Consider the following 57,671-nt stretch of genomic DNA (forward strand, 5'->3'; position numbering starts at 1 on the left):
AGGAACGGCGGTACCCCTCCAGTTCCTCGTCGACGACTTCGACCGGCGGTGGCCGGCCGTCCACGGCGTACAGGACGCCGCCCGCCTCCGCCCGTACGGCGAGGAGGTTGCCCGGCGCGCCGGGCGGAGAACCGCCCGGCGGCACGCTCGTGCACGGGGTGGATCAGCGGCGGTAGTCGGGCTGCGTCTGCACGTTGAGCTCGCTCAGCCGCACCCTCTGGGCGCCGTCGGTGCGCTTGTCGTTGAGCTTCAGGACGTCGAAGCCCTTGGCCATGTCGTTGGAGTAGATGTAGCCGTTGTAGTAGTACGCCGACCAGGATCCGGCGGTGGACAGGGCGGTCGTGCTGAGGGGGCCGCGCTCGAAGAAGGCGATCTCCCTGGGCTTGGCCGAGTCGGTGAAGTCCCAGACGGAGATGCCGCCCTGGTACCAGGCCTGGACCATGATGTCCTTGCCCTTGACGGGGATCAGCGAGCCGTTGTGGGCGACGCAGTTCTCGGTGTCGGCCTGGTGACGGTCGATCTTGAAGTAGCTCTTGAAGACCAGCTTGCGCTGGTCGCCCTTGCCGGTGATGTCGTAGATGCCGTCGGCGCCGCGCTCGGGGCCCGTGGCCGCGTTGCAGGTGGCGGCGGAGCCGCCGCCGAGCTCGTCGGTGAAGACGACCTTGTCGGCCTTCTGGTTGAAGGTCGCCGAGTGCCAGAACGCGAAGTTGACGTTGTCCTGGACGCGGTCGATGACCCTGGGCTTCTCCGGGTCCTCGATGTCGAAGATGATGCCGTCACCCATGCAGGCACCGGCGGCCAGGTCCTTCGAGGGCAGCACGGTGATGTCGTGGCAGCCGGTGGTCCTGGAGACGCCCGGGTTGGTGGGCGCGCCCGGGTTTCCGCCGTCCGGGAAGAGCACCGGGAAGTCCACGACCGCGGACTTCTCCGGGGCGCGGCGCGGCACCTTGATGATGGAGATGCCGTCGTGCGGCGGCTTGCAGTCCGGGAACGTCTCGCTCGGCGAGTACGAGGAGACGTAGACGTAGACGTTGCGTCCCTCGGGCACCAGGGTGTGCGTGTGCGAGCCGCACGCGGTCTCGACGGCGGCGACGTACCGCGGGTTGCTCTTGTCGCTGATGTCGAAGATCTTCATGCCCTCCCAGGAGGACTTCTCCGTCGCGGGCTGCGAGGTGCTCGTGCACGAGTTGTCGCTGCGCGAGGAGTCCGTGGAGAGGAAGAGCAGGTTCCCGGAGACGGAGATGTCGTTCTGCGAACCGGGACACAGGACCTGGGAGACCGTCTTCGGGGCCTTCGGGTTGCTGATGTCGAAGATCCGGAAGCCGTCGTAGTTGCCGGCGAAGGCGTACTTGCCCTGGAACGCCAGGTCGGAGTTGGTGCCCTTGATCGCGTCCTTGGGGATGTTCACCAGGTGCTCGATGTTCTTGCTGTGGACGATCTCGTCCACGCCGGGTATCTCGCCGTTCTCGATGGCGGCCCTGGCTTCGGCCTGCTGTGAGGTGGACAGGCCCTTCTTCTTCGCGGGCGCGTCTCCCGGGTCGGGGATCGCGACCGCGGGACCGGCCGTCAGCAGCGTGGCGAAGAGCCCTGCCGCGGCTGCTGCCACGCCCAGGCCTCTGCGCCGCACGCGGGTGATGTGCAACGAGGTCACTGCGTCCTCCTTTGTATCCGTTCGTAGTTGAACGGTTCGTACACCCCGGCAGTATCGTTGTTTGCATGCACATCTCAACAGATGGCAACGAAGACGTAATGAAAGTTTTTGATCATCGGTGTGTAGAAGCGTGCTAAAAACAGACACCAACCGCCCCCCATGCCCCAGGAGGTCGCCGTGTTGATCCGCCGCAGCTCCGCACGCGCCCGCAGACTTTCATGCGTGGCGGCGACGGCCGCGATCGCCGTGCTCGGCCTGGGCGCATGTGACGCGGGGAGCGAGACCGCGCCGAAGACGAAGGCGGCCGCCGGGCCTTCGGTGGTCGCGCCGGGCAAGCCGGGCGAGCCGGCGAGGACCATGTCGGCGGACGAGGCGGAGAAGGCCCTGCCCGACGGCTCCCCCAACGGGGCGGACTTCTCGTACGCGCGGATGATGATCGAGCATCACGGCCAGGCGCTGGTGATGACGGAACTCGCCCCCAGGCGCGCCGCGTCGGCGAAGGTCAAGCGGCTCGCCGAGCGGATCGCGGCGGCCCAGGGGCCGGAGATCGGCGCCATGCGGGGCTGGCTCGACAACAACGGCGGCAAGAAGCACCGGGGCGGCCACGACCACGCCTCGATGCCGGGGATGGCGACGGCGAAGCAGCTCGCGCGGTTGCGCGCGGCCAGGGGCGAGGACTTCGACCGGCTCTTCCTGGAACTGATGGTCATTCACCACGAGGGCGCGGTCGGCATGGCGACCGATGTCCTCTCGCAGGGGAACAACGTCCAGGTCGAGGAGATGGCGACCGATGTGCTCGCGCAGCAGAGCGCCGAGATCGGCAGGATGCGCGACATGATGTGAACGCCCCCGGCTCTAGCGGCGGTTGTGACGGGGGGACAGAAGGCCCTCGTCACGCGCGCCCGCGATCAGCCTGAGCGACTTGCGGCGGCTGCGCCCCGTCGCGCACATCACCGCGAGCACCGGGTCCCGCCCCGCCTGCTGGGCGGCCCGGTACGCCTGGGCCGCGATCCGCCGGCCCGCCCTGCCGCCGGGCCAGGAGGGACGGGCGCGCCCCACGGGCGGCGGCTGCGGCCCGTACGCCGCGACGACGGGCCTACGCGGGGCCTCGACGGCCGCCTGGCGGGCGCCGGCCGGCCCTTCGGCCCACTCCGCGACCGCCGTGAAGCCGTCGAGCGGCAGATCCGCACGCACCTCCTCGACGGTGATCCGCTCCGCCGACATCGCGGCGAGCACGTCGATCCTGGCGCCGTCGGCGAAGGTGAGCCGCACGGTGAACCAGGCGGACCGGGGCGGGGAGGCGGCGTCGGCTGAGCGGCCCTCCGGGTCCTGTACGGGCCGTACCGGCGCCGCCGCATTCGGCTCATAATGGTTGTTGACATCAAAAAAAGCACTTTCCAGCACGGCGGAAACGTAACCCCGTCCCGCCCCGGGCCCGCCACGGCGCGCAGCGTGTACGACGCAAGGCACCCCGGTGGGGGTCTCCCGCGCCGTTCGGGTCATGGGCGGACACCTCCCCCGGCCCGCCGATCGATGCCATGCTGGAGACCTCCGCGGGAAGGAGCCCCCGCCGTGCTTCGAGTCGCAGTCATCGGTTCAGGCCCCAGCGGGGTCTACACCGCGCAGGCCCTGGTGCAGCAGAGTGCGGTGCCCGACGTGCGGGTGCACGTACTGGACCGGCTGCCCTGTCCGTACGGACTGGTGCGCTACGGCGTCGCACCGGACCACGAGAAGATCAAGTCGCTCCAGGGCAGCCTGCGCACCGTGCTCGAAGACGAACGGGTCACCTTCGTGGGCCATGCCGAGGTGGGAGCGGCCGGGCTGACCTGCGCGCGGCTGCTGGAGCTCTACCACGCGGTGGTGTACTGCGTCGGGGCCGCGACGGACCGCAGGCTCGGCATTCCGGGTGAGGACCTGCCCGGGAGCTGGTCGGCCACCGACTTCGTCTCCTGGTACAGCGCGCATCCGGACGCGTCCGGGCGCGGCTTCACGCTGGGCGCGCGTTCGGCCGTCGTGATCGGGGTGGGCAACGTGGCGGTGGACGTGGCCCGCATCCTGGCGCGCGGCGCGCACGAGCTGCGGTCCACCGACGTGCCGCAGCCGGCACTCGACGTGCTGGCGGGCAGCCGGGTGCGCGAGGTGCACATGGTGGGCCGGCGCGGCCCTTCGCAGGCGAAGTTCACCACCAAGGAACTGCGGGAGCTCGGCACCCTGCCGGACGCCGGGGTGGTCGTACGGCCCGAGGAGCTCGCCCTGGACCCGGCGTACGCGGATCCCGGATCGGCGGCGGCCGCGTCGCTCCCCGCCGCGAACCGGCGCAATGTCGAGGTACTGAGGGGCTGGGCCGCCGCGGGCGGTTCCGGGGAGCGGGCGCGCCGTATCCACGTGCGGTTCTTCCTGCGGCCCGTGGAGGTGCTGGAGGAAGGCGGGCGGGCGGCGGGGGTGCGCTTCGAGCGCACGGTGCCCGACGGCGGCGGCGGCGTACGCGGCACGGGAACGTACGAGGACATCGAGGCGCAGCTGGTGCTGCGGTCGGTCGGCTACCGGGGGGCGCCGCTCGCCGGTCTGCCGTTCGATCCGGGGAGCGGGACGGTGCCGCATGCCGGGGGACACGTGCTGCGGGAGGGCGTCCCGTCACCGGGCGAGTACGTGGCGGGCTGGATCAAGCGGGGCCCGACGGGCGTCATCGGCACCAACCGGCCGTGCGCCAAGGAGACGGTGGCGTCGCTCCTCGCGGACGCGCCGGCGCTCGCCCGGCGCCCGCTCGTGGACGACCCGCTCGGCGCACTGCGGGAGTCGGGGATCCGCCCGGTCGTGTGGAACGACTGGCGGGCGATCGAGGCGGCGGAGGCGGCGCTGGGCGTCTCCCTGGGGCGCCGGTCGGTGAAGCTCCACGACTGGGCGGGGCTGCTGGCCGCCGCGCACGGCGGGGCCTGACGCGGTCCGCCGGCGCCCCTCGGCGACAGCCGTCGCCTCCGCGTCAGCCGTCGGTGCCGAGCCGGTCCGCCTCCAGTGCGGCCGCCGCGAGGACGCGGTCGAGGAGGCCGGGGAAGAGCAGGTCCAGATCCTCGCGGCGCAGCCCGTTGAGCTTGGCCGTTCCCCGGTAGACCTGCCGGATCACACCGCTCTCGCGCAGTACGCGGAAGTGGTGGGTGGTCGTGGACTTGGTGACGGGGAGCGTGAAGTACGAGCAGGAGAGATCGGACTCGGCCACCGCCATCTCACGGACGATACGCAGCCGCATGGGATCGGAGAGCGCGTGGAGCACCCCTTCGAGGCGGATCTCGTCGCGCGTGGGGTGCGCGAGTTCACGCGCACTCGTCGTCACGGCGTTCACGGCGTTCACGGCGTCTCCAGTTCGTCCGGGAGCGCCATTGTACGACATCTATCGTAATTCGGGGTGGATCATCCTGCGGGCGGGGCCGGCCGGCCTGCGGCCGCGGCCCCGCCCACGGGGAGGTGTTCAGACCGCGCGGTGGTACTGGTCGGGGGTGTGCACCTCGCCGCCCAGTTCGCGCGCGGCGTGGCGGGCGAACGAAGGGTTGCGCAGCAGTTCCCGGCCGAGCAGTACGGCGTCCGCCCGGCCGTCGGCGAGGATCTTCTCGGCCTGCACCGGGTCGGTGATCAGGCCGACCGCGGCGACGGGCAGGCCGGCCTCGGTGCGGACCCGCTCGGCGAACGGCACCTGGTAGCCGGGGCCGACGGGGATCCGCGCCCGCGGCGCGAGTCCGCCCGTCGACACGTCGAGCAGGTCCACCCCGTGCGCCCGCAGCTCACGGGCGAAGCGGACGGTGTCGTCGGCGGTCCAGCCGTCCCGCTCGTCCTCGGGGTTCTCGGTCAGCCAGTCGGTGGCCGAGATCCGGAAGAACAGCGGCAGGTCCTCGGGCCACACCGCGCGCACCGCGTCCACGACCTCCAGGGCGAAGCGCGTGCGGTTCTCGAAGGAGCCGCCGTACGCGTCGGTGCGGTGGTTGCTGTGCGGGGAGAGGAACTCGCCGATCAGGTAGCCGTGCGCGCCGTGGATCTCGGCGACCTTGAAGCCGGCCGCGAGGGCCCGCCGCGCGGCGTCCGCGAACTGTCCGGCGATCTCCGCGATCTGCCCGGTGGACAGCTCGGCGGGCGCCGGATGGTCCTCGTCGTACGGCAGCGGGCTCGGCGCGACGGGCTGCCACGCCTCGGGGTCCGCGACGATCGGGGCGCCGCCGCGCCAGGGGCGGTCGGTGGACGCCTTGCGCCCGGCGTGCGCCAACTGGATGCCGGGGACCGTTCCCTGGCTCTCCAGGAACGCGGTGATGCGACGCAACGCCTCGACCTGCCGGTCGTTCCAGATGCCCAGGTCGGCCGGGCTGATCCGGCCCTCGGGGCTGACCGCCGTGGCTTCCACCAGGATCAGGCCGGTGCCGCCCGTGGCGCGGGCGGCGTAGTGGGCGAAGTGCCAGTCGTGCGCGACACCTGCGTTCGGCCCGAACACCTCCGCGCTGTACTGGCACATGGGCGCCATCCAGACGCGGTTGGGAATGGTCAGCGATCGCAGGGTGTAGGGCTCGAAGAGGGCGCTCACGAAGGACTCCGTTTCAGCTGGTGCGGCTGGATCGACTGCGCTTAGTACGATACACACCGTACTACGGCGATCGTCAAACTACGAAGCCCTTCGTACAACCGCGCCTCAGCCGGCGAACGGCGTCGAGGGCACCCCCCGGCCCGCGCCCGGAAGCACCAGCAGCGAACCGGAGAGCGGATGCGGGCGGCCCGGACCGGACCGGGCCGTGGTGACGTACAGGTCACACAGGCCGGCGCCGCCGAAAGCGCAGGCCGTGGGGCGGCACACGGGCAGCTCCACGGTCCGGTCGAGCCGCCCGTCCGGCGTGTACCGGCGGACCGCCGCGCCGTCCCAGAGCGCCACCCAGACACATCCGTCGGCGTCTACGGTCAGACCGTCGGGGAGGCCCGCACCGGTCTCGATCTCCGCGAGCCGGCGCCGGTTCACGGCCTGCCTGCCGTCGAAATCGAAGACGTCGATGCCGCGGGTGGGGCTGTCGACGTAGTACATGAGCCGCCCGTCGGGGCTCCAGCCCGCGCCGTTGCTGACGGCGGCGGTCAGCACCCGCACGGCCGTGCCGTCCGGCGCGATCCGGGTGAGGCTTCCACCGCCCGGCTCCTCGTCGTAGCGCATGGTGCCCGCCCACAGCGCCCCGTCGGGGGCGACGGCCGCGTCATTGCCGCGACGGCCCGGCACGGGATCGCGCACCAGCCAGGAGAAGGCCAGGTCGGGTCCGTACAGGCCGATTCCGTCACGGAGGTTGACGACCAGGCCGCCACCCGCCCGCGGCTTGGCCGCGCCGACGTGCTGCCCGGTGGCCATGACCGTACGACGGCCGTTCGCCGGGTCGTAGGTGTGGACGCGCGCGGACAGGATGTCGACCCAGACCAGCCGGCCCGCCGCCGCGTCCCAGGTCGGCCCCTCACCGAGAGACGCCCGCTCCCGTACCGCGACATCCGGCCTCGTGAACGGCCTCGTGAACGGCCTCATGGGCGGCCCCCGGACAGGCTCACGAACGGGTTCACGGACAGGCTCACGAACGGGTTCACGGGCAGGCTCACGAACGGGCCCGGTGGCCGAGGCGGACCGACAGGTCGGTCGCGCCCTTGGCCGCCAGCTCGGCCAGCTCGGCCTCCCGCCCCTCGCTCCACCGGATCATGGGCACGGAGATGGAGAGCGCGGCGACGACCCGGCCCGCGCTGTCCCGCACCGGGGCGGCCACGCAGCTCACGTCCGGGTTGGACTCCCGGTGCTCGAAGGCGAGCCCGCGCTCCCGGATCTCCGCGAGTGCGGTGCGCAATTCCCCGGGATCGGTAATGCTGTTGGGAGTCATCGCCGCGAAGTCACGGCCTTCGATGCGGGCGTCGAGCTGGGCCTGCGGCAGCGAGGCGAGCAGCATCTTTCCGACGGAGGTGCAGTGCGCGGGCAGTCTGCGGCCGGCGGCCGAGACCATCCGGACCGCGTGCGTCGAGTCCACCTTGGCGATGTAGATGACGTCCGCGTCCTCCAGGATGGCGACATGAACGGTCTCGTCACAGGTCTCGGCGACCTCCCGGGCCACCTGCTGCCCCTCGGCGGCGAGATCGAGCTGTTCCGCGTACCGGCTGCCGAGCTGATACGTACGTACACCGAGCCGGTAGCGGCCGGGCTGGTCGGGCACGGACACCACGTAGGAGCGCGCGGCGAGCGTGGTGAGCAGCTCGTGCACCGTGGTGCGCGGCAGCTGGAGCTTGCGCGTGACATCGGGCGCGGACAGCGTGCCGTCCCCTTCCAGGAACAGCTCGAGTATGTCCAGCGACCTGGTCACCGCCGGAACCAGTCGTCCCACGATCGGCCACCCACCTCTTCTGTTCGAAACTCCGGCCATTGGCCGGTATGACGAACACAGGCTAGCCGCAGATTCGTTCGCCCGGCAATGGCCGCGCGTGGTCGGCGCGTGGTCGGCACAGGGCCGGCGCGGGGTGACGCAGGGGTGGCGGGCGGGCCATTGACACCCCGAGGACCGGCTGATTACGGTCACGCCAGCATTTCGAACACATAACGAAATCCCGAACACCTCCGAGGGGCAACCGCCTTGCGCATTACGGGAATCAGCACGCACGTCGTCGGGACACCCTGGCGCAACCTCACTTATGTCGTCGTCCGTACGGACGAAGGTCTCACCGGTGTCGGCGAGACCCGGATGCTGGGCCGCACCGACGCGCTGCTCGGCTATCTCCGCGAGGCCGAGACCAACCACATCGCGGGATCCGACCCCTTCGCCGTCGAGGACCTCGTCCGCAGGATGAAGTACGGCGACTACGGGCGGGCCGGCGAGATCGTCATGTCGGGCATCGCGGTCGTGGAGATGGCCTGCTGGGACATCAAGGGCAAAGCACTCGGCGTACCGGTCTGGCAGCTGCTCGGCGGAAAGGTCACCGACCGGGTCAAGGCGTACGCCAACGGCTGGTACACCACGGAGCGCACTCCCGAGGCGTACCACAAGGCCGCGCAGACGGTCGTCGAGCGCGGTTACCGCGCACTGAAGATCGATCCGTTCGGAACCGGGCACTACGAGCTCGACCACGCCGGCACGCTCTACGCGGTGTCGCTGATCGAGGCCGTACGGGACGCGATCGGCCCGGACACCGAGCTGATGCTGGAGATGCACGGACGGTTCTCCCCCGCAACGGCGGTGCGGCTCGCCCGCGAGCTGGCGCCCTTCGCGCCCGCCTGGCTGGAGGAGCCGGTGCCGCCGGAGAACCTCAAGGCACTGGAGAAGGTCGCCGCCAAGGTGGACATGCCCCTCGCCACCGGGGAGCGCATCCATGACCGGATCGAGTTCCGCGAGCTGTTCGAGTCGCAGGCCGCCGACATCATCCAGCCGGACGTGGGACACATCGGCGGCATCCTGGAGGCCAGGAAGCTCGCCGCGACCGCCGAGACGCACTACGTGCAGATCGCCCCGCACAACGTGGGCGGCTCCGTACTGACCGCGGCGAGCCTCCAACTGGCCGCCTGCACCCCGAACTTCAAAATCCTCGAACACTTCAACGATTTCGCCGACGCGGAGATCAAGAAGGTGGTGCGCGGAGCGCCCGAGGTGGTCGACGGTTACTTCGAGGTCTCCCACGCGCCCGGCCTCGGCGTGGAGCTCGACGTGGCGGCGGCGGCCGAGTTCCCGCAGCAGCAGGCCAAGTTCGATCTGTGGGCCGAGGGCTGGGAGCAGAGGAAGAGCGGGTGAACAGCCGCGCGATCGTCGTCGAGCGGCCCGGCTCGCACCGGCTGGTGACGGGGCCGCCGCCCGAGCCGGGCCCCGGCGAGGTGGTGGTGCGGGTCGCCGCCGCCGGGATCTGCATGAGCGACCGCGAGGTGTACGACGGCCATCGCGACGCGGCATACGTGCGCTATCCGGTGATTCCCGGGCACGAGTGGTCCGGGACCGTCGAGGCGGTGGGCGAGGGGGTCGACACGGGGCTCCTCGGGCGCAGGACCGTCGCCGAGGGGTTCCGGTCCTGCGGCGCCTGCGAGCGGTGCCGCAGCGGCGACACGTCGCTGTGCGCCTCGGGGTACGACGAGACGGGCTTCACCCGGCCCGGCGCCTTCGCCGACCATGTCGCCGTGCCCGCCCGGCTGCTGCATCCGCTCGCCGACGACGCCGACCTGCGGGCCGCCGCGCTCCTGGAGCCGGCCGCAGTGGTCGCCTCCGCCGTACGGGCCGGGCAGGCCGGGGCGGGCGAGCGGGTGGCCGTGGTGGGCGCGGGCACGCTCGGGCTGCTGGCCGTGCAGTTGCTGGCGGCCGCGAGCCCCGGTGAGCTGACGGTGTTCGACCCGCGCATGGAACGGGCCGTTCAGGCGCTGGAGTTCGGGGCGACCCACGCGCGTACGCCCGAGGAGGCGGAAGACCTCGCGGGCCGCTACGACCTGGTCCTCGAGACCGCCGGGGCGCCTTCCACCGCGGCCTCGTCCTGCCTGCTGGCCCGCCGGGGCGGCCGGGTGATCCTCACCGGGATCTTCACCGCGGGCGCGACGGGGATCGATCTGGTGCATCTGTCACTGAGCCAGCTGACCGTGCGGTCCGTCTTCGGGGCGCCGTCGTCGGCCTGGGCCTTCGCCGTACGGGCGTTCGGCTCCGGGCTGATCGATCCGCGGCCGCTGATCACCCACGAGTTCCCGCTGGAGCGGTTCGGCGATGCGGTGGCGCTGGTCGGGGGCGGCGATCCGAAGACCGGGAAGGTGCTGCTGCGGCCGTCGTGAGCGGCCGCAGACCCCTCCCTCCCGGCGCGGCCGAAGCCGCCCGGCAGTGACCAGGACCGGCGCGCAGGTGTGCGCCACGAACCGAATCTTGACCGAGACGCCGAACCAAGGAGTTCCGTGACAGCCCCGTCAGCCCCCCGCCGCCCCGGCGCCGACGCCCTCGCCCGCATCGGCCACGCCACACCGGACGACAACCCCGCGGACTCCTCCCCGCACGCGTTCCCCGACGGCGGCACCTGGCGCACCGAGGTGCCCTCGGTGGAGGGCCCGGAGGCGCTCGCCGTCGTACTCAAGGAGAGCTCGCGCCTCGACGTCCCGGTCCACCGCGTCAGCCAGGGCAGCGGCATCTGGATGCTCACCGACGCCGACATCACCGAGATGGTGGAGTCCTGCGCGGAACGCGACATCGAGCTCTGCCTGTTCACCGGGCCGCGCGGCACCTGGGACACCGGCGCGGCCACCCGCACCGACTCGGGCGGCGCGGGGCTCCGCGCCCGCGGCCACGACGCCCTGGCCGGATGTGTCGAAGACGCCCTGCGGGCATCGGCGCTGGGGGTCAGGTGCCTGCTGGTCGCCGACGAGGGCGTGCTGTGGACGCTGCACCGGCTGCGCACCGACGGCCTGCTGCCCGCCGACACCACCTTCAAGGTGTCCGCGCTGATCGGCCCGGTCAACCCGGCTTCGTACGCCGTGTACGAGAGGCTCGGGGCGGACTCCGTCAACATCCCCTCCGACCTCGCCCTCGCCCACTTCACCGAGATCCGCCGGGTCAGCCGCGCCCCCATGGACCTCTACGTGGAGGCACCCGACGACCTCGGCGGCTACATCCGGATGTACGAGGCGGCGGAGCTGATCCGGCGCGGCGCGCCGCTCTACCTGAAGTTCGGGCTTTCGAAGTCCCCCGGCATCTACCCGTACGGCGCCCAGCTGCGCGACACCGCGCTGGCCGGCGCCCGTGAGCGCGTACGCCGGGGACGCCTCGTACTCGATCTGCTCGCCCGGCACGGCGCGGACGGCGGGATGTCGCCGCTCGGCTCCCGGCTGCCCGGGGCTCTCCACCGGTTCCCCGTCACCGCTCCCGGGAAGGACTGATCCGAAGAGGCCGTCGGGGAACGGCACATCGCTGAGCACACGACTGGGCACACCACTGGGCACACCACTGAAGCCCCCTGCCGGATCAGGTTCCGGCAGGGGGCTTCGGACCGCGTCGGGCCGGGTGTCAGCCGGTCTTGACGCGCATGAAGGTGACGGAGTGCGCGGGGAAGGTGTACGTGAAGGTGTCGTCGACCCCGTCGAGAGTGGAGCTGCGGGGCCTGATCGGCCGGTCGGTGGAGGTGTTGACCGCGTCCGGGGCGCCCTGGAGCGTGGTCAGCCGCGCCTTGGACGCCACGTCGGCGTGGCGGCCGAGGTCGATCTCCGTACGGGCGGGGGCGTCCTGGGCGTTGACGACCTTGACGATGAGCTCGCCGGTGGCCTTGTCGCGGGTGACGACCTGACGGAAGGGCTCGGCGGTCTTGTCGTCGGTGAAGCTGCCCCACTCCTTCCCGTCCAGGAACAGGGTCACCTGCCGGCCGCGCACCTTGACCTCGATGTCGTACGTACGGCCGCTCTCGATGGTCGTACCGCGCTCGATGAGGGTCTGCTTGGCACCGCCCGCGGCCTTCTCCACGACGGAGCGGGTGTTGCCCCAGCCGCCGAGGTTCCACCAGTAGTGGTTGCCGGTGTCCTTGACTCCGAAGGCGACGAGGAAGCCCTCCTTGCCGGACTTCTTCGTGGCCTTCAGCTTCAGGTCGTAGTCGTGCCAGGAGGAATCGCCCGCCGTGACGAGGGTGTTCTCGGCGGCTGCGTCGGACTGGACGTACGCCCCGTCCTGGACGGACCAGGAGCCGGTGCCGGCCGCCTTCGTCCAGCGGCTGTCACCGCCGGAGAAGTCGTCGGCGAACAGGCTCGCGCCGTCCGCCGACGTGACCCGCACGTCGTCGTACGCGGCGGCGGTCGCCCAGGTGGACAGGCCGACGGCACCGGTGATCGGACCGCTGACGGCGGGGGTCCCGGACGCGCGGCTCGGTACCACCTCGTCACCGACGTTGTTCATGAAGAGCTTCTGCGTCTCGTAGCTGGCACTGCCCCACGAGGCGGTGTTGTCGAACCAGATCATGTCGGGCCGCCACTGCGCGTCGTTGGTGTCGGCGAGGAGCGGGGCGTACGAGGCGAGCTTGACGACGTCCGCGTTGCGTTCGAGGCCGGTCATGTAGGCGGCTTCGGCGAGGGCGTTGGAGAAGCGGTTGTCCAGGGACGCGTACTCGCCGAGGAAGACCTTGGGGCCCTTGCGGTCGTAGGCGTCGTAGCGGTCGTTGTTCTCCAGGAACCACTGCGGGCTGTTGTAGTAGTGCTCGTCGATCATGGCGACACCGGCGTCGCGGCCCAGCTGCCAGGCGCGGTCGAAGGTGGTGCCGCTGTCGTCGGGGCCGGAGTTGCTGATGACGGTGATGTCCGGGTACTTCGCCTCGATGGCCTTGCGGAACTCCGTGAAGCGCGCGAAGAACTCGTCGGGGAGGTTCTCCTCGTTGCCGACCTCCAGGTGGGTCAGGCCGAAGGGCCTGGGGTGGCCCATCTGCGCCCGCTTCTTGCCCCACGGGGAGGACACGGGCCCGTTGGCGAACTCGATGAGGTCGAGCGTGTCCTGGATGTGGCGCCGGAGCAGCGCGGGGTCGTCGGTCGCCTTGTTCTCGCCGCAGCCGGTGACGAGGGCGGGGACGACGGGCAGGGCCATCGCGCCGATGTCCTCGGCGTACTGGAAGTACTCGTAGTAGCCGAGGCCGTAGGTCTGGTTGTAACCCCAGAAGTTGGCGTTCACCGCCCGCTCCTCGACCGGGCCGACGGTGTCCTTCCACTGGTAGGACCGCTTGCGCTCGAAGTCCGGTGCCTCGTACGCCTCGTGGCTGCCGGTGTTGACCAGACAGCCGCCGGGGAAGCGCAGGAAGCCCGGCTTCAGGGCGGCTGTCTTCTCGGCGAGGTCCTTGCGCAGGCCGTTCGGCCGGCCCTTGTAGGTGTCGCGGGGGAAGAGCGAGACCATGTCGAGCCGTACGGTGCCGCTGCCGCCGGCGGTGACGGCGAGCCGGCCGGCGTCGCCGGTCGTGCGGGCGGTGAGGGTGCCGGTGTACTTGGTCCAGCGGTCGCCGCGTGCCGTGATGCGCAGGGGCTTCGCCACCAGGGTGGATCCGTCGCGCAGTTCGATGCTGAGCGGCGTGCCGCCCGCCCGGTCGGTGCGCGCCCACACCGAGAAGTCGTACTTCTTGCCGGCCTGCACCGCGATCCCCGCGTTGTAGCCGGAGTTCGCGATGCCGAAGCGGTCGCCGCCGTCGCCGTCGCCGTTGAGGTCGAGCCGCAGGTAGCGCCGGTTGCGCTCGTTCAGACGCCCGCCGTCGTCCACGACGCGCGCCGTGCCGGTCGCCGCGCCGCTCGCGGTCTCGCTCCAGGCGGTCATCGGGGTGTACGCGCGGTTGTCGACGGGGTCGTACTCGAAGGAACGATTCTGCACGAGTTCGGCGTACAGGCCGCCGTCGGCGGCGTGGTTGATGTCCTCGTAGAAGACGCCGTACATCGAGTCGTCGATCGCGGGCCCGGTGCCGGCCGGGTCGACCTCGATCGAGTAGTCGGCCGCTTCCGCCGCGGCCGGGGCTTCGGTGGGTGCGACGACGAGTGCGGCCGTCAGACCGGTGAGGACGGCCGCGACGGCGAGACCGCGTCCGGGCCTTCTCGGACCTTGCATCTGGGCTCCTGGTGTTTCGTTCGAAATATCGGACATTGACCACAATGCCGAACGAGAACATAGGCAGATGCCCGCGGAAGGTCAACTCCCCTGCACCATGAGGAAATTCTCCGCAGCGGATTACGCGCGGCGCCGGAGGCCGATCTCCGCGTCCGCGGGGTAGCTCTGGGTCCAGTGGCGCCCGACGTCCGACGTCCACGTGACGTGGACGGTGTCGCCGTCGGTTCTGACGCGGTCCACCGTGAGCGTGCGCTCCCCGCCGCGTACGTCACCGCGGCGCAGCTCGCCGGCCTTGACGGTCGGGTACGTGTCCTCGGCCTGCGCCTCCGCCGCGTCGGCCGCCCGCACAAGCGCCGCGGCCAGCTCCCGGGCCTGCGCGGGAGTGGCCACCAGGGGGACGTAGGCGCTGCCCCGCGCACCGATGTGGATCTGCCCCGCCTCCGCGTTCACGGACGGCCCCGGGGCGACCTCGACGAGGGCCGCCGGACCGTCCGGGGTGGTGTGCATGCGGATGTCGGGCATGTTTCTCTCCTCAGGCCTGCGCGCCCACCGTGACCGTGCCGATGGGTGCTTCGGGAACGCCCTCCATGATCCCCCGGTCACCGGCTTCCGGATCCCTGCCACGGCTTCAGGTCCCCGGCCTCGCGGATCGCGGCCTCGCGGATGGCTCCCCGTGCCCCGGCCGCTACCAGTCGCCGTCGGTCACCGGCTTGCCCGGCGCGTCACCGAGCGGCTTCACCTGGTGCGGTGACGGCTGCTGCCACGGCGTGTGGTCCTCGCCCAGCCGCTCGCCGACCGGCTGCACGCCGCCCAGGGTGTCCGTGGCGGCAAGGTCCTCGTCGTCGGCGCCGTAGTAGTCGAACCAGGGCAGGCCCGCCCGGGTGTACGCGGCCCGGTCCACGGGGGACGGCGGAGGCTCTTCACCGGTGATGCGCCGCCAGTCCGGGGGCGCCACCAGGGGGACGAAGACCCGGACCGACGGCTCGTCGGCCCAGTCGGAAGCGGGCCGGTCGTCCTTGTAGACCTCCTGGCGCATGGAGCCGCCCACGCCCCACCCCATCGCCGCCGCCCGGGGCCGGGGCGCACCGCCCGGCCTGCTGCCGGGCCCCGCGGACATCGGGGCCGGGCCCGGTGTGACGGCCGCCGGGGCCGCCGCGCCGAACGCGGCCGTCAGGCCGGGGTTCTCCGCCCGGGCCGACTGCTCCGCCGGCCGCCTCTGCTCCTGCCGCCCGCCTCTGCTCCTGCCGCCACGCCGCCGGCGGGCCGTCCTTGAGCGGCCACGCCTGCAGTTGCAGCCCGCCCCACTTCTCCTCGCCGGTGACCTGGCCCTCCACGGTCGCGCCCATCCCCAGCGGCACCGCGACGAACTGCCGCACCGTGCCCGTCCCGGAGTTGATCCCGTCGAGCCACGGCTGGCGCGGCAGCGCCAGGTAGTTCTGCGGATTCCGTGACAGCCTGCCGCTCCACGCCTTCCCCGAGACCGCGCACACCTTCCCCACCCCCACCTGGAGGGCGCCCGGCTCCGCGGTCCCGGCGAAACTCAGCCACATCGCCTCCCGCAGGTACACGGGCAGCATGACGCCGCCCCTGGCCGACCACTCCCGGGGCACCGCGCCGGCGTAGTCCTCGACCCTGCGCAACGGGAAGTCTCCCAGGCCCGGCGGCAGCGGGTGCGTCCCCTTCCCGGGCAGGCGCAGCGTACGTACGGAACACACCCGTACCCCGCCCGGCAGCAGCAGGCTGTCCCCGTCGATCCGTACCGTCGCACCGGTCACCGGCGCACTCCCCTCGCCTCGGTACCGCTGATCGCTTCCCCACTACCACGACCGCGCCGTACCGTCCGGTTCCGGCCGGGGGCGCCATGTGGACCGGGGCGCCCCGCGTGCCGCCCGAACTGCGGCGACGCCCGCTCCGAGGGCCACTGTCAGTGGTCGGGTGCACACTGGCCCCGTATCTGAGACAACGGCGTCCTGGAGGTGTCGGCCATGTCCGACGTACTGCTCACCGTGGGAACACGAAAAGGGCTCTTCATCGGCCGCAGGCGCGGCGGCGGGTGGGAGTTCGACGGGCCGCATTTCAACGCGCAGGCGGTGTATTCGCTGGCCATCGACACCCGCGGCGCGGTACCCAGGCTGCTCGCCGGCGGGGACAGCGCGCACTGGGGCCCCTCGGTCTTCCACTCCGACGACCTGGGCGCGACCTGGGTCGAACCGAAGCGGCCGGCCGTGAAGTTCCCGGAGTTCACCGGTGCGTCGCTGGAGCGGGTCTGGCAGCTGCGTCCGGCGGGACCCGAGGCGCCCGACGTGGTGTACGCGGGCACGGAGCCGGCCGCGCTGTTCCGGTCCGAGGACCGCGGCGAGTCCTTCGAGCTCGTACGGCCGCTGTGGGAGCACCCGACGCGCTCGCAGTGGGTGCCGGGCGGTGGCGGCGAAGGGCTGCACACGATCGTCACCGATCCGCGTGACACCCGGGCCGTGACGGTCGCGGTGTCCACGGCCGGGGTGTTCCGCACGCTGGACGGCGGGGCGAGCTGGGCTCCGTCCAACAAGGGGGTGTCGGCGGTGTTCCTGCCCGACCCCGACCCCGAGTTCGGCCAGTGCGTACACAAGATCGCCCAGGACGCGGCCGACCCCGACCGGCTGTACCTGCAGAACCACTGGGGGGTGTTCCGCAGCGACGACGCCGGGGCCAGCTGGTCCGACATCGGGGCGGGGCTGCCCTCGACGTTCGGCTTCGCCGCCGCGGCGCATCCGCACCGCGCGGACACGGCGTACCTCTTCCCCATCACCGCGGACTCCGACCGGGTGCCCGCCGGCAACAGGTGCCGGGTCTACCGGACCGGGGACGCGGGCAGGAGCTGGGAGCCGCTGTCGGCCGGCCTGCCGCAGGAGCCGCATTACGGGACGGTGCTGCGCGACGCGCTCTGTACGGACGACGCCGACCCTGCGGGGGTGTACTTCGGCAATCGCAACGGCGAGCTCTTCGCGAGCGCGGACGACGGGGACAGCTGGCAACTGCTCGCCTCCCACCTGCCGGACGTGCTGTGCGTACGGGCCGCGGTCGTCGGCTGACCGACGCGGGCCGGCCGGGACATCCGGGCGTCACCGGTCCAGGACGAGGCGGGGGCAGGCAGCGCGCGAGACGCAGATGAACATGGTGTCGTGCGCTCCCTGCTCGGCAGGGGTGAGCGGGGAGTCGCGGTGGTCCACGGTCCCGTCGAGAACGGCGGTCTCACAGGTGCCGCAGGTGCCCTCCCGGCACGAGGACAGCACCTGCGCGCCGGCTTCCTCGACCGCTTGGAGGACGGTCTTGTCCGGCGGGACGGCCACCGTGATGCCGCTCCGGGCCAGTTCGACCTCGAAGGACTCGGCCGGGGCGTGCGGGCCGGCCGGGGCATGTGGGCCGTGCGGGGCATGTGGGCCGTGCGGGGCATGTGGGCCGGCCGGGGCATGTGGGCCGGCCGGGCCGAGGTCCCTGGGCGCGAACCGCTCGATGTGCGGGGCGCTGCGGGCCGCGCCGTCCGGAACTCCGGTGAAGCGGGGCTCTTCGGCAGAGTGTCCGTACGGCTCCGGCCGTGTGCACGGGGCGCCCCCGGCGACGGTTCGCGCCCGTCCTGCCCGGATTCCTGTACGAGCGAGTGTTCCACCGGCGCTCCCGCTGCTTGCCGGTCGCTGCGCCCCCGCCCGGGGCGGATCACCTGACGGCCGTCTTCTCCGCCGTGCCGGTCAGTGTGCAGCAAGGCCGCACTCGCGTCGAGACCCGCACGCCCCCTGCGGAACGCGGCCTCGATCTCGGCCCCGGTCCCGGCCTCGGCGGATGCCCCGGCCGCTCGTACGCCGGACGGCTGTCCTACGGAAGCCGCCAGTCCACCGGCTGGGCCCCCTGGCGGACCAGGAGTTCATTGGTACGGCTGAAGGGCCGCGAACCGAAGAAGCCGCGGTCCGCCGACAGGGGGGAGGGGTGGGCGGACTCGATCGCCGGCAAGCCGTCGAGGAACGGCCGCAGATTACGGGCGTCACGCCCCCACAGCACCGGGACCAGCGGCTTGCCACGGGCCACCAGAGCGCGGATGGCCTGTTCGGTCACGTCCTCCCAGCCCTTGCCACGATGGGCCGCGGGCTTGCGGGGTGCCGTGGTGAGCGCCCTGTTGAGCAGCAGCACACCCTGACGCGTCCAGGGCGTCAGATCACCGTTGGAGGGCCGGGGCAGTCCGAGGTCCGTGTGCAGCTCCCTGAAGATGTTCTCCAGGGAGCCGGGCACAGGGGAGACGTCCGGCGCGACCGCGAAGCTCAGCCCGATGGCCATTCCCGGGGTCGGGTACGGGTCCTGCCCCACGATCAGGACACGGACCTCGTCGAAGGGCTGCTGGAAGGCGCGCAGGACATGTGCTCCGGCAGGCAGGTAGGTACGGCCGGCTGCGATTTCCGCACGCAGGAAATCGCCCATCGCGGCGATGCGCCCGGCGACGGGGCGCAACGCCTCCGCCCATCCGGGCTCGACAAGTTCGTTCAACGGTAGTGCTGCCACGGAACGTCACTCTACTGGCGTACTGGACGCGCTCCCGCACCCAGCGGCACGCACTCCAACGGCACGCGCCCGGCGCGGCAGTGCGGCCCGAGCGAAGGCTGGCGGATCCGTCCCGGCCCCCTCGGCGCCGGCACCGGCGCCGACGGCGAACCGGCCCGGGAGTACAAAGCCCGGGATCCCAAGACCCGGGATCCCAAGACCCGGGAGTACAGGGCCAAGGAGTACAGGGCCAAGGAGTACAGGGCCCGGGATAGGCTGCCGCCGTCACTGCCTCTTCTTCCTGTTCTTCCTGGAGACGGTTCATGGGGGTCACGCGGGCGTTCGCCGGAAAGCAGCGGTGCCCGTTGCGCCCAGCGGTCAAGCCGCCCGGCATCCGTCATCGGCGCGGCCCGGCCCCCTCGTTCGGGAAACGGCGTCCTCGACTCATCGACCGGGCCGTGGGGTTGATCTCCTCCGCGGCACTCGGGGTGCGGCCGGCGGACCGATGGCTGCCGTGACCCCGTGGGTGCTGGGGGTCGACTCCGGCGGATCGGGGCTGCGGGTGGCGCTCGCGAACGCCTCGGACGCCGGGGCCGTCGGGAGCACGGGGACCGCCGTGTCGCGTGAGCCCGTACGGACGGGCCCCGCCGGAATCGACGCGGCGCACCTGCTGGACCAACTGCTGCCCATGGCGCGCGCGCTCCTCGACGGCGCCGGGGACGGCGCCGCATCCCCCGTCACGATCGGTGCCGTCGCGGTCGGCGCCGCCGGAATGGCGACTCTCGGCGGCGATCTGCGCGCCCGGCTGCCCGGAGCGCTGGAGAGCGCGCTGGGGGTACGGCGTCTCGCGCTGGCCGCCGACGCCGTCACGGCGTACGCCGGAGCGCTCGGCCTGCGGCCGGGTGCGGTGGTCGCGGCCGGAACCGGGCTGATCGCGCTCGGTACGGACCTGTCCGCCTGGCGCAGGGCCGACGGCTGGGGGCACCTGCTCGGCGACTGCGGCAGCGGGGCCTGGATCGGCCGGGCCGGGCTCGAAGCGGCGATGCGCGCCCACGACGGGCGGCGCGGCGGCTCCCCCGCCCTGCTGGCCCGCGTGGAAGCGGTGTTCGGGCCCGCACCCGAACTGCCCGGCCTGCTCTACCCGCGCACCGACCGGCCCGCCGTACTCGCCTCGTTCGCGCCGGAAGTGGCCCGCTGCGCCGCCGCGGACCCCGCCGACCCCGTCGCGGCGGGCATCCTGCGGGAGGCGGCCGGGCACATCGCCGACGCCGCCGCCGCCGTCTGCCCGCCGTCCGGGGAGTGCGACGTCGCGTTCACCGGCGGCCTGTTCAGGACGGGCGACGCGCTGCTCGTACCCCTGCGGGCCGCACTCGCCGAGCGGCTGCCGCACGCGCGTACCGTCCCGGCCGCGGGAGACCCGCTGGCCGGAGCCGTGCGCCTCGCCGCTTCGCTTGCCACGGACGGCCTTCGGCTGCCGGTCGACGGGCGCCTGCTGCACGTACCGACAGAGCAGGTTATCCGAACTCAAAACGACTCACGGGATAAACCGGTACAGACACCGCTCGAACGCCCCCTCCCCGAACAGGACACCACCCGAACGCAGTAGCATGCGGCGCCATGAGCTCCCCCACTGGGCCCGCATCCGGCCTGCCTGTACGAATGCCGCGACCCCGCCAGCCCGGACGGCACCGCCGGCCGGAACCCGTGGTGGCGCCCGAGGGCGCGCCCGCGTTCGTCCTCGCCGTCCCCGGCACCCCGGGCAGCGCGTCGCGCGGCCTGGCGGAGGAAGTCGTCAGTATCGCCCGTTCCGAGCTGCCCGGCCTCGACGCCAGGATCGGCTACCTCGACGGCGACGACGACGAGTACCCCACGCTGGAGAGTGTCCTCGCGCGCACCGCCGCCGAGCGCACCGCCCGCTACGAGCAGGCGCTCGCCGCGGGCCGCGAGGCGGCCGAGCCGCAGGGTCCGGCCGCCGTCGTGGTGCCGCTCCTCGCCGGCCCCGAGAGCGCCCTGATGCGCCGCATACGGCAGGCCGTCATGGACAGCCGCACCGCTGTCGAGCTGACCGACGTCCTCGGCCCGCACCCGCTGCTCGCCGAGGCCCTGCACGTGCGCCTCTCCGAGACCGGTCTGGCCCGCGCCGACCGCGCCAGGCTGTTCACGGTCACCACTGCGGCCGACGGCATCATCCTGGCCACCGTGGGCGGCGACGAGGCCGTACAGGCCGCCGGCATCACCGGCATGCTGCTGGCCGCGCGCCTCGCCGTACCGGTGATGGCGGCCGCGCTGGACGAGGAGGGTTCGGTCGCCGCCGTCGCGGAGCAGCTGCGCGGTTCCGGTTCGGCCCAGCTCGCCCTGGCGCCCTACGTGATCGGCCCCGAGGTTCCCGACAGCCTCCTGGACGCGGCCGTCAAGGAGGCGGACTGCGCGACCGCCGAGCCGCTGGGCGCCTACCCGGCGATCGGCAAGCTCGCCCTGTCGCACTACACGACGGCTCTGGGCATCGCCCCGCAGCAGCTCGCGCAGGGCATGCCGGTCCACTGAGCGATCTCCTCCTGCCGCACGCCGACCGCGGTACGGAGCGGGGGAGAGCGGCAGAGGGCCCGCACCGGGTGACCGGTGCGGGCCCTCTGCCGTGTGTCCGGCCCCGTGCGCCGGCCGCGTGTGCCGGCCGCGTGTGTCAGCCGCGTGTGTCAGCCGCGTGTGTCAGCCGAAGACGACGCAGGAGGCCGCGGGCGCCTCGATGGAGCCCGCCCTGCGCGGGATGCCCGTCTCCTGGTCGATGTCGAACCAGGTGACGTCCCCCGACCGCTCGTTGGCGGCGTAGAGCCTGCTCCCCGAGGGGTCCAGGGCAAGGTCGCGCGGCCAGTGGCCGCCGCACTCCACCGTCGTCACGAACTCCGCCTCCGCCCCCGACGCGTCGAGCGCGAGCACGGCGATGCTGTCGTGCCCGCGGTTGGCCACCCACAGGAAGCGCCCGTCGTGGGCGACGACGACCTCGGAGGGGTACGTCACCACGTCCGTGCCCGGCTCCACGACAGGGGTCTCGCCGAGCGGTACGAGCACTCCGGACTCGGCGTCCCAGCGGCAGACGGTGACGGCCGGCTCCAGCTCGCCCAGGACGTACGCATGGCCGCCGTCGGGGTGGAAGGCAAGGTGACGGGGTCCGGTGCCCGGCCGCAGCGCGGTCTCGGTGTGCACGCGCAGCGTCCCGGGGGGCGCGGTGAGTTCGCAGATCCGTACGGAGTCGGTGCCGAGGTCGACGCTGAGCACCCACCGTCCCGTGGGGTCGGGCAGCACCTGGTGGGCGTGCGGCCCGCCCTGGCGGTCCTGGCGCGGACCGCTGCCGCGGTGGTGCAGTACGCCGGTGGCCTCCTCCGGTGCGCCGTCCGCGCCGACGGGGAGCACCGTGACGCTGCCCGAGCCGTAGTTGGCGGTCACCAGGTGCCCGTCGGCGAGCGCGAGGTGGGTGGGGGCGGCGCCGCCCACGGCCACCGGCCCGCCGACCGGGAGCGGGGCGCCGTCGCCGGTCACGTCGAAGGCCGCGGCCGCCCCGTCCTCGGTCTCGCTCACGGCGTACAGGACCGTGCCGTCGGGAGCGAGTGCGAGGAACGACGGGTCGGCGACGGCGTCGGTGGCCCCCAGCACGGTCAGTGCGCCCGTCTCCCGGTCCACGGCGGCGGCGACGATCCCGCGCCCCCCTGCCGAGGTGAACGACCCTATGAACGCCCGCCCGGCCTCGTTGCTGCTGCTCACCGTGGAGCCCCTTTCCGCCAGTTGACCGCGCACAGCCGCGAGAGCCGTGACAGCTTTGATCACATCCTGCCGGGCAGACGCTAGCAGCCGGTCCGGGCGCCTAGGACGGGACGAGCGGTGCGCGCGGTGAGGTGCGCAGGGGCGTGGCGAGGTCGGCGAGCGCCCTCTCCAGTCCGTGCAGGTGGTGCAGCGCGGCCTCGGCGCCGGGGTGGTGGGCGACGGGGGTCCGGGCCCCGGGCGCCGGCGCGGTGGCCGGCCGGCCGCCGGGCGGCACCAGGGCCTCGACGGCGGCCTCCACGCGCCAGCAGGCCGCTGCCAGGCGGGCGTCGTGCGACGCCTGCGGGTCGGCCGCGACCGAGGCGAGCCCGCGCACCTCACGGGCGCAGTCGTCCAGCAGGGCCAGGATCCGGCGGGCGCGGGCCTTGCGGCCGCGCAGCGGGTTCAGGGGGTGGACGAGCGGGGCCAGGGAGAGCCGCACCCTGCCGAGCACCACCTCCAGCTCGGCGGCGAGCGGAGCCGGGTCGGCGTCGGGGTCGCCGGCCAGGCGGCGCGCGGCGGCGGTGGTGCAGCCGTGCACGCTGTGCACGGCGCGTTCGATCCAGGCGTTGGTCGCGGCGTGCGTCGTGACGGGCAGTACGAAGGCCACGGCCAGCACCGCGCCCGCGGCGCCGACGCCGGTCTCCGCGAGACGCAGCGCGAGCAGGCCCGGCTCCAGCACCCCCAGCAGTCCGTACAGCAGGGCCACCATCAGTGTCACCGCGGTCATCATCCAGCTGTACGAGACCGGGGCGGTGTAGAAGATCCCGAAGACGCACACCGCCACGAGCGCGGCCGTGGGGGCCACCGCTCCGTGCAGCGGCAGGGCGAGGAGGAGGCCGGCGGCGATGCCGACGACCGTACCGAGGACGCGCCGGAAGCCGCGGATCAGGGTTTCGCCCCGCGAGGAGGTGTTCACGAAGATCCACCAGGCGGCGCCGACGGCCCAGTACCAGCGTCCCTCGGACAGGACCTGGCCCACCACGAGGGCGAACCCGCCCGCGACGACGACCTGGACCGCCTGGCGGGTGGTGATCCGGGCGAGGCCCGATCCGGCCGGCAGGGCCGGGGCGGCGACGGGCGGCGGCAGCCGCCGCTCGTAGCACCACAGGCCGAAACGGACGCCCGAGGAGGTGAGCAGCGCGAGGGCGACGGCGGAGTACAGGCCGGGCAGCTGTCCGGGCACCGTGTGCAGGAACTGCGCCACGAAGAAGGTCATGAAGGCGAAGACGCCCAGGGAGTGGCCCCGCGGTCCCCAGCGCCGGGCGTACACCCCGAGGCCGGCGACGGCCAGGAACGCCACGTCGCGCAGGAGCGGTACGTCGTGCAGCCCTGCCGCGAGAGCGAGCACCGGGAAGCCGGCGGCGGGCAGCAGGGCGGTGGTGACGGCCTGGCCCCGGACCGTCGCGTCGGTGACCGTGAAGAGGGCGAGGAGCGCGGCGAGTCCGCCGGTGATGACCGCGGTGAGGGTGTGACCGGTGAGGCCGCACACGGCGACCGCCAGACCGATACCGAGGACGGACCGGGTGGCGCTGCGCAGCCGCAGCCACCCAGGGTCCGGCGCCACGAACATCCTCTTCAACACTGCTTTCCGCCCCGCCTTCGCCCGACATGAAAAAGGCGCCACGGAGTCCGCGGCGCCATCGACCTCTCCATCAGAACATCTGCGACCCCAGTGGCTCAAGTGATTCGCGAACCACTGCGCCATTGGCTCAGCAAAGTCCGTCGATCACGGCCACGATGCGGGCCAACGGACCACGGCGCCGGAAGTGGACTCGGGGACGGGCGGCCCGGCGGGCTCGGCGGGAGGCGGGCCGGCCGGCCCGGCGGGAGGCCAGTCGGCCGGTTCAGCCGGTTCCGCCGACGCTCGGCCAGGTGATCCATTCGGGCGGGATCGTCTCGTCCAGCCGCCGGACGTGGCGGGGGGTGAGCACGTCGCGGCCGAGCAGCCCCGCGGCCACCAGTCGCGCCACCTCGATCGCGCCCGCAGGCCGGAAATGGGTGTTGTCCTGCTTGCCCCCGGGGTAGTGGGGCGACTCGCCGGGACCGAGCCAGAGGAAGAGGTCCTTGGTGCGCTCGGGCCCGAGCACCTGCCACCGGGCGAGGCTCGCCGCCTGCGTGTCGACGAGCGCCACGCCCTCGGCGGCCGCGAGCGCGCGCATCGCTGCCGGGTACTCGCCGTGGGTGGGCAGGGCGCTGCCCCCGGCATCGAACCTGCGGCGCTCCACGGAGGTGAGGAGCACCGGCCGCGCCCCGCGGTCGCGCGCCTCCTTCACGTACCGCTTCAGGTAGTCCTGGTAGGTGGTCCAGGGGTCGGTGTGCCGGTCGTCGTCCTTCGCGTCGTTGTGGCCGAACTGGACGAGGAGCCAGTCACCGGGGCGCAGTGCCCCGGACAGCGCGTCGAGACGCCCCTCCTCCACGAAGCTGCGCGAGCTGCGCCCGTTCACCGCGTGGTTGGCGACGTCGAGATGCGGTGTGAGGAAGACCGGCAGGGCCGTGCCCCAGCCGGTCTCGGGGGCCGCGTCCGCCGTCTTCTGTGCGGCCGTCGAGTCGCCGGCGATGTGGATCGTACGGCGGCGGGTGTGCCTGCCGTCTCCGCCGCCGGAACGGGTGAGGGCGCCCGCGGGTTCCGAGAGGGCCAGGGCCAGGGGCAGCGCGGCGACCGCCGCCGCCAGGCGTCTGCGGGACATCTGCATGTCGGGGTGCCTTTCCGGGACTGTGTTCGCAACTCTCGGGCCGGTGCGGCCTCTCCGGACGCTGCCGCTACCGCTGCTGTTACTGCTGTTGCTTTTGCTGCTGCTTCCACTCCGCCTGGGACTCGTTGAGCAGGTCGGCCAGCGTGTCCGCGAACTGCTGGGCGGTGACCTCGCCGAGCAGCAGTTCCTGGAAGTCCAGTTCGGTGCCGGCCCTGCTGATGTGGCTCCAGTCCGGCAGGTGGTACGGAAGCTGGACGACCTTCGTCCGCGGGTCGTTCAGCGACCGCATGGCCGCCTTGACGGGCTCGACGCCGTTGATCCAGGCGTCGCCCATGGCGTCCTTGTTCGCGGGGATGGAGCCGGCCTCCTGGTTCCAGAGGCTGTTCATCTCGTGCGACGCGGCGAATTCGATGAACTTCCAGGCGGCCGCCTTGTTCTTGCCGCTCCTGAAGAGACCGAGACCGTCGACGGGGCTGGAGACGACGGTGCGCGGGCCGCCGTCGGTGGCCGGGGGCAGCGGGGACCCGTCGATCCGGTCCTTGCCGAACGCCTCCACATGGTCGGTGTACGACCCGAGGTTGTGCTGGAGCATGCCGATCTCGCCCTGGCCGAACTGGGCGACCATCCCGGCGAAGTCGTTGTTCAGGTCGGCCGACGGCGTCACCTTCTCGTAGAGGGCGACGTACTTCTCCAGCGCCCTGACGTTCTCCGGGTGGTCGACGGTGGTCCTGTCGCCGTTCCAGAAGGTGTCGATGCCCGACTGCGCGTACATCATGTCGAGCGCCTGGGCCACCGATCCGGCGCCGCCGCGCAGGGTGAAGCCGAACTCGTTCCGGTCGGTGTTCGTGAGCCGCTCGGCGGCGCTGTAGAACTGGTCCCACGTGCCGGGCACCTCCAGGCCCGCCGCCCGGAACAGGTCGGTGCGGCACCAGAGGACGCCCTGGTTCCCGGAGGTCGGCACGGAGTACAGCTCCTCGCCCCTGCCCCCGGCCGACACGACGCTCTCGACCATGTTCTCCGAGAGCCTGCCCCGGAGGCCGCTGTCCTCGATCCGCCGGGTGACCGGGTCGAGCGCGTCCCGCGCCACCATGCCGGCGAGGTAGGACGTGCCGACACCGCCGACGTCGGGCAGGCCGCCGCCCGCGATGGCCGTGTCGTACTTCGACTGCACATCCGTGATGGGGACCGGGACGTACGTGACGTCGATGTCCGGGTTCTCCTTCTCGAACGCGTCGATGATCTTCTGCCACACGGCCGTGCGGGCGCCGCCGTTGTTGTCCCAGAAGGTGATCGCGCCTTTGCCGGAACCCTCTTTCCCGCCGGTGTAGCCGCTGCCGTCGTCAGCGCAGGCCGTCGCCGCCACGGCGAGCGCCATCGCGGTCAGCGACGCCACGGCCGCCCTCCCCACCCTGTTGGGCTTCCTCTGCATGGGCGCTCTTCCGTATCTCACGTATCGCGTCTCGTATATGACGTACGAAGTACGACGCGATGAAACTAGGGCCGCGCCTGTGTTTCGTCAATGCTTCACGCACGACAATTCCCGTGTGTTTTCAGCGAGTTGGGGGCGCGGAGGGCCAGAGGGAACAGTGGCTCAGCGCACTTCGGCCGTATTGGGCCGTTGGTACAGTCGAGAGACGGACATCCGCACCAGAAGGAGGCCGACGGACCATGGCCGTGGACGAGCTCGACACCCGCATCCTGCGCCTGCTCATCGAGCAGCCGCGCACCAGCGTGCGCGAGTACGCCCGCCTCCTCGGCATCGCCCGCGGGACGCTCCAGGCCCGGCTCGACCGGCTGGAGCGCGACGGCGTGATCACCGGTACGGGCCCGGCCCTGTCCCCCGCCGCGCTCGGCCACCCGGTGCTCGCCTTCGTGCACGTCGAGGTCACCCAGGGACACCTGGACGAGGTCGGCGACGCGCTGGCGGCCGTACCCGAGATCATCGAGGCGTTCTCCATCACCGGCGGCGGCGACCTGCTGACGCGGGTGGCGGCGCGCGACAACGGGCACCTGGAGGACGTCATCCAGCGGCTGATCCAGATTCCCGGCGTGGTGCGGACCCGGACCGAGGTGGCGCTGCGCGAGCGGGTGCCGCACCGGCTGCTTCCGCTGGTCGAGTCGGTGGGCAGGGCGGCCGCGAAGCAGCGGTGACCGGCGGCTTGGCATGCTGGAGCCATGAGCACCCCGCCCCGCACCCCGGTCATCTTCGATCTCGACGGCACCCTCGTGGACAGCGAGCCGAACTACCACCGGGCGGGCCGGCAGTTGCTCGCCCGGTACGGCGTCGCGGACTTCACCTGGGAGGAGCACACCCGCTTCATCGGCATCGGCACCCGCGAGACGCTGGCGGCCCTGCGGGAGCAGTACGGGATCACGGCGCCGCTCGACGAGATGCTCGCCGGGAAGAACCGGCTCTATCTGGAGCTGGCGGCCGCCGCCACCGAGGTGTTCCCCGAGATGCGGAAGTTCGTGGAGCGGCTGCACGCCGAGGGGACCCCGATGATCGTGGCCTCGGGTTCCTCCCGCGCCGCCATCGAGGCGGTGCTCGCGGGCACCGGCCTGGACGCCCTGATCACCGCGGTCGTCTCCGCCGAGGAGGTCCCGCACGGCAAGCCCGCGCCCGACGTCTTCCTGGAGGCCGCCCGCAGGCTCGGCGCCGCCCCCGCCGACTGCGTGGTCCTGGAGGACGCCCCGGCGGGAGCGGCGGCGGCGCACGCCGCGGGCATGCGCTGCGTCGCCGTTCCCTCTGTGCGCGAGGCGGCGGACGATCCGGCGTTCGCCACGGCCGGGCTGCTCTTCCCCGGCGGCCAGGGCGAGTTCACCGCGCGGGCCGGGTACGACTGGCTCGCACAGACGCCGTCGCCCGCTCCGTCGGCGCCGTCTTCCTGATCTCCCCGGTGGCGGCCGTCCGGAAGGCATCTCCCCGGTGGCGGCCGTCCGGAAGGCGCCGGCCGGCTCGATCTCCGGGATCGCGTACGCCGCCGCCACCCCGGTCAGGCGCCCCACCAGCGGCTCCCGCGGCACGTGGTTCCGGAGAACCGGCGGCGCGCGTACGACGTGCGGACCGCCGCCGAAGGGCGCGCGGACACCGGCCCGGCGCTGGAGCCGCGCCGCGGTTTCGGCGCCGGGACCGTCACCGCGCTCGTACGGCGCGTACGGGTCGGGGGCCGCCCGGCGGGGCTGATCGCCGACGACCCGGAGCGTCCGGGCGGCGCGATCGACCGGGACGCCGCCGACAGGGCCGCCCGCATCCTCCAAGCCGTGCGACGCCTTCGCCCGCCCGTCGTCTCGCCGTGCGACTCCCCCGGCTCCGTGGTCGGGCCCGAGTCCGAACGGACGGTGGCCGTCGGGCACTTCTCGCGGCCCTTCGTCACCGGCGCCCATCCGGGCGTGCCTGTGGTGTGCCTGTGGTGTGCCTGATCCGGCGCGAGGCGTACGGGCTCGGCGCGATGGGGACGGCGGGCGGCGCCCGTTCGCCGGCGCCTGGTGAGAGGAGGGTCACCGGCCCTTCGCACACCCCAGCGTTCCCGCGCGGCGGACTTGATGCGAGCATGCCGTTCGACAGTATTCGCACAGTGAGGGAAACGGAGCACCATACGTGAAATCAGGGGGCATATCGGTCCGCCGGTGGGGGACGGCACTGGTCGCGTCGGCGGCGGCGTTCGCGGTGATCACACCTACCACCGCGCAGGCGGCCACTGGTCCTTCCGTCACCGCGAAGGGCGCGTTCCTGCTCGACAGCAAGCCGAACAAGACGCTGTGGAGCAAGTCCGCCGACACCAAGCGGCAGATGGCCAGCACGACGAAGGTCATGACCGCTGTCGTGGTGCTGGAGACCCAGGGCGTCGACCTCAACAAGAAGATCACCGTCAAGCAGAGCTACCGCGACTACGTCGCGCGCAACGGCGCCAGCACGGCCGATCTGCGCACCGGCGACAAGTTGTCGGTTCGTCAGCTGCTGTACGGGCTGATGCTGCCGTCGGGCTGCGACGCCGCGTACGCCCTCGCCGACACGTTCGGCACGGGCAGCACCCAGGCGGCCCGCACGAAGTCGTTCATCTCCAAGATGAACAAGAAGGCTTCCGACCTGGGGATGCGCAACACCGCGTACGACTCCTTCGACGGCATCTCGCAGGCCGGGAACAACCTGACCACGCCCCGGGACTCGGCCAAGCTGGCCCGGCGCGCCATCGGGAACTCGACCTTCGGGGCGGTCGTGAAGGCGACCAGCACGAAGCAGACGGCCACCAACGGCCGGGTCTACACCTGGTACAACACGAACCAGCTGCTCGGTTCGTACAGCGGCGCCATCGGCATCAAGACCGGTACGGGTTCCGTCGCGGGCCCCTGCCTGGTGTTCGCCGCCAAGCGGGGCGACCGCACGGTCGTGGGGGTCGTCCTGAACGACGCCAACCGCTACACGGACGCCAAGAAGATGCTGGACTGGGCGTTCAACACGAGCACGACGATGAAGCTGCGCACGCTCCCGGCGGGAGCCGAGCAGGACTAGTCACACTTCGCACGCGGTGAGAGCGCCCCGGCCGGATCGTTTCCGGCCGGGGCGTTTCTGCCGTACCGGCAAGGATGTCTCCCGTAAGGCGGGGCCCGGGCGCAGTATCTCCGGTGAAAGGGGGGTACTGCCTATGACTTTTGACGTTGTGGTCGTCGGTGGCGGTGCCGCGGGGCTCAGCGGGGCCCTGACCCTGGCCCGGGCGCGCCGCTCGGTGCTGGTGATCGACTCGGGCCGGCCGCGCAACGCGCCGGCGGCCCACGCCCACGGCTACCTGACGCGCGACGGCGTGGCCCCCGCCCAGCTGCTGGCCGAGGGGCGGGCGGAGGTGGCCGGTTACGGCGGGGAGACCGTCACGGGCAACGTCGTGGCGGCGGAGCGCCTGGACGACGGGGACTTCCGCGTGGTCCTCGAGGACGGGCCGGCGGTCACGGCACGCCGGCTGCTGGTGACCACCGGGCTGGCCGACGAGCTCCCCGACGTGCCCGGTGCGGCCGAACACTGGGGGCGCGAGGTGCTGCACTGCCCGTACTGCCACGGCTGGGAGGTGCGCGACGAGCCGATCGGCGTCCTGGCCACGGGGCCGCTCCCGGTGCACCAGGCACTGATGTGGCGGCAGTGGAGCAAGGGCGTGACGCTCTTCCTGCACACCGCGCCCGAGCCGGACGACGAGGAGTACGAGCAGCTCGCCGCCCGCGAGATCGCCGTGGTGGACGGCCGGGTGGCGGGCCTGGAGGTGACGGACGGCCGGCTCACGGGGGTGATCCCGGACGGCGGCGAGGCGGTCCCCTGCCGGGCCGTCGTGGTCGCTCCGCGCTTCACCGCACGGGCCGGCTTCCTCACCACGCTGGGCCTGGAGACGGCCGAGCAGGAGCGGGACGGACACGTCATCGGCAGTTACGCCGCCGCCGACGCGACCGGGGCGACGGCAGTGCCGGGGGTGTGGGTGGCCGGCAACGTCGCCGACCCGACCGAGCAGGTCGTCGGCGCCGCCGGCGCGGGCGTACGCGCCGGCGTGGCGCTCAACGCGGACCTGATCGCCGAGGAGACGCACCGGGCGGTCGCCGCCCGTCGCCGGGCCGGGTGACGCCGTTCTCCACCGGATCCGCCCGCCGTCCACTACGGTGTCCCCGGCCTCGGTCAAGGCTTGAGCAGGGTCTTGATCATGCCGTCCTGCTTCGTCTGGAACGTCTTGTACGCCTGGGGTCCGTCCTCCAGCGGCATGGTGTGGGTGGCGAACCCCTCGACCCCCAGCGGGTCCTCGTCGCCGAGGAGCGGCAGGATGTCGCCCACCCAGCGGTGCACGTTGGCCTGGCCCATCCGCAGCTGGATCTGCTTGTCGAAGAGCGTCAGCATCGGCATCGGGTCCGCCATGCCGCCGTACACGCCGGACAGGGAGATCGTCCCGCCCCGGCGCACCACGTCGATCGCGGTGTACAGGGCGTGCAGCCGGTCGACTCCGGCGTGTTCCATCACCCGTTGCGCGACCGGGTCGGGCAGCAGACCGGCCATCCACTGCGCGGCCTTGGCGACGGGCGCGCCGTGGGCCTCCATGCCGACGGCGTCGATCACGGAGTCCGTGCCCCGGCCGTCGGTCAGATCGCGGACGGCGTCGGGGAGGTTCTTCCCGTGACTGCGCAGGTCGAGCGTCCTGACGCCTCGGGCGCCCGCGCGGCTCAGCCGCTCCGGTACCAGGTCGACGCCGATCACCAGGCTCGCGCCCCGGTGGAGGGCGATGCGGGCCGCCATCTCGCCGATCGGCCCCAGGCCGAGGACGGTCACGGTGCCGCCGGGCGGAATCGCCGCGTACTCGACGGCCTGCCACGCGGTGGGCAGCACGTCGGAGAGGTAGACGAACCGTTCGTCGGACGGCCCCTCGGGCACCTTGATCGGCAGACTGTCACCGAACGGAACCCGCAGGAACTCGGCCTGTCCGCCCGGAACCTGGCCGTAGAGCTTGGTGTATCCGAAAAGCGCCCCGCCGGTGCCGCGCTCCCGTACCTGGGTGGTCTCGCACTGCGAGTGCAGTCCCTGTTCGCACATGAAGCAGTGCTGGCAGGAGACGTTGAACGGGATCACGACCCGGTCGCCCGGCGCGAGCGCGGTGACGCCGGCGCCCACTTCCTCGACGATGCCCATGGGCTCGTGCCCGAGGATGTCCCCCGGGTCCAGATAGGGGGACAGCACCTCGTACAGGTGGAGGTCGGAACCGCAGATGCCGGACGAGGTGACGCGTACGATCACGTCGGTCGGCTCTTTCAGCTCCGGGTCGGGCACCGTGTCCACCCGTACGTCCCGCTTTCCGTGCCAGGTCAGTGCGCGCATGGTCTCTCTCCTCGTCTCCTCGTCACCGGGTCTCTCCGATGCTCCGGGTCCCCCCTCCGGCCGCCGTCATGCCTGGTCGCCCGCACCACCGGCCCCGGCCGGGCGGGCGCACCTGGTTTGGTCCGGGGCGGGACGGGCACCCGGCGGCGCATGGATGGGCTGCCACTGGACCAGAGGTGGTTACGCAGGGCTGCCTGCGCGGACACCGACCCCGAACTCTTCTTCCCCGTGGGCGTCAAAGGCCCCGCACTCGACGAGCAGGCCGCGGCCAAGGAGGTGTGCGGACGCTGCCCGGTGACCCGGCAGTGCCTCGCCTACGCGCTGCGGTCCGGACAGCGCAGCGGGGTGTGGGGCGGGATGGGTGAGGAGGAACGCTCCCCCCTGCACCGGAAACGGGCCGGGGCGCGGGCCGGCCGGGGCGGGCTCCCCCGGCACTGAAGCCGGGAGGGAGGCCGCCGGCTCGGGAACCGGCTCCGGCACGGCGTTCACGGGCAGGCGCGGGCGACTCGCGGGGGCGTGCTCCGGCGCTCACCCGCTCACCGCCGGTTCACCCGCGCCCGTCGGCTGCCCGGAGCCCGTCGTCTGCTCGGACCAGATGACCTTGCCGTTGTCGGTGTAGCGGGTGCCCCAGCGTTCGGCGAACTGGGCGACGAGGAACAGGCCCCGGCCGCCCTCGTCGGTCGTCGCCGCGTGGCGCAGGTGCGGAGCGGTACTGCTGGTGTCGGAGACTTCGCAGATCAGGGTGCGGTCGTACAGCAGACGCACCCGGATCGGGGCGGCGCCGTAGCGGATGGCGTTGGTGACCAGTTCGCTGAGGATCAGTTCCGTGGTGAATGCCTCCTCCTCCAGTCCCCAGTCGGCGAGCCGGCGGGCGACTCCCTTGCGGACCTCGGCGACGGCGGAAGGGGCCGGCGCCACGTCCCAGTCGGCGACCCGGTCCGGGTCGAGGAGGCGCGTACCGGCCACGAGGAGGGCGACATCGTCGCTCGGAGGGGTGGGCAGCATCGTTTCGAGCACGTCGGCGCAGACCTCCTCCGGGCTGCGCCCGGGGCGGCTCAGGCTGGTGCGCAGCAGCTCCAGCCGGGTGTCGGCGTCCCGTTTCCCCGCCCCGAGGAGGCCGTCCGTGTAGAGCACCAGCCGACTGCCTTCCGGCACGCGCAGTCCGGCCGCCTCGAACCGCAGGCTGCCCAGACCCAGGGGGAGGCCGACGGGAATCCCGGGGAACTCCACGGTGCCGTCGGGCAGGACCAGCGCGGGCCCCGGGTGGCCCGCTCCGGCGACGGAGCAGTTTCCGGTGACCGGGTCGTAGATCGCGTACAGGCAGGTGGCACCGGTGACCTCCTCGCCCTCGGGCCCGGCGCGCTCCTCCTGGTCCATCCGGGCGACCAGTTCGTCGACGCGGGCGAGGAGCTCGTCGGCCGGCAGGTCCAGCGTGGAGAAGTTCTGGACCGCCGTGCGCAGCCGCCCCATCGTGGCGGCCGCGTGCAGACCGTGTCCGACGACACTACCGACGACCAGGGCGACACGGGCACCGGACAGCGGGATGACGTCGAACCAGTCCCCGCCCACCCCGGCCTGCGCCGGCAGGTAGCGGAAGGCGACGTCGAGGGCGTCCTGCTCGGGCACACCGCTGGGCAGCAGGCTGCGCTGGAGCGCCACCGCCGTCTCGTGCTCGCGGGTGTAGCGGCGGGCGTTGTCGACGCAGACGGCGGCCCGGGCCACCAGTTCCTCGGCGAAGATCACGTCCTCCTCGTCGAAGGGGTCCGGGTTCTGCGAGCGCCAGAAATTGGCCACGCCCAGGACGACGCCGCGCGCGTGCAGCGGAACCGAGAGCAGTGAGTGGACTCCGTACGCGAGGAGTTGCTCGATGCGCTCGGGATCGCGCCGGCGCAAGGTCTGCGACGTCGCCACATCGGTTACCAGGATCGCGCGGCCATTGCGCATGCCCGCGGTGGCCGGCGGGCTGTCGGGGGCGAGGCCGGTCACGCTGCCGATCGGGCGGAAGGGGGGGTACGGGCTCAGGCCGGCGACGGCCGTGCGGAGCATCCTCGTGACCGTTCCGGGTCCGGTTGCCGGCTCCTCTCCGCGCAGCACGGGTTCGGCCAGGTCGACCGTGGCGGTATCGGCGAACCGCGGGATCGCCACCTCGGTCAGCTCTTCCGTGGTCCGGGGGACGTCGAGGGTGGTGCCGATGCGCGTGCCGGCCTCGTACAGCAGGAGCAGGCGCTTCCGTACGCCTTCGGCCTTTCCGGCGAGAGCTCTCAGATCGGTGGTGTCCCGCAGGGTGGCGACGGTTCCGGGGGGCCCGCCGCGTTCGCCGGTGTGCCGCAGGCTGACGGCCAGCAGGCGGTCACCGGCCCTGCAGACCTCGTCCGTGGCGCCCCGGCCGCAGGTCAGCAGTCCGGCGACGACAGGGTCCAGGCACACATCGGTCACGGCGCGGCCCTCGGCGTCCGGAGGCAGCCGGAGCAGGCGGCGCGCCTCGTCGTTGGCCAGCAGCAGCCGCCCGTCGCCGCCGATGATGAGGACCCCTTCCCGGACGGCGTGCAGCACCGCGTCGTGGTGCTCGTACAACCGGGCCAGCTCGGCCGGATCCAGGCCGCGGGTCTGCCGCAGCAGGCGCCGGCTGACCAGCACCGCCCCGGCGGAGGCCAGTACCAGCGCCACGGCGGCGGAACCGAGGAGGACCGGCAGCTGGCGGCCCCCCACGCCCTGCACCCGGTCGACCGTGATCCCGACCGCCACCGATCCGGCGGCCGAACCGTCTTCCCGGCGGACGGCGGACGCCGAGATCACGGAGGACCCCTCGGCCGTCTCCGTGGTCCGCGTGACGGGCTCGGCCGGAGGTTCTCCGGGGCCCTCCACGTGTTCTCCGATGAGGGAGGGGTCCGGATGGGTGTAGCGGATGCCGTCCGGCGAGTACACGACGACGAGGTCGACGCGCGCTCCCTTCCTGGCCTCCTCGGCCCACGGCTGGAGAACGGTGGTGGGATCCCGGCTGTCCAGCGCGGGCAGGACCGCCGGGGAGTGGGCGAACGTCTCGGCGACGGCGAGCGTGCGCAGGCGGGCCTCCTCCATGCTGTCGCGCCGCACCTGGAGCACCTGGGACACCACTGCCGCGGCGATGAGCACCACGACGAAGACCAGCAGGAGCAGGAACACCTGCCCGGCCACACTGCGTACGCCGAAGAGGGACCGGAAGCGCGGGCCCGGCGGCCGGGACGGCGTGTCCCGGCCGGGCGGTGCGGAATCCCCATGGCTGTGGCGCCGTCCACCACCGCGCCGGTACGGTCGGCGGCCGGCCCCGCGGAGCCGTGCCCCGATCCGATTGAATCCGCCCATAAGGCCATTCTTGCCGCATTGTCGCGCTCCGGCGACGGCGGCCGGACGGGGTGAGCCGCCTTCGCGCGCGAAGGCGACCGGGGTCGGTGCGTACGACCGGTGCGTACGACCGGTGCGTACGACCGGTGGCTCAGGCGGGGGCCGGCGGCCAGCTGTCCGGGGACAGCACGCCCAGTACGTACGCCCTGGCGACCAGCGCGGTGCGGCCCTGCACCCTCCAGCGGCGGGCCAGCCGGGTGAGGTGGTAGTTGACGCCGTCCACCGTCAGCCCCAGCGCCGCGCCGATCGACGCCGTGGTGGCGCCCCCGGCGGCCAGCGCCAGGATCCGGGCCTCCACGGGGCTCGCCCGGCCCCTGGGTGGGGGCGGCGGGCCGGTGTCGCGAATCCGCAGCAGCGCCAGCAGCGCGGGCGGCCGCAGCGAGGGGTCCCCGACCGGATCGACGGTCAGTTCCCCTTCCCGCTCGGCTCCGTCGGGCCCTGCGTCCCAGCGCACCTCCAACGGGTAGCGCGACCGGTGCCCCAGCCGCAGCGCTTCGGTCAGCCGTTCGACCTGAGCCCCGTCCCGGGGCCTGAACAGGTCCAGCAGGTTGCGGCCGCGCAACCGCCCGGGAACCGTGCCCCATTGCGCGGCCATGGCCGGATTGGCGATCAGCACCTCGCCGTAGGCGTGGCACACCGCGACGGGGAGGGGGATCCGGTCCAGCAGGATCAGGAAGTGGTTGCGCCAGGGGCCGGCCGTTTCGACTGCCCCGGCCGTTCCCGGCGGCCCCGCCGGGCCGCCCGCCATCCCGTTGTCCATTGCTCCTTCTCCCGTTTCTTCCTCTGCTTCTTCCGCGGTCCGCACGCAAGATCCCGCAGCGACAAACCACTGCACAATCATGTAGTCGCCCGGTCATGAGGCGTGCACCGGCCCGGTGACGCTGGAGACATGACCGACACCATCGCGCCCCGCCCCGACGAACTTGCTCCTGAGGCTTCCGAGGCTTCCGAGGCTTCCGAGGACATGATCCCGGTCGCCGACAGTTCGGCGACGGGCCTCACCACGACCCCCCTCCAGCAGGCGATGGACCTCGCCCGGACGCACGGCCCGGTCTTCAGGCGCAGGGTCAACGGCCACGAGACGCTGTTCGTCTCCTCGCTGGACCTGGTCACCGAGGTGGCCGACGAGAGCCGCTTCGCCAAGGGCGTGTCCGTCGTCCTGGAGAACGTCCGGGAGTTCGCCGGTGACGGCCTGTTCACCGCGTACAACGACGAGCCGAACTGGGCGAAGGCGCACGAGATCCTGATGCCGGCCTTCGCGCTCGGCTCGATGCGCACCTACCACCCGGCGATGCTGGAGGTCGCCCGCCGGGTCATGGCCTGCTGGGACCGGCGGGCGGCCGACGGTTCGCCCGTCGACGTCGCGGACGACATGACCAGGATGACGCTGGACACCATCGGGCTCGCCGGCTTCGGATTCGACTTCGAATCCTTCGCACGCGACACCCCGCACCCGTTCGTCGAGTCGATGGTGCGCTGCCTCCAGTGGAGCATGGCCAGGTTCGCCCGCAGGCCCGGAGCCGACCACCGCGCGCAGGACGCGGCGTTCCGCGCCGACGCGGAGTACCTCGCGTCCGTCGTCGACGAGGTCATCGCCGCCCGGACCGCGAGCGGCGAGACGGGGGACGACGACCTGCTGGGCCTGATGCTCGGCGCCACGGACGCCAAGGACGCCACGGACGCCACGGACGCCGGGGAGGACGGGGAGGACGGGGAGGACGGGGAGGGCGGGGACGGTACGGCGCGCCTCGGTCCCGCTCTCGATCTCGCCAACGTACGCAACCAGATCATCACCTTCCTGATCGCCGGCCACGAGACCACCTCCGGCGCGCTCTCCTTCGCCCTGTACTACCTGCTCAAGGACCCGGTCGCGCTGCGCATGGCCCAGCGCGAGGCCGACGAGCTGTGGGGTGACGAGCTGTGGGGTGACGAGGCGGACCCCGGCCCGTCCTTCGAGGACATCGGCCGGCTGCCGTTCACCCGGCAGGTCCTCAACGAGGCGCTCCGCCTGTGGCCGACCGCCGCCGCCTTCAGCCGCCAGGCCCGCGAGGACACCCTGATCGGCGGTCGCTTCCCGGTCAGGGCCGGGGACATGGTCACGGTGCTCACGCCGATGCTGCACCGCGACCCGTCCTGGGGCGACAATCCCGAGATGTTCGACCCGGCCCGCTTCGGTCCGGAGGCCGAGGCGGCGCGCTCACCGCACGCCTACAAGCCGTTCGGAACCGGTGAACGCGCCTGCATCGGGCGGCAGTTCGCGCTGCACGAGGCGACCATGCTGCTCGCGCTCCTGGTGCACCGCTACCGTCTGATCGACCACACCGGCTACCGGCTGCGCGTCAAGGAGACCCTGACCCTCAAGCCCGACGGGTTCACCCTGACCCTGGCCGCCCGTACGCCCGGAGACCGGGCCGCGACCCGCGCCGCACTCGCCGTGCTCCCGGGCGGCGGCGCCACCCTCGCGGACGGCACGGCGGCCGGCCCCGCGGAAGGGCTGCCGGTCCGCGTCCCGCAGGGCACCGGGCTGCTGGTGCTGCACGGCACCAACTACGGCACCTGCCGCGAGTTCGCCGAGCGGCTGGCCGACGAGGCGACCGGTCTGGGGTTCTCGGCCGACGTGGCGCCGCTGGACGCGTTCGCCGGCGGGCTGCCCGCCGACCGTCCCGTCGTCATCGTCGCCGCCTCCTACAACGGGCAGCCCACCGACGACGCGGCCGCCTTCGTCCGGTGGCTGGGCGCCGCGCCCGAAGAGGCCGCGGCCGGTGTGCCGTACGCCGTCCTCGGTGTCGGCGACCGCAACTGGGCCGCGACGTACCAGCACGTGCCGAAGCTGATCGACGACCGGCTCGGTGCGCTGGGCGGCCGACGCCTGCTGGAGCGCGCCGAGGCCGACGCCTCGGGCGATCTCGGCGGCACCGTCAAGGAGTTCACGGCGGCGCTGCGCACCCGGCTGCTGGCGCGGTACGGCGATCCCACGAGCGTCGGCACGAGCGCGGGCGCGGGCACACCGGCCGCCGGGGACTCCGGCTACACCGTCACCGAGATCACCGGCGGACCGCTGGACGCGCTCGCCGCCCGGCACGGCCTCGTCCCGATGACCGTCACGCAGGCCCGTGACCTCACGGCCCAGGGCTGGCCCCGGCCCAAGCGGTTCCTGCGGATCGCGCTGCCCGAAGGGGTCACCTACCGCACCGCCGACCACCTCGCCGTGCTGCCGGCCAACGCGCCCGCCGCGGTCGGGCGGGCGGCCCGCGCCCTCGGCGCGGACCCGGACACCGTCCTCGCGCTGCGCCCGGACCGCCCCGGCCGCGGCACCCTCCCGGTCGACCGCCCCCTGACGGTACGTCAGCTCCTCACCCACCACCTGGAACTGGGCGCGCGACCGACCGCCGGGCAGGCGGCCCTGCTGGCCGCCCACCACCCGTGTCCGCCCGAGCGGGCGGCCCTGGAAGCCCTCGCCGAGGACGACCCGCGTACCGTGATCGATCTGATCGAGGCCCACCCGGCCCTGCGCGGCGCCCTGCCCTGGCCGGTCGTCCTGAAGCTGCTGCCCCCGATGCGCATCCGGCACTACTCCGTCTCGTCGTCGCCCGCCGCCGGCCCCCGCCACGCCGACCTGATGGTCTCGCTGCTGCCCGGGGGCACCGGTTCGACGCACCTGCACACCCTGCGGCCCGGCGACACCGTCCTGGCCCGCGTCCAGCCCTGCCGCGAGGCGTTCCGCCTGGACCCGGCCGACCCCGCCCCCGTCATCATGGTCGCGGCCGGCACCGGTCTCGCGCCCTTCCGCGGCGCCGTCGCCGACCGCGTCGCCGCCGGCGCGACCGCGCCCGCACGGCTCTACTTCGGGTGCGACGACCCCGACGGCGACTTCCTGCACGCCGCGGAATTCGCCGCCGCGGAGAAGGCCGGTGCCGTCCGCGTACGCCCCGTCTTCAGCGCCCGGCCCGAGCACGGCCACCGCTTCGTCCAGCACCGCATCGCCGCCGAGGCGGACGAGGTGTGGGAGCTGCTGCGGGCCGGTGCGCGGGTGCATGTCTGCGGCGACGGCAGCCGGATGGCGCCCGGGGTCCGGGCCGCTTTCCGCGACCTGCACGGCGCGCGTACGGGAGCCTCGCCGCAGGAATCCGAGGCATGGCTGCGCGAACTGACCGCCTCCGGCCGCTACGTCGAGGACGTGTACGCGGCGGGCTGACCGTACCGTCCCGGCAGTCGCGGTTCCCCGCTGCCGCCCGGAGCCCGGTCCGGCCTCGTCGCCGCGCTCCGGCGACGGCGCCGCCGGACCGGGCCCGCCCGTACCGGGGCGCCTCGGCGCGGGAATCCGGCGTACGGGTCAGCCGACCGGGAGACGGTCCCCCACGGAGGCGGCCGCAGAGCGTACGCCGTGCACCGCGCCGGACACACCGGCGCCCGCCTCGCGCCCGGCCCGGAGGGCGCGGCGGCGGCCGGAAGAGGCCGCGGCGCGCGAGCGGTAGGCCAGTGACGGCTTCCCGTGCGTGTCCGCGGCGGCGATCAGCAGCCCGCCGAGCAGGGACAGGTTCTTGGTGAACTGGATGCGCTGACGGGCCCGCTCATCAGGGTCCTCGGTCTTCCACCAGGCGTGTCCGGCGAGGGTCGTGGGGACGAGCGAGACCGCCAGCGCGAGGGCGGAGGCGCGCGGGAAGCGGCCCGTCGCGAGCAGGGCGCCGGCCCCCAGCTGAACGGCGCTGTTGATCCGTACGAGCCGGACCGTGTCGTCCGGCAGCCGGGGGATCCGGGCCGCGACGGGCCGGGCGACCGGGGCGGCGGCGGAGAGCACGGAGTGCGGGTCGCGGAAGGTGCGCAGTCCGCCCGAGAGGAAGGCGGAGGCGAGCAGGGGGCGTGCGGCTTTCCTCAGAATCGGCATGGTGAGCGCGTGCCCCGAATACGGGTGGGGCACGCGTGTGCGTCAGGTGTGATGCCGGCCGCTCCCCCGCCCGCGGCGCGGCGCCACGGCGCGCCGCGGGCGGCGGCGTGGGCCGGGGGCACCGTCGGCCGGCGCGTTCCCGCCGTTCCGGTACGCGGCCGGGCTCAGCAACGCCGGGGCCCTCGTCGGTCCGGCATCGGCCATGGCGCGGACCGGACGCGGGGCGAACCGCGTCCACGGGGTGGGACGCGACCGGCCGTCCGCCGCCACGTACGCGCGGGCACCGGCATCGGCACCGGCCGTCGCGGCGGCGCAGCCGGTCTCGGGTCCGGGGCCGGGCCCGAGACCGGCTGCGCCGTGCCACCGCCGCGGTGGGGTGCTCATCGCGGGTCGGCCGGAGGACAGAGGCCGGTTCCCGCCTCCCGGACCCGGAACGCCCGCCGGGAGCCCTCCGCCGTGACCCGCACCCCGTCGCCCTCGCGCACCGCGCGGAAGACGCCCGCGGGGCGCCCCTCCAGGTCGGGGACGGTGACCACGGCGCCGTCCGTCTCCGGGGTCACGAGCAGCGTCAGGCCGTCGAGCCAGTCGCCGTCGGGGCGCCGGTCGTCGGAGCCCAGCGGGAGCAGCGCCCCCGGGCGTACGTACAGGGGCAGGCTGTCGAAGCCGTGGACCTCGCGTCTCCATCCCGGCCCCTGGACCGTCTCGCCGGTCAGCAGGTGGGTCCAGGCGCCTTCGGGGAGGTAGAACTCGACGTCTCCGCCGGCGGTGAAGACGGGCGCCACCAGGAGGTCGGGGCCGAGCATGTACTGGCGGTCCAGGGTGCGGCAGGTGGGGTCGTCGGGGAATTCCAGCAGCATGGGGCGCATCACGGGTACGCCGGTGCGGTGCGCCTCGACCGCCACGCCGTAGAGGTACGGCATCAGGCGGTGCTTGAGCAGCGTGAACTTGCGCGCGACCGCCACCGCTTCCTCGCCGAACGCCCACGGCACCCGGTACGAGACGTTGCCGTGCAGCCGGCTGTGCGAGGACAGCAGTCCGAAGGCGAGCCAGCGTTTGAAGACCTCCGGTTCCGGCGTGCCCTCGAAGCCGCCGATGTCGTGGCTCCAGAAGCCGAAGCCGCTCAGCGACAGGGACAGGCCGCCGCGCAGGGATTCGGCCATGGCGCCCAGGGACGCGAAGCAGTCGCCGCCCCAGTGCACCGGGAACTGCTGTCCCCCGGCCGTCGCCGAACGGGCGAAGAGCACCGCCTGGCCCGTGCCCCGCTCCTTCTCCAGGAGTGCGAAGACCGTGCTGTTGTAGAGGTGCGTGTAGTAGTTGTGCATCCGCTCCGGGTCGGAGCCGTCGTGCCAGACCACGTCGGTGGGGACGCGCTCGCCGAAGTCGGTCTTGAAGCAGTCCACGCCCTGGTCGAGGAGGACGCGCAGCTTGTCCGTGTACCACTCGCGCGCGCCCGGGTGGGTGAAGTCCACCAGGGCCATGCCCGGCTGCCACAGGTCCCACTGCCAGATGTCGCCGTTCGGGCGCCGCACCAGGAACCCCTGGGCCGCGGCCTCGGCGAACAGCGCGGACTTCTGGGCGATGTAGGGGTTGATCCACATGCTGACCTTGAGGCCGCGCTCCGTGAGCCTGCGCAGCATGCCCTCCGGGTCGGGGAAGACCTCCGGGTCCCACTCCAGGTCCGACCACTGGTATTCGCGCATCCAGAAGCAGTCGAAGTGGAAGACGCTCAGCGGGATGTCGTGTTCCGCCATGCCGTCGACGAAGGAGGTGACGGTCTCCTCGTCGTACGGCGTGCAGAAGGAGGTCGTCAGCCACAGCCCGAACGACCAGGCGGGGGGCAGCGCGGGCCGGCCGGTCAGCGCGGTGTAGCGGGCGAGGACCTCCTTGGGTGTGGGCCCGGCGACGACGTAGTACTCCAGCGACTGGTCCTCGACGCTGAACTGCACCTGTCCGACCGACTCGGAGCCGATCTCGTACGACACCTTTCCGGGGTGGTTGACGAAGACGCCGTAGCCGCGCGAGGAGAGGTGGAAGGGGATGTTCTTGTACGCCTGTTCACTGCTCGTGCCGCCGTCGGCCTGCCAGACGTCGACACTCTGGCCGTTCTTGACGTACGGGGTGAAGCGTTCGCCCAGGCCGTAGATGTGCTCGCCGACACCGAGCGCGAGCTGCCCGATCATGTGGTGGGCGCCGTCGGGGGTGGTGGCGAAGGCGGTGCCCCGGCGTTCGACGGCCGTCAGCCGCTGCCCGTCGGCGCCGAGGAACTCCAGGCTCCAGGGTGCCCCGGCGCCGGTGTTCAGGCGCAGCGTGAGCGGTCCGCTGGTCAGCTCGGTGACGCCTGCCCCGCGGCGGACCTTGCCGGCGCCGGGTGCCACCTGCGCGCCCGGCAGGGCGAAGTCGGGGCCGCTGTGTGCCCGGCCGGCGTGGTGGGTGGTGCGGACGCCGATGACACCCTCGGCCGGGGAGAAGCATTCGACGGTGATGAGCGGGGAGTTGAGGGTGTCGCCCCGGTCGCGTACGCGCTTGACGGCCGCGTACGCCGTGAAGTGGTCGTCGCCCGTGCGCAGATCGCGTACCTCGGTCGCGTACGAGGCCCGTACGCCGTCGCGCATGAGCCAGAAGCCGTCGGTGAACTTCATCGAGTGGTGTTCCTCGGGTTCGGTGCGGACGGGAAGGTGAGCCGCGCCAGGCGGACGGAGCCGCACAGCCGCACGACCAGGTCGTGCACGCCGGAGGCGGTGAAGGGGGCGGTGCGGGTCGCGTAGTCGTAGGGTCCGCCGGCCGGGGTGACGGTGACGGTGGTGACCGTGGCACCCCGGGTGAGTTCGACGGATCCCCCGCCGGATGCCTCGACGGTGACGGAACGGACGCCGCCTTCCCCGAAGTCGCAGTTCCGGAAGACCAGTTGTCCCTCGGCGGCGCCGTCGGCCGGCGTCACGGCGTCAGCGGACGTCCTGGTGCGGTCGACGATCTCGGTGCCGCGCTGCTCGTCGTACGACGCGGCTTCGAGACCCGCCTCCCGTACGGGTCTGGCGGTGAGCGGGTCGCCTTCGGCCCGTACGGACGCGGTGAGCCTGATGTCCGCGCTGGAGGCCCCGGCGAGCAGTTCGTACGTGCCGGGCGCCACGGTCCAGCGGGCGTGGGCGACGTCCCAGAACCCCAGCTCCGACAGCGGGAGGCGGAACTCCAGGCGCCGCGCCGCCCCCGCGGCGAGGTGCACGCGGCGGTGCGCGGCGAGCTGCCGGGACGGCCGGACGACCGGCGGGTCCACCGCCCGGGTGTAGAGCTGGACCACTTCACCGGCGTCGACGGGGCCGGTGTTGGTGACGGTCAGCGAGACGCGGAGCAGGTCCGCGTCGTGTGCGTCGCGCTCGGCGCTCAGGTCCTCGTAGGCAAAGGACGAGTAGCCCAGGCCGTGCCCGAAGGGGTAGAGCGGGGAGCCCTCGAAGTACAGGTAGGTCTGGCGGGAGCCGATGATGTCGTAGTCGAACAGGTCCGGGAGATCGGTGTCGGCCGCGTACCAGGTCTGCGGCAGCCGCCCGGCCGGGGAGACGTCGCCGGCCAGCACACGGGCGAGCGCGGTGCCCGCGGCCTGGCCGCCGTGCGCGCTCCAGAGCAGTGCGGGCAGCTCGGCGTGGGCGTCGGCCACCGCGTACGGATAGGCCGAGACCAGGGCCAGCGCGGTACGCGGATTGGCGGCCCGGGCCGCGCGCCACAACCGCTCCTGGTGCGGTGGCAGGGCCAGCGTCGTACGGTCCTCGGTCTCGCGTCCGTTGATGTGCGGGTCGTTTCCGGCCACGACGATCACGGCGTCCGCGGTGGCCGCGGCGCGGGACACCGCCTCCTCGCCGCGCTCCAGGAACTCGATCGTGAAGAGTTCGCCCTTCTCGGCGATCTTCACGCCGTCGGCGGTGACAGAGACGTATCCACCCGTCCCCGTGTGCTTGAGGAGGCATCCGCCGGCGTCGTCGTGGTGCTCCAGTGCGAAGGTCTCCTGGACGACCCAGCCCCCGGGCTGGTCCGCCGAAGCGCGGACGAAGCCGTCGTCGGCGACCGAGAGGTACCGGCCGTCGGGGGCGCGCAGCGTCCAGGCGCCGCCGCCCCAGTCGATCAGGGCGAGTTCGGTGGGCTCGGGCCCCGTGGTCAGGGACGGCAGATCGGTACGGCCCGCGAGCAACGCCGGGTCCAGTGCGCCTTCCACCGCCTGCCCTTCGCCCGCCGGGGCCTCGCCGTCCGCCGGGGCCCCGGGCACCTGGAGCCAGCCCGCGTCGCACTTCAGCCGTACCCGGTCCGCGCCTTCGGCGAAGGTGACGTGCGCGGCGCCGAAGCGTTCGCGCAGGCCGTCGAGTGGTGTGGAGCGGCGGATCAGCGAGCCGCTGTACCAGTCGGTCTTGCACTCGTCGGCGAGCAGTCCGACGACGGCGATCCGGGTGCCCTCGGCGAGCGGCAGCATCCCGTCGTTCTTGAGCAGCACGATCGCCTGCTCGGCGGCCTCCTGGGCGAGGGCCCGGTGCTCGGCGGTGTCGAAGTCCCGCAGCGTGGTGCCCGCGTACGGGTCGAGGCCGGGGTCGAACTCGCCGAGCCGCAGCCGGACGGAGAGGTGGCGGCGTACCGCCGTGTCGATGTCCGCCCCGGTGAGCAGTCCCTGCTCCAGGGCGCGGCGGATCCGGCCGGTGACGACCGAAGCGTCGGTGCCGTGGTCGGTGAAGCTGTCCACGCCGGCGCGGAGCGCGGCGGCGGTGGCCTCTTCGTGGGTGTCGAAGTACTTCTCGGATGCGACGAGGTTGGTGGGCGCGCCGGCGTCGGAGCACACCAGCAGTTCCTCGTCGGTCCAGGTGCGCAGGTGCTCGGACAGCTGGGGCGACAGGTGGTTGGGGCGGCCGTTGACCAGGTTGTACGCGGGCATCACCCCGGCGACCGCGCCCGCTTCGACGGCTCCCCGGAAGGCGCGCAGGTCGTACTCGTGCAGCACGCGCGGCCGTACGGACGAGGACGAGGTGTCCCTGCGCGTCTCGTTGTTGTGGGCCAGCCAGTGCTTGAGTACGGGCGCGGTGCGCCAGTAGACCGGGTGGTCGCCGCGCAGGCCCCTGGTGTACGCGACCGCGATCGCCGTGGTGAGCGCGGGGTCCTCCGAGTAGCCCTCCTCGCCCCTGCCCCACAGCGGGTGGCGCAGCAGGTTCACGGTGGGCGCCCAGACGTTGAGGCCGACACGGTCGTCGCGGGAGCGCATGGCCCGCGCTTCGGTACCGACCGCCTCGCCGACCCTGCGCACCAGATCCTCGTTCCAGCTCGCGCCGAGCCCCACCGCCTGCGGGAAGACGGTCGCGGGTCCCATCCAGGCGACACCGTGCAGGGCCTCCTGTCCGGTGCGGAAGGGGCCGATGCCGAGCCTTTCCACGGCGGGCGCGAACTGGTGCAGCATCGCGATGCGTTCGTCGAGCGTCAGGCGGGCCAGCAGGTCGTCGACGCGCTTGCCGAAGGGAAGGCCGGGATCGCGGAACGGGGGCGGGCTTGTCGTCACGTACATCTCCCCTTGTGGCGCTGGAGAAGGAAATCTTCGAAGCGCTTCGATGCTCGGTGCTCGACGGTTCGCATGTCAAGGAGTCACGCGGACGCATCATGGCCACCCCCAGTGACGAATGGGCTGCCCCACCTTCCGGGTTCTGGCCGAGGAATGTGCGTATCGAGCCTTGTTCCGGCCCGCGGCTTCACTTAACCTCGCAGCAACATTGAAGCGCTTCGAAAGCCGACCGGCGGTTACCGCTGTGTGTCCAGGCGCGCCACGAAGGGTTGACGCAATGACGCCGAACCTCCCATCCTCCCGCTCCGCCCTGAGCCGGAGAAGCCTCCTCTCGTCCACCGCGGTCGCCGCGGTGGCGGTGGCCGGCGGCATGCCGCTGCTCACCGCCTGCGGCGGCAGCGGCGGGTCGAAGAACGAGGGCACGACGACGGGGAAGAAGCTGAAGGACCTGCTTCCCGCCTATACGGCATCGGCTCTGGTCACCCCGGACTTCCCCAGCAAGAACGGTTCCGCGGCCGGCTTCACCACCGCGCTGCCCGCCGGCGAGCTCGTCGTGTCGGTCCCGAAGAAGCTCGGCAGGGGCGGCGAGCTCACCATCATGGCGCCGAACTACGGCACTCCCCCGAAGACGGGCAATCCGTACTGGACGGCGATGGACGAAGGGGCCGGTGTCCGCGTCAAGTGGCAGAACCAGGACGGCGCCTCCTACGGGCAGAAGCTGGGCGCGGTCCTCGCCTCCAGCTCCATACCGGACGCGGTCGTCATCCCCGGCTGGGAGCTCACGGGGAAGATCCCCAGCGCCATCAGCAACAAGTTCGCCGATCTGGGCCCGTACCTGTCGGGCGACAAGGTCAAGGACTACCCGAACCTCGCCGCGGTCCCCACCCCGGCCTGGCGGCGGTCGGTCTTCGGCGGCAAGCTGCGCGGTCTGCCGATGCCGGGGGCCGACACCCCCAACATCGCGGCGTTCTACCGCGCCGACCTCTTCGACGAGAAGGGGCTCACCGCGCCGAAGTCCACCCAGGAGTTCTTCGACCTCTGCAAGGAGCTCAACGCTCCGAAGAGCAAGGTCTGGGCCTGCGGTGACATGACCTGGGCGGCCTACGCCTTCTTCGGCGTACTGCCCGAGAAGCCGCACTACTGGCAGCTCGTCGACGGCAAGCTGGTCAACCGCTACGAGACCCCCGAGTTCCTGGAAGCCCTGGACTGGTCGCGGTCGCTGTACTCGGCCGGCTTCGTGCACCCGGACGCCAAGTCCGAGAGCGGCGACATCGGCAACCTCTTCGCCGGCGGCAAGGTCCTGATGTACAACGCCGACCTGTCCGACTGGTACGGGAAGACCGCGGTCCAGCGCGTGGAGAACAAGAAGTTCGCCATGGCGGCGATGGACTACTTCGCCCACGACGGCGGCAAGCCCACCCTCTACGCGGCCGCGCCCGCCCACATGTGGTGCTTCGTCAGCGAGAAGGCCGACGAGAAGACGGTCCGGGACGTCCTCGCGCTCGCCAACTTCACCGCGGCGCCGTACGGCTCGAAGGAGCAGCGGCTGCGGCAGTTCGGCGTCGAGGGCGTCCACCACACCCTGGAGGACGGGGTGCTCACCAAGAACGGCAAGGGCAACAACGAGGTCTTCGGGACGTACGAGTACATCGCGTCCTCCGCGCCCTTCATCGCCTATCCCGACCAGCCCGATGTGGTCAAGGGCATGACCGGGTGGCAGCAGCGCATGGGGGCGTACCTCAGGAAGCCGCTCTTCTACGGCATGCAGATCCAGGAGCCCAACCGGTACACCGAGCTCAACAGCCAGTTCGAGGACCTGGAGAAGGACATCGTGCGCGGCCGCAAGAAGGTCGGCGACATGCAGCGGGCGGTCTCCGACTGGAAGTCCGGCGGCGGTGACGAGCTGCGCGACTGGTACAAGAAGCTGCTCGACGAGACGGGCAGCTCGGCCACCTGACCAGCGCCGCGCGGCACCGAGGAGACACGATGGCCCACAGCACTTCGGCCAAGGACCCGGGGGCCGCCCCCGGGGGGAGCACAGCGGGGGTGATCCGGGCGGACCGCGGCGGCACGCGGCGGCCGCCACCGGACGCGGGGGAGGAAACCGGCCGGAGCGAGGGGCCGGCAGGCCCCGGGACGGACCGTCCCGGCTCCGGCGGTGCGGCGGGCGGCATCACGCTGCGGCACCGGCTGCGGCGGGACCGCGTCCTGCTGCTGATGGTCGTGCCGGCCCTTCTGCTGCTGCTGGTTTTCCACTACGTGCCGCTGATCGGCAATGTCGTGGCCTTCCAGGACTACGACCCGTACATCGCGGACAACGCGTTCCAGGCGATCGCACAGAGCCCGTGGGTGGGAATCGAGCACTTCCGCCACATGGTCGAGGACCGGCTGTTCTGGCAGTCGCTCGGGAACACCCTCGCGATCTTCCTGATCCAGCTGACGCTGTTCTTCCCGGTCCCGATCCTGCTCGCGCTGTTCATTAACAGCTTCGTACGCCCCCGGGTGCGGGCGGTCGCCCAGGCGATCCTCTACCTGCCGCATTTCTTCTCCTGGGTCCTGGTCGTCACGATCTTCCAGCAGATGTTCGGCGGGGCGGGCCTGGTGGCGCAGACGCTGCGCGACCACGGCCACGGCGCGTTCGACCTCATGACCGATCCGGGTCTGTTCAAATTCCTGATCACCTTCGAGATGATCTGGAAGGACGCGGGCTGGGGGGTCATCGTCTTCCTCGCCGCGCTGGCCGCCGTCAGCCCAGACCTGTACGAGGCCGCCGCGATGGACGGCGCCAACCGCTGGCGGCGGATGTGGCACATCACCCTGCCCGCCCTGCGTCCGGTCGTGGCGCTGCTCCTGGTGCTCCAGGTCGGCAACGCGCTCACGGTCGGCTTCGAGCAGATCCTCCTCCAGCGCACCGCGGTCGGGCCGACCGCCGCCGAGGTCCTGGACACCTACGTCTGGAACATCGGCATCCAGAACGGCAACTTCAGCTACGCGGCCGCCGTCGGAATCATCAAGGGGATCTTCGGCCTCCTGCTGGTGCTCGGAGCCAACAAGGTCGCCCACCTGATGGGCGAGCAGGGGGTGTACAAGCGATGAGCGCGCTCACGGGAACCACACAGGGCCGCTTCGTGCGCGGCCGGCTGCGCCCGGCGTGGGAGGAGGAACCCGGCCGGGCGGGGCTCGCCACCAAGGGGGTGACGCTGGTCCTGGTCTGCCTGGCCGTGCTCTTCCCCGTCTGGGTGGTGATCGTCACCAGCCTGTCCTCGGCGAAGACGATCACCGAGACCGGCGGCCTGGTGGTGATCCCCCGGGACATCACCTTCATCGCCTACCAGGAGCTGCTGAGCGGCGGGCAGGTCACCCGCGCCGCACTGGTCAGCGTCGGCGTCACCGTCGTCGGCACGCTCTTCAGCATGACGGTGTCCGTCCTCTGCGCCTTCGGTCTCTCGCGGCCCGGGTCCGTGCTCCACCGGCCGATCCTCGTGTTCCTGATCGCCACGATGTTCTTCGGCGCCGGGCTGATCCCCACCTACCTGGTGGTGCAGGGCCTGGGGCTCACCGACACCTACCTGTCGCTGATCCTGCCGAGCGCCCTCAACGTCTTCAACATCCTGGTGCTGCGCGCGTTCTTCATGAGCACCGCGCAGGAGCTCGTCGAGAGCGCCCGGATCGACGGAGCCGGAGACCTCCGCATCCTCTGGCAGATCGTCATGCCGCTCTCGCGGGCGGTGATCGCGGTGATCACGCTCTTCTACGCGGTCGGCTACTGGAGCGCGTGGTTCAACGCCTCGATCTACATCAGCGACCCCGACATGCTGCCGCTCCAGAACATCATGCAGCAGCTGGTCATCAAGCAGACCCGGCCCACCGGCCTGGCGCAGGTCATCAACACCGGTCGGTTGTCGCCGCTCGCCATCCAGATGGCGGTGATGGTGCTGGCCCTCGTGCCGGTCGCGGTGCTCTCGCCCTTCGTGCAGAAGCACTTCAGGCAAGGCATGCTCACCGGCGCGATCAAGGGCTGACGGCCCTGCCCCGCCCCGGCCACCGCGGCCGGGACCCTCTCCCCCGGGCTCCCGCGGCCCGGACCCTCCCCTCGGTTCCCGCGACCGGGGCGCCGGACCGCCGCCGCGCACGAGCGCACCCGAACCGCCCGCGCGCGGCGGCACCCGCTGCTCGTGCTCGTGCTCCTCCTCACCCCCGCCAGAAGGAGACCGCCATGCCAGAACCGCTGCGCACGCCCAGCAGACGTTCCCTGCTCGCCGGCGCCTCGGCCGCGGCCGCGCTCACCGCGCTGCCCGCCGCCCCGGGCACCGCTTACGCCGCGTCCGCCGCGAACCCCGCCGGGGCCACCGCCGGCGTCCGGCCGTACCGCTGGCGCAATGCCGTCATCGGCGGCACCGGCTTCATCACCGGCGTGCTCTTCCACCCCGGGGTGAAGGGGCTGGCCTACGCCCGTACGGACATCGGCGGCGCGTACCGGTGGTCCGACACCACCGGCGCCTGGACCCCGCTGACCGACCACCTCGGCTGGGACGACTGGAACCTGCTGGGCGTCGAGGCGATCGCCGTCGACCCCGCCCGCCCGAACCGTCTCTACCTCGCCCTCGGCACGTACTCCCAGCCCTGGAGCGGGAACGGCGCGGTGCTCCGCTCGGACGACAGGGGCGCCACCTGGTCCCGCACCGACCTGACGGTCAAGCTCGGCGCCAACGAGGACGGCCGCGGCACCGGTGAACGCCTGCTCGTCGACCCGGCCGCGGGCGACACCCTGTGGCTGGGCACCCGCCACGACGGCCTGCTGAAGTCGACGGACCGCGGCGCCACCTGGGCGGCGGCGGACTTCCCGGCCGCGCCGTCCGCCTCCGGCCAGGGCGTCACCTTCCTCGCCGCCGCGGGACGGACCGTGTACGCCGGCTGGGGCGACGGCGGCGCGGCGAACCTGTACCGGAGGACCGGCACGGACTGGGAGGCCGTGCCCGGGCAGCCGGCCGGCGAGAGCGCCAGGGTACCGATCCACGCCGCGTACGACACCGGCACCCGCGCCCTGTACGTCACGTACGCCGACACCCCCGGGCCCAACAACCAGACCGGCGGCTCGGTCCACCAGCTGGACACCGTGACCGGCCGGTGGGCGGACGTCACCCCGGTGCGGCCGGGCGGCGCCTTCGGCTACGGCGGTCTCGCCGTGGACGCGCGCCGCCCCGGCACGGTCGTCGTGTCGACCAACAACCGCTGGTCGGAGGTCGACACCCTCTTCCGCTCCACGGACGGCGGGACGTCCTGGACCTCCCTCAAGGACACCGCCGTCCTCGACGTCTCCGAGACCCCCTTCCTGAAGTGGGGCGAGGACAGGCCCAAGTTCGGATGGTGGATCCAGACCGTCGCCATCGACCCGTACGACTCCGAGCACATCGTGTACGGGACGGGCGCGACCCTCTTCGGCACCCGCGACCTCGTCCACTGGGCACCGCGGGTCCGGGGCCTGGAGGAAGCCTCCGTCCGCCAGCTCATCTCGCCCCCGGCCGGCGAGGCGCACCTGATCAGCGGGCTCGGGGACCTCGGCGTGATGTACCACGAGCGGCTGACGGCCTCCCCCGCACGCGGCATGGCGTCGAACCCCGTCATGGGATCGGCCACCGGACTCGCCCAGGCCGCGCTCAGGCCCTCGTACGTGGTGCGGGCCGGCTGGGGCGACCACGGCAACGGCGCGCACTCCCACGACGGCGGCCGGACCTGGGCGCCCTTCGCGGCCCAGCCCTCCCTCGCCGCCGGCGCGCCGGGGCCGATCGCCGTGAGCGCCGACGGGAAGACCCTGCTGTGGTCCTTCGTCCACTGGGACGGAACCAGGCACCCCGCGCACCGCTCCACCGACATCGGCGCCACCTGGTCCGAGGTCCCCTCCTTCCCGAAGGGCGCCACGCCGGTCGCCGACCCGGCCCGCCCGGCGCTCTTCTACGCGTACGACTCCGGTGCGGGAACCCTGTACGCCAGCACGGACAGCGGCCGTACCTTCACCGCGCGGGCGACCGGGCTGCCGTCCGGCGACGCCCAGTTCAGGATCGCGGCGGCCCCCGGGCGCAGCGGCGACCTGTGGCTGTCCGCCAAGGAGAGCGGCCTGTACCGGTCGGTCGACGGCGGCGCGTCCTTCACCAGGGTCACCAGCTGCCGGGCCTCGTACACCCTCGGCTTCGGCAGGGCCGCCGACGGCGCGTCGTACCCGGCGGTCTACCAGGTCGGAGCGGTGGGCGCCGTCACCGCCGTCCACCGCTCCGACGACGGGGCGAAGACCTGGAGCCGCATCAACGACGACGCCCACCAGTGGGGCTGGACCGGCGAGACGATCACCGGCGACCCCAGAATCCACGGCCGTGTCTACCTCGGCACCAACGGCCGCGGCATCCAGTACGGAGACCCCAAGTGATCAATGACCGACTGCTCTTCGGCGGCGACTACAACCCCGAGCAGTGGCCCGAGGAAGTCTGGTCCGACGACGTACGCCTCATGAAGCAGGCGGGCGTCAACTCCGTCACCCTCGGCGTCTTCTCCTGGGCGAAACTCGAACCGCGCCCCGGGGCGCGCGAGTTCGGCTGGCTGGACCGTCTGATGGACCTGATGCACGAGAACGGCATCGGAGTGGTCCTCGCGACCCCCACCGCCTCCCCGCCGCCGTGGATGGGCAAGCTGCACCCCGAGACGCTGCCGCGCGACGAGGACGGCCGGACCGTCTGGTGGGGTTCCCGGCAGCAGTTCTCCCACTCCAGTCTCGTCTACCGGCGGTACGCGGCCGCCATCACCGAGGACCTCGCCGCCCGCTACGGCAGCCACCCGGCGCTCACCATGTGGCACATCAACAACGAGTACTGCACCCACGACTGGGGCGACGAGGCGGCCCGTGCCTTCCGCGACTGGCTGCGCGCCAAGTACACCTCGGCAAAGGCCCTCAACGAGGCCTGGGGAACCGCCTTCTGGAGCCAGCACTACGGCTCCTGGGAGGAGATCCTGCCGCCCCGCCGCGCGCAGTACATGAAGAACCCGGCCCAGGTGCTCGACTTCAAGCGCTTCACGTCCGACGCGCTCCTGGAGTGCTACCTCGCCGAGCGCGACATCGTGGTCCGCCACACCCCGCACATCCCGGTCACCACCAACTTCATGCCGTTCTGGACGGGGCAGGACGCCTGGAAGTGGTCCGACCACGAGGACATCGTCTCGGTCGACGTCTACCCGGACCCCAAGGACCCGTGGGCGGGCCAGTACAACGCCATGATCGGCGACATGACCCGCTCCCAGGCGGGCGGTCCCTGGATGGTGATGGAGCAGGCGGCGGGACCGGTCAACTGGCGCGGCGTCAACCACCCGAAGCCGCCCGGCCTCAACCGCCTGTTCTCCCTCCAGTCCGTGGCCCGCGGGGCGGACGCCATCTGCTACTTCCAGTGGCGGCAGTCCCGGCAGGGCTCGGAGAAGTACCACTCCGGGATGGTCAGTCACGCGGGCGAGCACGGCCGTACGTACCGGGAGGTCGCCCGCCTCGGTGCCGAACTCGCCCGGCTGGCCCCCGCGGTCGCCGGCACCCACTCCCCCTCCCCGGTGGCGATCCTGCACGACTGGGAGTCCTGGTGGGCCGACCAGCAGGACGGCCGTCCCTCGGTCCACGTCGAGTACCCGGAGGTCGTACGGGCCTGGCACCGCGCCCTGTGGGAGGAGGGCGTCGCGACCGACTTCGCCCGCCCCGAGGGCGCGCTGGGCGAGTACGCCGTGGTCGTCGTCCCGCATCTCTACCTCCTCACCGACGCCGCGATCGACAACCTCCTGGCGTACGTGCGCGACGGCGGCACCCTCGTGTGCGGCTTCCACACGGGAGCCGCCGACGAGGACGACCGCGTCCGCCCCGGCGGCATGGACGCGCGCCTCAGGGAGCTGTTCGGCATCCGCACGGTCCAGGAGTGGTGGCCGCTGGACGCGGGCGAGGCGGTGGAGTGCGAGGGCTTCCGGGGCACGCTGTGGTCCGAGGAACTGGAAGCCGCGGCGGACGCCGAGGTCCTCGTCCGTTACAAGGGTGGCGAACTCGACGGTCTGCCGGCCGTCCTGCGCAAGGGCCGCGCGCAGTACGTCTCCACCCTCCCCGAGCCGGAGGCGCTGCGCGAACTGCTCGCGGGCGTCACCCGGGAAGCCGGCGTACGGCCTCCGCTCTCCGGTCTCCCCGCCGGTGTGGAGGCCGTACGCCGCGGCGAGTTCGTCTTCCTGCTGAACCACGGGCGCGAGCCGGTGACGGTGAACGTGCCCGGCAGCCACGACGACCTGCTCAGCGGCGCCTCGATCGAGGGCTCGCTGGTGCTGGGCCGCTACGGCGTGGCGGTACTCCGGCCGTAGCCCCTCCTCCGCAACACCTGCTGCACCCCCTCCCCCCACTCCCATGGAAGGAACACCCATGGCACGTCGCACGCTCACCACAGCCCTCCTCGCCCCCGCCCTGGCCCTCACCGGCCTGGTCGGCCTCGCGTCGGCCCCCGCCCACGCCGCCGTCTGGAACACCTGTGACAAGTGGGGCAACACCAGCCTGAACGGCTACACGCTCTACAACAACATCTGGGGGTCCGGCGCCGGAAGCCAGTGCGTGTGGGCCGACTCCGGCACCACCTGGGGAGTCCGGGCCGACCACCCGGCCACCAGTGGCATCAAGTCCTACCCCAACTCCAAGAAGGTGATCGGCAAGTCGATCACCTCCCTCTCCTCGCTCTCCAGCAGCTACAACGTCACCGTCCCGTCGTCGGGCGACTACAACACGTCGTACGACATCTGGGACACCGACTACGACTACGAGATCATGCTCTGGGTCAACCACAACGGCAACGTCGGCGCCCTCGGCTCGTACCAGGGAACCGTCACCCTCGGCGGCCACACCTGGGCCACCTACAAGGGCGACAACGGCGCCAACGAGGTCTTCTCCTTCCTCCGCACCTCCGACTCCGCCTCCGGCACCGTGAACATCCTGCCCGTCCTGAAGTGGATCAAGGACACCAAGCGCTGGATGGGCGACGAGACCATCGGTGACGTCCAGTTCGGTTACGAGATCAGCGGCTCGCCCGGCGGTCTGGACTTCCGGACCAACACCCTGACGGTCTCCTCCAGCTGATCCCCGCATCCCGCATCCCGCATCCCGCGGGCACCGGTCGCCGGGTCGCCGCGGCAGCCTTTCCGGAGGCCGCGGCGACCCGGCTGCGCTTTCCCCCTCTCCCCCCACACGATGAGGACGACTCCATGTCCAGATCCCCGCACCTCGCCCGCCGGCGCCCTGACCGTCAGCCAGTCCGCCGGAGCCGTCGGAGCCACCGGAGCCACCGGGGCCGCCGGAGAGATGCCCCGGCCCGTCAACAAGGCCGCCACCGCCCTGGCCGCCGCGCGCGTGGCCGAGAAGCTGGACCGCGGGCCCGTCGCCGTACCCGCGAGCGGAGGCGTCCTGGTCACCTGGCGCATGCTCGGCAGCGACACGGCGGACGTGTCCTTCAAGCTGTACCGCGGCGGGACGCCGATCCAGCAGACCCAGAAGACCAACCACCTCGACACGGCCGGAAACACCGGCTCCTCGTACGAGCTCCGGGCCGTCGTCGGCGGTGTGGAGCAACCGGGCGAGAAGGCGGGCGTATGGGCCTCCGGCCGCCTGGACATCCCCCTCGACAAGCCGCCCGGGCGGCACGACGCGCGACGGCGTCGCCTACACCTACACCTACACCGCCAACGACGCCTCCACGGCGGACCTGGACGGCGACGGCGCCTATGAGCTGGTCCTGAAGTGGGCGCCGTCCAACGCCACCGACGTGGCCGACTCCGGCACCTGCACCGGGCCGACGGTCTACGACGCGTACGAGCTGAACGGCAGGCGGCTGTGGCGCGTGAACCTCGGGACGAACGTGCGCAGCGGTTCGCACTACGACTCGTTCCAGGTGTACGACTACGACGGTGACGGCAAGGCCGAGATGGCGGTCCGGACGTCCGACGGGTCGAAGGATTCCTCCGGCACGGTCCCGGCCTTCGGCGGCGGCGCCTCGTACAACTCCGCGATCTGGTGGGACGGCGATGCCCACCGTGAGCTCCTCGACCACCGCTGGTCGGGTTCGGCGGGCTCCGGTTACGGCCAGGTGCTGAAGTACGACGGCGACAGCGAACTCACCCGCATCTGGTACGACCAGGACGCCCGGTCCAACAACTGGACCAAGGGCAGCCCCGCGCTGAGCGCCGACCTCCTCGGCGACTGGCGCGAGGAGATGCTGTGGCGCAACGCCGACTCCACCGCGCTGCGGCTGTACACCACCCCGCACCCCACCGGGTACCGCCTGCCGACGCTCATGAGCGACCCGGTCTACCGGCTCGGTGTGGCGTGGCAGAACACCGGCTACAACCAGCCGCCGCAGGTGAGTTACTACCTCGGCACCAGGTGAGGGAAGAAGCCCGGAACCGACGGTACGGGTCAGGCGGGTGCGGGCCCCGTGCTGGCCCGCACCGTCAGTTCCGGGGTGAGCAGTTCGATGCCGTCCGTGCCGTGTCCGTCCAGTTTGGCAACGACGTGCTCCACCGCCCGCCGCCCCATCTCCTGGGCCGGGATGGCCACCGACGTCAGCCGTACGGAGGCCTGGACCGCGACCTGGTCCGGGCAGACGGCGACCACGGACACGTCCTCGGGGACCGCCCGGCCCTGCCGGCGCAACAGGGCGAGCAGCGGCTCGACGGCCGACTCGTTCTGTACGACGAAGCCGGTGGTGCCGGGCCGCTCGTCGAAGATCCGGGCGAGGGTCGCGGCCAGCGCGTCGTACCCGCCGTCGCTGGGGCGGTGCAGCAGGCGCAGGTCCAGCTCGCGGGCGCGGGTGCGCAGCCCTTCGAGGGTGCGCTCGGCGAAGCCGGTGTGCCGCTCGTAGACGGCGGGCGCCTCGCCGATCACCGCGATGTCGCGGTGGCCGAGGCCGGCCAGGTGCTCGGCGCAGAGCGCGCCCGTCGCCACGAAGTCGAGGTCCACGCAGGTCAGTCCGACCGTTTCGGCGGGCAGGCCGATGAGCACGGCGGGCTGTCCGCTCTCGCGCAGCAGCGGCAGCCGGACGTCGTCGAGCTCGACGTCCATCAGGATCATGGCGTCCGCCATCCCGCTGCCGGTGACCCGGCGTACGGCGGACGCCCCCTCCTCGCCGGTCAGCAGCAGCACGTCGTACCCGTGGGTGCGCGCGGTGGTGGCGACGGCGACGGCGATCTCCATCATCACGGGTACGTACATGTCGGTGCGCAGCGGCATCATCAGCGCGATGATGTTGGACTTGCTGCTCGCCAGGGCCCGGGCGCCCGCATTGGGGTGGTACCCGAGATCCTGGATGCTGCGTTCGACGCGCAGGCGCGTCGCGGAGGAGATCGACCGCTTGCCGCTGAGGACGTAACTCACCGTGCTGGCCGAGACTCCGGCGTGTCGGGCGACCTCGGCGAGGGTGACCATTCGACATCTCCCGAACATGGCGGCCGGGGCAGCGAAACGCTTCGCCTCCGGCTGCCACAGTGTCAGTGACAGATACTGGTTCCGACCTTAGAGGGGCACTTCAGAGCTGTCCAGAGGGTGAGTCGAAGCGCTTCGACGTATTTACGCTCGCCCGTCCCGGACGTAGGGGCGGACGTACGGGCGGAAGCACGGTGGTGCGGCGCCCCGAGAGGGACGCCGCACCGGTGCTCCGGACGCTACAGCGCCGGATGGGCGTTCTTCAGGAGCTGCTGGAACTGGGCGGAGAACCACTGCCCCGACAGCGGCGCGTCGGGCAGGGCGCCCGTCATGTTGTTGTTGTTCCGGGGGTTGCCGGTGTACGTCGGGTCGCACATCCGGTCGAAGCC

Annotated in this window: 47 protein-coding genes and 1 pseudogene (1 of these 48 running past the window's edge); 24 read left to right on the plus strand and 24 right to left on the minus strand. The window is 72.4% G+C overall.

Annotation, left to right across the window (positions count from 1 at the left end; genetic code table 11):
- Positions 1-163 precede the first annotated feature (163 nt).
- Positions 164-1,651: an LVIVD repeat-containing protein gene (locus ACWDZ4_RS17935; RefSeq protein WP_451509352.1), complete on the minus strand. Its 1,488-nt coding sequence runs from the start codon at positions 1,649-1,651 to the stop codon at positions 164-166.
- Positions 1,652-1,810: 159 nt separating this feature from the next.
- Between ACWDZ4_RS17935 and ACWDZ4_RS17940 the strand changes: the two genes are divergently transcribed.
- The gene (locus ACWDZ4_RS17940; protein ID WP_451509353.1) at positions 1,811-2,494 is read left to right on the plus strand and encodes a DUF305 domain-containing protein; all 684 of its coding nucleotides are present in this window, start codon (positions 1,811-1,813) and stop codon (positions 2,492-2,494) included.
- Between the two features lie 12 nt (positions 2,495-2,506).
- Here ACWDZ4_RS17940 and ACWDZ4_RS17945 read toward each other — a convergent pair whose 3' ends face one another.
- The gene (locus ACWDZ4_RS17945) at positions 2,507-3,055 is read right to left on the minus strand and encodes a DUF6214 family protein (RefSeq protein WP_451509354.1); all 549 of its coding nucleotides are present in this window, start codon (positions 3,053-3,055) and stop codon (positions 2,507-2,509) included.
- A gap of 168 nt (positions 3,056-3,223) precedes the next feature.
- Here ACWDZ4_RS17945 and ACWDZ4_RS17950 point away from each other — a divergent pair, with 168 nt between their 5' ends.
- Positions 3,224-4,588, plus strand: a complete 1,365-nt coding sequence (locus ACWDZ4_RS17950; protein ID WP_451509355.1) for an FAD-dependent oxidoreductase — start codon at positions 3,224-3,226, stop codon at positions 4,586-4,588.
- A 43-nt stretch (positions 4,589-4,631) separates the two neighbouring features.
- Here ACWDZ4_RS17950 and ACWDZ4_RS17955 read toward each other — a convergent pair whose 3' ends face one another.
- From ACWDZ4_RS17955 to ACWDZ4_RS17970, 4 genes are all read right to left on the minus strand, one after another.
- Positions 4,632-4,979 carry an ArsR/SmtB family transcription factor gene (locus ACWDZ4_RS17955; protein ID WP_451509472.1) on the minus strand — a complete coding sequence of 116 codons (348 nt, stop codon included), beginning with the start codon at positions 4,977-4,979 and terminating at the stop codon, positions 4,632-4,634.
- A 135-nt stretch (positions 4,980-5,114) separates the two neighbouring features.
- A complete protein-coding gene (locus ACWDZ4_RS17960; RefSeq protein ID WP_451509356.1) occupies positions 5,115-6,212 on the minus strand; it encodes an NADH:flavin oxidoreductase/NADH oxidase in 1,098 nt (365 codons plus the stop codon).
- A gap of 105 nt (positions 6,213-6,317) precedes the next feature.
- Positions 6,318-7,181, minus strand: a complete 864-nt coding sequence (locus ACWDZ4_RS17965; protein ID WP_451509357.1) for an SMP-30/gluconolactonase/LRE family protein — start codon at positions 7,179-7,181, stop codon at positions 6,318-6,320.
- Between the two features lie 67 nt (positions 7,182-7,248).
- The gene (locus tag ACWDZ4_RS17970; RefSeq protein ID WP_451509358.1) at positions 7,249-8,019 is read right to left on the minus strand and encodes an IclR family transcriptional regulator; all 771 of its coding nucleotides are present in this window, start codon (positions 8,017-8,019) and stop codon (positions 7,249-7,251) included.
- Positions 8,020-8,265: 246 nt separating this feature from the next.
- On the opposite strand from ACWDZ4_RS17970, the gene ACWDZ4_RS17975 reads away from it, so the two are divergent.
- The 3 genes from ACWDZ4_RS17975 to ACWDZ4_RS17985 all read left to right on the plus strand — a co-directional run bounded on the left by ACWDZ4_RS17975 (position 8,266) and on the right by ACWDZ4_RS17985 (position 11,519).
- On the plus strand, positions 8,266-9,414 hold the full coding sequence (locus ACWDZ4_RS17975) for a mandelate racemase/muconate lactonizing enzyme family protein (protein WP_451509359.1): 1,149 nt from the start codon (positions 8,266-8,268) through the stop codon (positions 9,412-9,414).
- Positions 9,411-10,427: a zinc-dependent alcohol dehydrogenase gene (locus tag ACWDZ4_RS17980; protein ID WP_451509360.1), complete on the plus strand. Its 1,017-nt coding sequence runs from the start codon at positions 9,411-9,413 to the stop codon at positions 10,425-10,427. Before ACWDZ4_RS17975 ends, ACWDZ4_RS17980 begins: the two co-directional genes overlap by 4 nt.
- 117 nt (positions 10,428-10,544) lie before the next feature.
- The gene (locus tag ACWDZ4_RS17985) at positions 10,545-11,519 is read left to right on the plus strand and encodes a hypothetical protein (RefSeq protein ID WP_451509361.1); all 975 of its coding nucleotides are present in this window, start codon (positions 10,545-10,547) and stop codon (positions 11,517-11,519) included.
- Between the two features lie 127 nt (positions 11,520-11,646).
- Here ACWDZ4_RS17985 and ACWDZ4_RS17990 read toward each other — a convergent pair whose 3' ends face one another.
- From ACWDZ4_RS17990 to ACWDZ4_RS18005, 4 genes are all read right to left on the minus strand, one after another.
- Entirely contained in the window at positions 11,647-14,199 is a 2,553-nt protein-coding gene (locus ACWDZ4_RS17990; RefSeq protein WP_451509362.1) for an alpha-L-arabinofuranosidase C-terminal domain-containing protein, read from the minus strand.
- Between the two features lie 120 nt (positions 14,200-14,319).
- Entirely contained in the window at positions 14,320-14,721 is a 402-nt protein-coding gene (locus tag ACWDZ4_RS17995; RefSeq protein ID WP_451509363.1) for a hypothetical protein, read from the minus strand.
- 163 nt (positions 14,722-14,884) lie between these two features.
- Positions 14,885-15,154, minus strand: coding sequence for a hypothetical protein (locus tag ACWDZ4_RS18000; protein WP_451509364.1), 270 nt, complete (start codon positions 15,152-15,154; stop codon positions 14,885-14,887).
- On the minus strand, positions 15,120-15,974 hold the full coding sequence (locus ACWDZ4_RS18005) for a hypothetical protein (protein ID WP_451509365.1): 855 nt from the start codon (positions 15,972-15,974) through the stop codon (positions 15,120-15,122). Before ACWDZ4_RS18005 ends, ACWDZ4_RS18000 begins: the two co-directional genes overlap by 35 nt.
- Before the next feature lie 210 nt (positions 15,975-16,184).
- Here ACWDZ4_RS18005 and ACWDZ4_RS18010 point away from each other — a divergent pair, with 210 nt between their 5' ends.
- On the plus strand, positions 16,185-17,270 hold the full coding sequence (locus ACWDZ4_RS18010; protein WP_451509366.1) for a WD40/YVTN/BNR-like repeat-containing protein: 1,086 nt from the start codon (positions 16,185-16,187) through the stop codon (positions 17,268-17,270).
- Between the two features lie 30 nt (positions 17,271-17,300).
- Here ACWDZ4_RS18010 and ACWDZ4_RS18015 read toward each other — a convergent pair whose 3' ends face one another.
- Together ACWDZ4_RS18015 and ACWDZ4_RS18020 are read right to left on the minus strand one after the other, a co-directional pair.
- A complete protein-coding gene (locus ACWDZ4_RS18015) occupies positions 17,301-17,822 on the minus strand; it encodes a 2Fe-2S iron-sulfur cluster-binding protein (protein ID WP_451509473.1) in 522 nt (173 codons plus the stop codon).
- A gap of 226 nt (positions 17,823-18,048) precedes the next feature.
- The gene (locus tag ACWDZ4_RS18020; RefSeq protein ID WP_451509367.1) at positions 18,049-18,726 is read right to left on the minus strand and encodes a uracil-DNA glycosylase; all 678 of its coding nucleotides are present in this window, start codon (positions 18,724-18,726) and stop codon (positions 18,049-18,051) included.
- Between the two features lie 484 nt (positions 18,727-19,210).
- On the opposite strand from ACWDZ4_RS18020, the gene ACWDZ4_RS18025 reads away from it, so the two are divergent.
- Both ACWDZ4_RS18025 and ACWDZ4_RS18030 read left to right on the plus strand, forming a co-directional pair.
- Positions 19,211-20,311, plus strand: coding sequence for an N-acetylglucosamine kinase (locus ACWDZ4_RS18025; RefSeq protein WP_451509368.1), 1,101 nt, complete (start codon positions 19,211-19,213; stop codon positions 20,309-20,311).
- Positions 20,312-20,322: 11 nt separating this feature from the next.
- Positions 20,323-21,249 (plus strand): sirohydrochlorin chelatase, encoded by a 927-nt coding sequence (locus ACWDZ4_RS18030; RefSeq protein WP_451509369.1) that lies wholly within the window; start codon positions 20,323-20,325, stop codon positions 21,247-21,249.
- A 162-nt stretch (positions 21,250-21,411) separates the two neighbouring features.
- Here the strand turns inward: ACWDZ4_RS18030 and ACWDZ4_RS18035 are convergent, their stop codons facing one another.
- From ACWDZ4_RS18035 to ACWDZ4_RS18050, 4 genes are all read right to left on the minus strand, one after another.
- Positions 21,412-22,461, minus strand: coding sequence for a lactonase family protein (locus tag ACWDZ4_RS18035; RefSeq protein ID WP_451509370.1), 1,050 nt, complete (start codon positions 22,459-22,461; stop codon positions 21,412-21,414).
- Between the two features lie 100 nt (positions 22,462-22,561).
- A complete protein-coding gene (locus ACWDZ4_RS18040) occupies positions 22,562-24,082 on the minus strand; it encodes an FUSC family protein (RefSeq protein ID WP_451509371.1) in 1,521 nt (506 codons plus the stop codon).
- Between the two features lie 262 nt (positions 24,083-24,344).
- Positions 24,345-25,193, minus strand: a complete 849-nt coding sequence (locus tag ACWDZ4_RS18045) for a rhamnogalacturonan acetylesterase (protein WP_451509372.1) — start codon at positions 25,191-25,193, stop codon at positions 24,345-24,347.
- A gap of 79 nt (positions 25,194-25,272) precedes the next feature.
- The gene (locus tag ACWDZ4_RS18050; protein WP_451509373.1) at positions 25,273-26,622 is read right to left on the minus strand and encodes an ABC transporter substrate-binding protein; all 1,350 of its coding nucleotides are present in this window, start codon (positions 26,620-26,622) and stop codon (positions 25,273-25,275) included.
- A gap of 239 nt (positions 26,623-26,861) precedes the next feature.
- Here ACWDZ4_RS18050 and ACWDZ4_RS18055 point away from each other — a divergent pair, with 239 nt between their 5' ends.
- The 5 genes from ACWDZ4_RS18055 to ACWDZ4_RS18075 all read left to right on the plus strand — a co-directional run bounded on the left by ACWDZ4_RS18055 (position 26,862) and on the right by ACWDZ4_RS18075 (position 30,790).
- Entirely contained in the window at positions 26,862-27,344 is a 483-nt protein-coding gene (locus ACWDZ4_RS18055) for an Lrp/AsnC family transcriptional regulator (RefSeq protein ID WP_451509374.1), read from the plus strand.
- A gap of 24 nt (positions 27,345-27,368) precedes the next feature.
- Positions 27,369-28,082, plus strand: a complete 714-nt coding sequence (locus ACWDZ4_RS18060) for an HAD family hydrolase (protein ID WP_451509375.1) — start codon at positions 27,369-27,371, stop codon at positions 28,080-28,082.
- 135 nt (positions 28,083-28,217) lie between these two features.
- Positions 28,218-28,613 (plus strand): carboxyl transferase domain-containing protein, encoded by a 396-nt coding sequence (locus ACWDZ4_RS18065; protein WP_451509376.1) that lies wholly within the window; start codon positions 28,218-28,220, stop codon positions 28,611-28,613.
- A 178-nt stretch (positions 28,614-28,791) separates the two neighbouring features.
- On the plus strand, positions 28,792-29,703 hold the full coding sequence (locus ACWDZ4_RS18070; RefSeq protein WP_451509377.1) for a D-alanyl-D-alanine carboxypeptidase family protein: 912 nt from the start codon (positions 28,792-28,794) through the stop codon (positions 29,701-29,703).
- 133 nt (positions 29,704-29,836) lie between these two features.
- The gene (locus ACWDZ4_RS18075; RefSeq protein ID WP_451509378.1) at positions 29,837-30,790 is read left to right on the plus strand and encodes an NAD(P)/FAD-dependent oxidoreductase; all 954 of its coding nucleotides are present in this window, start codon (positions 29,837-29,839) and stop codon (positions 30,788-30,790) included.
- Between the two features lie 53 nt (positions 30,791-30,843).
- Here the strand turns inward: ACWDZ4_RS18075 and ACWDZ4_RS18080 are convergent, their stop codons facing one another.
- Entirely contained in the window at positions 30,844-32,028 is a 1,185-nt protein-coding gene (locus ACWDZ4_RS18080) for a zinc-dependent alcohol dehydrogenase (protein WP_451509379.1), read from the minus strand.
- Between the two features lie 150 nt (positions 32,029-32,178).
- Between ACWDZ4_RS18080 and ACWDZ4_RS18085 the strand changes: the two genes are divergently transcribed.
- Complete coding sequence (locus tag ACWDZ4_RS18085; protein ID WP_451509380.1) at positions 32,179-32,466, plus strand: WhiB family transcriptional regulator; 288 nt, start codon at positions 32,179-32,181, stop codon at positions 32,464-32,466.
- A gap of 90 nt (positions 32,467-32,556) precedes the next feature.
- Here the strand turns inward: ACWDZ4_RS18085 and ACWDZ4_RS18090 are convergent, their stop codons facing one another.
- Together ACWDZ4_RS18090 and ACWDZ4_RS18095 are read right to left on the minus strand one after the other, a co-directional pair.
- Positions 32,557-35,370: a SpoIIE family protein phosphatase gene (locus ACWDZ4_RS18090; RefSeq protein ID WP_451509381.1), complete on the minus strand. Its 2,814-nt coding sequence runs from the start codon at positions 35,368-35,370 to the stop codon at positions 32,557-32,559.
- Positions 35,371-35,500: 130 nt separating this feature from the next.
- Positions 35,501-36,169: a PAS domain-containing protein gene (locus ACWDZ4_RS18095; protein ID WP_451509382.1), complete on the minus strand. Its 669-nt coding sequence runs from the start codon at positions 36,167-36,169 to the stop codon at positions 35,501-35,503.
- Positions 36,170-36,298: 129 nt separating this feature from the next.
- On the opposite strand from ACWDZ4_RS18095, the gene ACWDZ4_RS18100 reads away from it, so the two are divergent.
- On the plus strand, positions 36,299-39,604 hold the full coding sequence (locus tag ACWDZ4_RS18100) for a cytochrome P450 (RefSeq protein ID WP_451509383.1): 3,306 nt from the start codon (positions 36,299-36,301) through the stop codon (positions 39,602-39,604).
- A 138-nt stretch (positions 39,605-39,742) separates the two neighbouring features.
- On the opposite strand, the gene ACWDZ4_RS18105 is transcribed toward ACWDZ4_RS18100, so the two are convergent.
- The 3 genes from ACWDZ4_RS18105 to ACWDZ4_RS18115 form a co-directional block, all read right to left on the minus strand.
- The gene (locus ACWDZ4_RS18105) at positions 39,743-40,294 is read right to left on the minus strand and encodes a DoxX family protein (RefSeq protein ID WP_451509384.1); all 552 of its coding nucleotides are present in this window, start codon (positions 40,292-40,294) and stop codon (positions 39,743-39,745) included.
- Between the two features lie 380 nt (positions 40,295-40,674).
- Positions 40,675-42,933: an alpha-xylosidase gene (gene yicI / locus ACWDZ4_RS18110; RefSeq protein ID WP_451509385.1), complete on the minus strand. Its 2,259-nt coding sequence runs from the start codon at positions 42,931-42,933 to the stop codon at positions 40,675-40,677.
- Positions 42,930-45,821 (minus strand): glycoside hydrolase family 3 C-terminal domain-containing protein, encoded by a 2,892-nt coding sequence (locus tag ACWDZ4_RS18115; protein WP_451509386.1) that lies wholly within the window; start codon positions 45,819-45,821, stop codon positions 42,930-42,932. The genes yicI and ACWDZ4_RS18115 overlap by 4 nt, the downstream gene beginning before the upstream one ends.
- Before the next feature lie 271 nt (positions 45,822-46,092).
- Here ACWDZ4_RS18115 and ACWDZ4_RS18120 point away from each other — a divergent pair, with 271 nt between their 5' ends.
- The 9 genes and pseudogenes from ACWDZ4_RS18120 to ACWDZ4_RS18160 all read left to right on the plus strand — a co-directional run bounded on the left by ACWDZ4_RS18120 (position 46,093) and on the right by ACWDZ4_RS18160 (position 56,248).
- A complete protein-coding gene (locus ACWDZ4_RS18120; RefSeq protein WP_451509387.1) occupies positions 46,093-47,772 on the plus strand; it encodes an extracellular solute-binding protein in 1,680 nt (559 codons plus the stop codon).
- A gap of 29 nt (positions 47,773-47,801) precedes the next feature.
- A complete protein-coding gene (locus ACWDZ4_RS18125; RefSeq protein WP_451509388.1) occupies positions 47,802-48,911 on the plus strand; it encodes an ABC transporter permease in 1,110 nt (369 codons plus the stop codon).
- Positions 48,908-49,837: a carbohydrate ABC transporter permease gene (locus ACWDZ4_RS18130; RefSeq protein ID WP_451509389.1), complete on the plus strand. Its 930-nt coding sequence runs from the start codon at positions 48,908-48,910 to the stop codon at positions 49,835-49,837. The genes ACWDZ4_RS18125 and ACWDZ4_RS18130 overlap by 4 nt, the downstream gene beginning before the upstream one ends.
- 194 nt (positions 49,838-50,031) lie before the next feature.
- Positions 50,032-52,236, plus strand: a complete 2,205-nt coding sequence (locus ACWDZ4_RS18135; protein ID WP_451509390.1) for a 1,4-beta-glucanase — start codon at positions 50,032-50,034, stop codon at positions 52,234-52,236.
- Entirely contained in the window at positions 52,233-54,182 is a 1,950-nt protein-coding gene (locus ACWDZ4_RS18140; protein ID WP_451509391.1) for a beta-galactosidase, read from the plus strand. Before ACWDZ4_RS18135 ends, ACWDZ4_RS18140 begins: the two co-directional genes overlap by 4 nt.
- Positions 54,183-54,240: 58 nt before the next feature.
- Positions 54,241-54,945 carry a GH12 family glycosyl hydrolase domain-containing protein gene (locus ACWDZ4_RS18145; protein WP_451509392.1) on the plus strand — a complete coding sequence of 235 codons (705 nt, stop codon included), beginning with the start codon at positions 54,241-54,243 and terminating at the stop codon, positions 54,943-54,945.
- Between the two features lie 222 nt (positions 54,946-55,167).
- Entirely contained in the window at positions 55,168-55,590 is a 423-nt protein-coding gene (locus ACWDZ4_RS18150; RefSeq protein WP_451509474.1) for a rhamnogalacturonan endolyase family protein, read from the plus strand.
- Positions 55,556-55,774 (plus strand): annotated as a pseudogene (locus ACWDZ4_RS18155) (rhamnogalacturonan lyase family protein); the annotation flags it as partial. The gene ACWDZ4_RS18150 and the pseudogene ACWDZ4_RS18155, both read left to right, overlap by 35 nt.
- Entirely contained in the window at positions 55,754-56,248 is a 495-nt protein-coding gene (locus ACWDZ4_RS18160; protein WP_451509475.1) for a rhamnogalacturonan lyase family protein, read from the plus strand. The pseudogene ACWDZ4_RS18155 and the gene ACWDZ4_RS18160, both read left to right, overlap by 21 nt.
- Before the next feature lie 29 nt (positions 56,249-56,277).
- On the opposite strand, the gene ACWDZ4_RS18165 is transcribed toward ACWDZ4_RS18160, so the two are convergent.
- Positions 56,278-57,285: a LacI family DNA-binding transcriptional regulator gene (locus tag ACWDZ4_RS18165; RefSeq protein ID WP_451509393.1), complete on the minus strand. Its 1,008-nt coding sequence runs from the start codon at positions 57,283-57,285 to the stop codon at positions 56,278-56,280.
- Between the two features lie 236 nt (positions 57,286-57,521).
- Positions 57,522-57,671, minus strand: the 3' end of a protein-coding gene (locus ACWDZ4_RS18170) for a glycoside hydrolase family 6 protein (protein ID WP_451509394.1). It continues 1,584 nt past the right edge of the window; the window shows 150 of its 1,734 coding nt (coding positions 1,585-1,734); the start codon falls outside the window, past its right edge — the gene reads right to left on this strand; the stop codon is at positions 57,522-57,524.

It is taken from the genome of Streptomyces sp. NPDC003016, assembly GCF_053591455.1.

Excerpts from the sequence above, each read along its gene's own strand:
- ACWDZ4_RS17940 (WP_451509353.1), top strand. The coding sequence starts at position 1,811 with ATGCCCCAGGAGGTCGCCGTGTTGATCCGCCGCAGCTCCGCACGCGCC.
- ACWDZ4_RS17965 (WP_451509357.1), bottom strand. The coding sequence starts at position 7,181 with ATGAGGCCGTTCACGAGGCCGTTCACGAGGCCGGATGTCGCGGTACGG.
- ACWDZ4_RS17990 (WP_451509362.1), bottom strand. The coding sequence starts at position 14,199 with ATGCAAGGTCCGAGAAGGCCCGGACGCGGTCTCGCCGTCGCGGCCGTC.
- ACWDZ4_RS17995 (WP_451509363.1), bottom strand. The coding sequence starts at position 14,721 with ATGCCCGACATCCGCATGCACACCACCCCGGACGGTCCGGCGGCCCTC.
- ACWDZ4_RS18010 (WP_451509366.1), top strand. The coding sequence starts at position 16,185 with ATGTCCGACGTACTGCTCACCGTGGGAACACGAAAAGGGCTCTTCATC.
- ACWDZ4_RS18025 (WP_451509368.1), top strand. The coding sequence starts at position 19,211 with ATGGCTGCCGTGACCCCGTGGGTGCTGGGGGTCGACTCCGGCGGATCG.
- ACWDZ4_RS18030 (WP_451509369.1), top strand. The coding sequence starts at position 20,323 with ATGAGCTCCCCCACTGGGCCCGCATCCGGCCTGCCTGTACGAATGCCG.
- ACWDZ4_RS18045 (WP_451509372.1), bottom strand. The coding sequence starts at position 25,193 with ATGCAGATGTCCCGCAGACGCCTGGCGGCGGCGGTCGCCGCGCTGCCC.
- ACWDZ4_RS18050 (WP_451509373.1), bottom strand. The coding sequence starts at position 26,622 with ATGCAGAGGAAGCCCAACAGGGTGGGGAGGGCGGCCGTGGCGTCGCTG.
- ACWDZ4_RS18055 (WP_451509374.1), top strand. The coding sequence starts at position 26,862 with ATGGCCGTGGACGAGCTCGACACCCGCATCCTGCGCCTGCTCATCGAG.
- ACWDZ4_RS18060 (WP_451509375.1), top strand. The coding sequence starts at position 27,369 with ATGAGCACCCCGCCCCGCACCCCGGTCATCTTCGATCTCGACGGCACC.
- ACWDZ4_RS18075 (WP_451509378.1), top strand. The coding sequence starts at position 29,837 with ATGACTTTTGACGTTGTGGTCGTCGGTGGCGGTGCCGCGGGGCTCAGC.
- ACWDZ4_RS18080 (WP_451509379.1), bottom strand. The coding sequence starts at position 32,028 with ATGCGCGCACTGACCTGGCACGGAAAGCGGGACGTACGGGTGGACACG.
- ACWDZ4_RS18085 (WP_451509380.1), top strand. The coding sequence starts at position 32,179 with ATGGATGGGCTGCCACTGGACCAGAGGTGGTTACGCAGGGCTGCCTGC.
- ACWDZ4_RS18090 (WP_451509381.1), bottom strand. The coding sequence starts at position 35,370 with ATGGGCGGATTCAATCGGATCGGGGCACGGCTCCGCGGGGCCGGCCGC.
- ACWDZ4_RS18095 (WP_451509382.1), bottom strand. The coding sequence starts at position 36,169 with ATGGACAACGGGATGGCGGGCGGCCCGGCGGGGCCGCCGGGAACGGCC.
- ACWDZ4_RS18100 (WP_451509383.1), top strand. The coding sequence starts at position 36,299 with ATGACCGACACCATCGCGCCCCGCCCCGACGAACTTGCTCCTGAGGCT.
- ACWDZ4_RS18105 (WP_451509384.1), bottom strand. The coding sequence starts at position 40,294 with ATGCCGATTCTGAGGAAAGCCGCACGCCCCCTGCTCGCCTCCGCCTTC.
- yicI (WP_451509385.1), bottom strand. The coding sequence starts at position 42,933 with ATGAAGTTCACCGACGGCTTCTGGCTCATGCGCGACGGCGTACGGGCC.
- ACWDZ4_RS18115 (WP_451509386.1), bottom strand. The coding sequence starts at position 45,821 with ATGTACGTGACGACAAGCCCGCCCCCGTTCCGCGATCCCGGCCTTCCC.
- ACWDZ4_RS18120 (WP_451509387.1), top strand. The coding sequence starts at position 46,093 with ATGACGCCGAACCTCCCATCCTCCCGCTCCGCCCTGAGCCGGAGAAGC.
- ACWDZ4_RS18125 (WP_451509388.1), top strand. The coding sequence starts at position 47,802 with ATGGCCCACAGCACTTCGGCCAAGGACCCGGGGGCCGCCCCCGGGGGG.
- ACWDZ4_RS18130 (WP_451509389.1), top strand. The coding sequence starts at position 48,908 with ATGAGCGCGCTCACGGGAACCACACAGGGCCGCTTCGTGCGCGGCCGG.
- ACWDZ4_RS18135 (WP_451509390.1), top strand. The coding sequence starts at position 50,032 with ATGCCAGAACCGCTGCGCACGCCCAGCAGACGTTCCCTGCTCGCCGGC.
- ACWDZ4_RS18145 (WP_451509392.1), top strand. The coding sequence starts at position 54,241 with ATGGCACGTCGCACGCTCACCACAGCCCTCCTCGCCCCCGCCCTGGCC.
- ACWDZ4_RS18150 (WP_451509474.1), top strand. The coding sequence starts at position 55,168 with ATGCCCCGGCCCGTCAACAAGGCCGCCACCGCCCTGGCCGCCGCGCGC.
- ACWDZ4_RS18165 (WP_451509393.1), bottom strand. The coding sequence starts at position 57,285 with ATGGTCACCCTCGCCGAGGTCGCCCGACACGCCGGAGTCTCGGCCAGC.